Annotated in this window: 55 protein-coding genes (1 of these 55 cut by a window edge); 22 read left to right on the forward strand and 33 right to left on the reverse strand. The window is 54.0% G+C overall.

Translation table 11 applies throughout. From position 1 onward, the window contains the following. Window positions 1-1165 (forward strand): elongation factor G (locus tag ACO0U8_RS19670; protein ID WP_421671459.1); only part of this gene is annotated, 1165 nt, incomplete at its 5' end. Window positions 1166-1242: 77 nt separating this feature from the next. On the opposite strand, the gene wrbA is transcribed toward ACO0U8_RS19670, so the two are convergent. The 8 genes from wrbA to ACO0U8_RS19710 form a co-directional block, all read right to left on the reverse strand. Continuing rightward, window positions 1243-1842 carry an NAD(P)H:quinone oxidoreductase gene (wrbA, locus tag ACO0U8_RS19675; RefSeq protein WP_421671460.1) on the reverse strand — a complete coding sequence of 200 codons (600 nt, stop codon included), beginning with the start codon at window positions 1840-1842 and terminating at the stop codon, window positions 1243-1245. Window positions 1843-2204: 362 nt separating this feature from the next. After that, window positions 2205-2543: a DUF1493 family protein gene (locus tag ACO0U8_RS19680; protein ID WP_421671461.1), complete on the reverse strand. Its 339-nt coding sequence runs from the start codon at window positions 2541-2543 to the stop codon at window positions 2205-2207. Next, a complete protein-coding gene (locus ACO0U8_RS19685; protein ID WP_390972287.1) occupies window positions 2537-2977 on the reverse strand; it encodes an STM2901 family protein in 441 nt (146 codons plus the stop codon). The genes ACO0U8_RS19680 and ACO0U8_RS19685 overlap by 7 nt, the downstream gene beginning before the upstream one ends. 6 nt (window positions 2978-2983) lie before the next feature. Continuing rightward, the gene (locus tag ACO0U8_RS19690; protein WP_421671462.1) at window positions 2984-3469 is read right to left on the reverse strand and encodes an Hcp family type VI secretion system effector; all 486 of its coding nucleotides are present in this window, start codon (window positions 3467-3469) and stop codon (window positions 2984-2986) included. Between the two features lie 445 nt (window positions 3470-3914). Continuing rightward, the gene (locus ACO0U8_RS19695; protein WP_421671463.1) at window positions 3915-4199 is read right to left on the reverse strand and encodes a hypothetical protein; all 285 of its coding nucleotides are present in this window, start codon (window positions 4197-4199) and stop codon (window positions 3915-3917) included. An 18-nt stretch (window positions 4200-4217) separates the two neighbouring features. After that, window positions 4218-4460 (reverse strand): hypothetical protein, encoded by a 243-nt coding sequence (locus ACO0U8_RS19700; RefSeq protein WP_421671464.1) that lies wholly within the window; start codon window positions 4458-4460, stop codon window positions 4218-4220. Beyond that, window positions 4457-4873 carry a hypothetical protein gene (locus ACO0U8_RS19705; RefSeq protein WP_390972284.1) on the reverse strand — a complete coding sequence of 139 codons (417 nt, stop codon included), beginning with the start codon at window positions 4871-4873 and terminating at the stop codon, window positions 4457-4459. Before ACO0U8_RS19705 ends, ACO0U8_RS19700 begins: the two co-directional genes overlap by 4 nt. A gap of 58 nt (window positions 4874-4931) precedes the next feature. Then, window positions 4932-6467 (reverse strand): YadA-like family protein, encoded by a 1536-nt coding sequence (locus ACO0U8_RS19710; protein ID WP_421671465.1) that lies wholly within the window; start codon window positions 6465-6467, stop codon window positions 4932-4934. Between the two features lie 465 nt (window positions 6468-6932). Between ACO0U8_RS19710 and ACO0U8_RS19715 the strand changes: the two genes are divergently transcribed. After that, complete coding sequence (locus ACO0U8_RS19715) at window positions 6933-7259, forward strand: hypothetical protein (RefSeq protein ID WP_056769987.1); 327 nt, start codon at window positions 6933-6935, stop codon at window positions 7257-7259. Between the two features lie 100 nt (window positions 7260-7359). Here ACO0U8_RS19715 and ACO0U8_RS19720 read toward each other — a convergent pair whose 3' ends face one another. Next, window positions 7360-7665: an EthD family reductase gene (locus ACO0U8_RS19720; protein ID WP_056769988.1), complete on the reverse strand. Its 306-nt coding sequence runs from the start codon at window positions 7663-7665 to the stop codon at window positions 7360-7362. Window positions 7666-7803: 138 nt separating this feature from the next. Between ACO0U8_RS19720 and ACO0U8_RS19725 the strand changes: the two genes are divergently transcribed. Next, entirely contained in the window at window positions 7804-9150 is a 1347-nt protein-coding gene (locus ACO0U8_RS19725; protein ID WP_421671466.1) for a cation:proton antiporter, read from the forward strand. Window positions 9151-9224: 74 nt separating this feature from the next. On the opposite strand, the gene znuB is transcribed toward ACO0U8_RS19725, so the two are convergent. Together znuB and znuC are read right to left on the reverse strand one after the other, a co-directional pair. After that, window positions 9225-10010, reverse strand: coding sequence for a zinc ABC transporter permease subunit ZnuB (znuB, locus tag ACO0U8_RS19730; RefSeq protein ID WP_056769994.1), 786 nt, complete (start codon window positions 10008-10010; stop codon window positions 9225-9227). Further along, window positions 10007-10765 carry a zinc ABC transporter ATP-binding protein ZnuC gene (gene znuC, locus ACO0U8_RS19735; protein WP_056769997.1) on the reverse strand — a complete coding sequence of 253 codons (759 nt, stop codon included), beginning with the start codon at window positions 10763-10765 and terminating at the stop codon, window positions 10007-10009. Before znuC ends, znuB begins: the two co-directional genes overlap by 4 nt. A 95-nt stretch (window positions 10766-10860) precedes the next feature. Between znuC and znuA the strand changes: the two genes are divergently transcribed. The 3 genes from znuA (at window position 10861) to lpxM (ending at window position 14233) form a co-directional block, all read left to right on the forward strand. Then, window positions 10861-11793, forward strand: a complete 933-nt coding sequence (znuA, locus tag ACO0U8_RS19740; RefSeq protein ID WP_421671467.1) for a zinc ABC transporter substrate-binding protein ZnuA — start codon at window positions 10861-10863, stop codon at window positions 11791-11793. Between the two features lie 19 nt (window positions 11794-11812). Then, window positions 11813-13147, forward strand: a complete 1335-nt coding sequence (gene mepM, locus ACO0U8_RS19745) for a murein DD-endopeptidase MepM (RefSeq protein ID WP_122095104.1) — start codon at window positions 11813-11815, stop codon at window positions 13145-13147. 105 nt (window positions 13148-13252) lie between these two features. Next, window positions 13253-14233, forward strand: coding sequence for a lauroyl-Kdo(2)-lipid IV(A) myristoyltransferase (lpxM, locus tag ACO0U8_RS19750; RefSeq protein WP_122095105.1), 981 nt, complete (start codon window positions 13253-13255; stop codon window positions 14231-14233). Window positions 14234-14306: 73 nt separating this feature from the next. Here the strand turns inward: lpxM and ACO0U8_RS19755 are convergent, their stop codons facing one another. The 6 genes from ACO0U8_RS19755 to ACO0U8_RS19780 form a co-directional block, all read right to left on the reverse strand. Then, a complete protein-coding gene (locus tag ACO0U8_RS19755; protein WP_056770009.1) occupies window positions 14307-15524 on the reverse strand; it encodes an MFS transporter in 1218 nt (405 codons plus the stop codon). Window positions 15525-15605: 81 nt separating this feature from the next. Then, window positions 15606-17990 (reverse strand): GNAT family N-acetyltransferase, encoded by a 2385-nt coding sequence (locus ACO0U8_RS19760; protein WP_421671468.1) that lies wholly within the window; start codon window positions 17988-17990, stop codon window positions 15606-15608. A gap of 12 nt (window positions 17991-18002) precedes the next feature. Next, on the reverse strand, window positions 18003-19313 hold the full coding sequence (locus tag ACO0U8_RS19765; RefSeq protein ID WP_421671469.1) for a lysine N(6)-hydroxylase/L-ornithine N(5)-oxygenase family protein: 1311 nt from the start codon (window positions 19311-19313) through the stop codon (window positions 18003-18005). Window positions 19314-19326: 13 nt separating this feature from the next. Next, window positions 19327-20883 carry an aspartate aminotransferase family protein gene (locus tag ACO0U8_RS19770; protein ID WP_321186529.1) on the reverse strand — a complete coding sequence of 519 codons (1557 nt, stop codon included), beginning with the start codon at window positions 20881-20883 and terminating at the stop codon, window positions 19327-19329. 643 nt (window positions 20884-21526) lie between these two features. Next, the gene (gene pyk, locus ACO0U8_RS19775; protein WP_056770023.1) at window positions 21527-22969 is read right to left on the reverse strand and encodes a pyruvate kinase; all 1443 of its coding nucleotides are present in this window, start codon (window positions 22967-22969) and stop codon (window positions 21527-21529) included. A 199-nt stretch (window positions 22970-23168) separates the two neighbouring features. Continuing rightward, window positions 23169-24038: a MurR/RpiR family transcriptional regulator gene (locus ACO0U8_RS19780; protein WP_056771891.1), complete on the reverse strand. Its 870-nt coding sequence runs from the start codon at window positions 24036-24038 to the stop codon at window positions 23169-23171. 408 nt (window positions 24039-24446) lie between these two features. On the opposite strand from ACO0U8_RS19780, the gene zwf reads away from it, so the two are divergent. Together zwf and ACO0U8_RS19790 are read left to right on the forward strand one after the other, a co-directional pair. Then, complete coding sequence (gene zwf / locus ACO0U8_RS19785; protein ID WP_056770028.1) at window positions 24447-25922, forward strand: glucose-6-phosphate dehydrogenase; 1476 nt, start codon at window positions 24447-24449, stop codon at window positions 25920-25922. A 201-nt stretch (window positions 25923-26123) separates the two neighbouring features. Next, window positions 26124-26765 carry a bifunctional 4-hydroxy-2-oxoglutarate aldolase/2-dehydro-3-deoxy-phosphogluconate aldolase gene (locus ACO0U8_RS19790; RefSeq protein WP_056770031.1) on the forward strand — a complete coding sequence of 214 codons (642 nt, stop codon included), beginning with the start codon at window positions 26124-26126 and terminating at the stop codon, window positions 26763-26765. A 63-nt stretch (window positions 26766-26828) separates the two neighbouring features. Here ACO0U8_RS19790 and ACO0U8_RS19795 read toward each other — a convergent pair whose 3' ends face one another. Further along, complete coding sequence (locus tag ACO0U8_RS19795; protein ID WP_122095115.1) at window positions 26829-27173, reverse strand: RidA family protein; 345 nt, start codon at window positions 27171-27173, stop codon at window positions 26829-26831. 145 nt (window positions 27174-27318) lie between these two features. Between ACO0U8_RS19795 and ACO0U8_RS19800 the strand changes: the two genes are divergently transcribed. The 5 genes from ACO0U8_RS19800 (at window position 27319) to rnd (ending at window position 33846) form a co-directional block, all read left to right on the forward strand. Then, window positions 27319-29232, forward strand: coding sequence for an ATP-dependent DNA helicase (locus tag ACO0U8_RS19800; protein WP_056770039.1), 1914 nt, complete (start codon window positions 27319-27321; stop codon window positions 29230-29232). A gap of 72 nt (window positions 29233-29304) precedes the next feature. Next, on the forward strand, window positions 29305-30006 hold the full coding sequence (gene tsaB / locus ACO0U8_RS19805; protein ID WP_421671470.1) for a tRNA (adenosine(37)-N6)-threonylcarbamoyltransferase complex dimerization subunit type 1 TsaB: 702 nt from the start codon (window positions 29305-29307) through the stop codon (window positions 30004-30006). 62 nt (window positions 30007-30068) lie between these two features. Then, complete coding sequence (locus tag ACO0U8_RS19810) at window positions 30069-30701, forward strand: Slp family lipoprotein (protein WP_183847303.1); 633 nt, start codon at window positions 30069-30071, stop codon at window positions 30699-30701. 229 nt (window positions 30702-30930) lie between these two features. Beyond that, complete coding sequence (gene fadD, locus ACO0U8_RS19815) at window positions 30931-32628, forward strand: long-chain-fatty-acid--CoA ligase FadD (RefSeq protein WP_056770052.1); 1698 nt, start codon at window positions 30931-30933, stop codon at window positions 32626-32628. Window positions 32629-32724: 96 nt separating this feature from the next. Continuing rightward, window positions 32725-33846 carry a ribonuclease D gene (rnd, locus tag ACO0U8_RS19820; RefSeq protein ID WP_122095123.1) on the forward strand — a complete coding sequence of 374 codons (1122 nt, stop codon included), beginning with the start codon at window positions 32725-32727 and terminating at the stop codon, window positions 33844-33846. 367 nt (window positions 33847-34213) lie between these two features. Here the strand turns inward: rnd and minE are convergent, their stop codons facing one another. From minE to minC, 3 genes are read right to left on the reverse strand one after another with little or no spacing between them, the layout of a single operon-like run. Continuing rightward, entirely contained in the window at window positions 34214-34483 is a 270-nt protein-coding gene (gene minE, locus ACO0U8_RS19825; RefSeq protein ID WP_056770062.1) for a cell division topological specificity factor MinE, read from the reverse strand. A gap of 3 nt (window positions 34484-34486) precedes the next feature. After that, on the reverse strand, window positions 34487-35299 hold the full coding sequence (minD, locus tag ACO0U8_RS19830) for a septum site-determining protein MinD (RefSeq protein ID WP_056770068.1): 813 nt from the start codon (window positions 35297-35299) through the stop codon (window positions 34487-34489). A gap of 24 nt (window positions 35300-35323) precedes the next feature. Beyond that, on the reverse strand, window positions 35324-36013 hold the full coding sequence (gene minC, locus ACO0U8_RS19835; RefSeq protein ID WP_056770072.1) for a septum site-determining protein MinC: 690 nt from the start codon (window positions 36011-36013) through the stop codon (window positions 35324-35326). 136 nt (window positions 36014-36149) lie between these two features. Here minC and ACO0U8_RS19840 point away from each other — a divergent pair, with 136 nt between their 5' ends. The 4 genes from ACO0U8_RS19840 (at window position 36150) to ACO0U8_RS19855 (ending at window position 38970) form a co-directional block, all read left to right on the forward strand. Continuing rightward, window positions 36150-36422: a YcgL domain-containing protein gene (locus ACO0U8_RS19840; protein ID WP_056770075.1), complete on the forward strand. Its 273-nt coding sequence runs from the start codon at window positions 36150-36152 to the stop codon at window positions 36420-36422. A gap of 123 nt (window positions 36423-36545) precedes the next feature. Next, complete coding sequence (locus tag ACO0U8_RS19845; RefSeq protein WP_421671471.1) at window positions 36546-37733, forward strand: lytic murein transglycosylase; 1188 nt, start codon at window positions 36546-36548, stop codon at window positions 37731-37733. 24 nt (window positions 37734-37757) lie between these two features. Beyond that, window positions 37758-38414 (forward strand): fumarylacetoacetate hydrolase family protein, encoded by a 657-nt coding sequence (locus tag ACO0U8_RS19850; protein ID WP_136376531.1) that lies wholly within the window; start codon window positions 37758-37760, stop codon window positions 38412-38414. A 106-nt stretch (window positions 38415-38520) separates the two neighbouring features. Then, window positions 38521-38970 carry a YcgN family cysteine cluster protein gene (locus ACO0U8_RS19855; protein WP_421671472.1) on the forward strand — a complete coding sequence of 150 codons (450 nt, stop codon included), beginning with the start codon at window positions 38521-38523 and terminating at the stop codon, window positions 38968-38970. 72 nt (window positions 38971-39042) lie between these two features. On the opposite strand, the gene ACO0U8_RS19860 is transcribed toward ACO0U8_RS19855, so the two are convergent. The 7 genes from ACO0U8_RS19860 to ACO0U8_RS19890 form a co-directional block, all read right to left on the reverse strand. Further along, window positions 39043-39240, reverse strand: coding sequence for a hypothetical protein (locus ACO0U8_RS19860; protein WP_136376529.1), 198 nt, complete (start codon window positions 39238-39240; stop codon window positions 39043-39045). Between the two features lie 79 nt (window positions 39241-39319). After that, window positions 39320-39976, reverse strand: coding sequence for a flavin reductase family protein (locus ACO0U8_RS19865; protein ID WP_421671473.1), 657 nt, complete (start codon window positions 39974-39976; stop codon window positions 39320-39322). 1 nt (window position 39977) lies between these two features. Next, window positions 39978-41402: a M24 family metallopeptidase gene (locus ACO0U8_RS19870; RefSeq protein ID WP_421671474.1), complete on the reverse strand. Its 1425-nt coding sequence runs from the start codon at window positions 41400-41402 to the stop codon at window positions 39978-39980. A 38-nt stretch (window positions 41403-41440) separates the two neighbouring features. Further along, window positions 41441-42262 carry an ABC transporter permease gene (locus ACO0U8_RS19875; protein ID WP_056770104.1) on the reverse strand — a complete coding sequence of 274 codons (822 nt, stop codon included), beginning with the start codon at window positions 42260-42262 and terminating at the stop codon, window positions 41441-41443. Next, window positions 42255-43082, reverse strand: a complete 828-nt coding sequence (locus ACO0U8_RS19880) for an ABC transporter permease (RefSeq protein ID WP_421671475.1) — start codon at window positions 43080-43082, stop codon at window positions 42255-42257. Before ACO0U8_RS19880 ends, ACO0U8_RS19875 begins: the two co-directional genes overlap by 8 nt. Window positions 43083-43091: 9 nt before the next feature. Next, window positions 43092-44141, reverse strand: coding sequence for an ABC transporter substrate-binding protein (locus ACO0U8_RS19885; protein ID WP_122095133.1), 1050 nt, complete (start codon window positions 44139-44141; stop codon window positions 43092-43094). A 25-nt stretch (window positions 44142-44166) separates the two neighbouring features. Beyond that, window positions 44167-45279 carry an ABC transporter ATP-binding protein gene (locus tag ACO0U8_RS19890; protein WP_056770115.1) on the reverse strand — a complete coding sequence of 371 codons (1113 nt, stop codon included), beginning with the start codon at window positions 45277-45279 and terminating at the stop codon, window positions 44167-44169. A gap of 565 nt (window positions 45280-45844) precedes the next feature. On the opposite strand from ACO0U8_RS19890, the gene ACO0U8_RS19895 reads away from it, so the two are divergent. Together ACO0U8_RS19895 and ACO0U8_RS19900 are read left to right on the forward strand one after the other, a co-directional pair. Next, complete coding sequence (locus ACO0U8_RS19895; RefSeq protein ID WP_421671476.1) at window positions 45845-46954, forward strand: sugar phosphate isomerase/epimerase family protein; 1110 nt, start codon at window positions 45845-45847, stop codon at window positions 46952-46954. 142 nt (window positions 46955-47096) lie between these two features. Then, window positions 47097-47855: a GntR family transcriptional regulator gene (locus ACO0U8_RS19900; protein ID WP_390972249.1), complete on the forward strand. Its 759-nt coding sequence runs from the start codon at window positions 47097-47099 to the stop codon at window positions 47853-47855. Window positions 47856-47978: 123 nt separating this feature from the next. Here the strand turns inward: ACO0U8_RS19900 and ACO0U8_RS19905 are convergent, their stop codons facing one another. Both ACO0U8_RS19905 and iraP read right to left on the reverse strand, forming a co-directional pair. Then, complete coding sequence (locus ACO0U8_RS19905; RefSeq protein ID WP_056770122.1) at window positions 47979-48263, reverse strand: DUF883 family protein; 285 nt, start codon at window positions 48261-48263, stop codon at window positions 47979-47981. A gap of 143 nt (window positions 48264-48406) precedes the next feature. Next, window positions 48407-48754, reverse strand: a complete 348-nt coding sequence (iraP, locus tag ACO0U8_RS19910) for an anti-adapter protein IraP (RefSeq protein WP_056770126.1) — start codon at window positions 48752-48754, stop codon at window positions 48407-48409. Between the two features lie 463 nt (window positions 48755-49217). Here iraP and ACO0U8_RS19915 point away from each other — a divergent pair, with 463 nt between their 5' ends. Continuing rightward, window positions 49218-50975, forward strand: coding sequence for an EAL domain-containing protein (locus ACO0U8_RS19915; RefSeq protein WP_421671477.1), 1758 nt, complete (start codon window positions 49218-49220; stop codon window positions 50973-50975). Between the two features lie 57 nt (window positions 50976-51032). Here ACO0U8_RS19915 and ACO0U8_RS19920 read toward each other — a convergent pair whose 3' ends face one another. After that, on the reverse strand, window positions 51033-52142 hold the full coding sequence (locus ACO0U8_RS19920) for an AI-2E family transporter (protein ID WP_056770133.1): 1110 nt from the start codon (window positions 52140-52142) through the stop codon (window positions 51033-51035). Window positions 52143-52288: 146 nt separating this feature from the next. Next, window positions 52289-52756, reverse strand: a complete 468-nt coding sequence (locus ACO0U8_RS19925) for a GNAT family N-acetyltransferase (RefSeq protein WP_390972244.1) — start codon at window positions 52754-52756, stop codon at window positions 52289-52291. A gap of 222 nt (window positions 52757-52978) precedes the next feature. Between ACO0U8_RS19925 and ACO0U8_RS19930 the strand changes: the two genes are divergently transcribed. Then, window positions 52979-54676, forward strand: coding sequence for a chloride channel protein (locus tag ACO0U8_RS19930; RefSeq protein ID WP_056770140.1), 1698 nt, complete (start codon window positions 52979-52981; stop codon window positions 54674-54676). A 7-nt stretch (window positions 54677-54683) separates the two neighbouring features. Here ACO0U8_RS19930 and ACO0U8_RS19935 read toward each other — a convergent pair whose 3' ends face one another. After that, window positions 54684-55703 carry a transporter gene (locus ACO0U8_RS19935; RefSeq protein ID WP_122095141.1) on the reverse strand — a complete coding sequence of 340 codons (1020 nt, stop codon included), beginning with the start codon at window positions 55701-55703 and terminating at the stop codon, window positions 54684-54686. A 384-nt stretch (window positions 55704-56087) separates the two neighbouring features. On the opposite strand from ACO0U8_RS19935, the gene ACO0U8_RS19940 reads away from it, so the two are divergent. After that, window positions 56088-57469, forward strand: partial view of a nitrate reductase subunit alpha gene (locus tag ACO0U8_RS19940; protein ID WP_217203519.1) — the beginning only. Its footprint extends 2383 nt past the window's final position; the window shows 1382 of its 3765 coding nt (coding positions 1-1382); it begins with the start codon at window positions 56088-56090; its stop codon lies beyond the right edge, outside the window.

The following is a 57469-nucleotide window of genomic DNA, read 5'->3' on the forward strand; positions in this document are numbered from 1 at the left end:
GTTCTCGGCGCTGGCGTTCAAACTGATGACTGACCCGTATGTCGGCCAGCTGACGTTTGTCCGGGTGTACTCAGGCGTGCTGAAAAAAGGCGACAGCGTATATAACCCGGTGCGCGGCAAGAAAGAGCGTATTGGCCGTATCGTGCAGATGCACGCCAATGACCGTATCGAGATCGACGAAATCCGTGCCGGTGATATTGCCGCCTGCGTGGGGCTGAAAGACGTGACAACCGGCGAAACGCTGTGCGACCCGTCTGACATTATTACGCTGGTACGCATGGAGTTCCCGGATCCGGTTATTTCGCAGGCCATCGAGCCGAAAACCAAAGCCGATCAGGAGAGAATGGGCATTGCGCTTTCGCGGCTGGCGTCTGAAGACCCGTCGTTCCGCATCCGTACTGATGAGGAATCCGGTCAGACGATCATTTCCGGTATGGGTGAGTTGCATCTGGAGATTATCGTCGACCGTATGAAACGTGAGTTTGGCGTGGAAGCTAACATCGGTAAACCGCAGGTCACGTACCGCGAAACGGTGCGTAAAACGGTGAAAGATGTGGACGGCAAATTTGTGCGCCAGTCCGGCGGTAAAGGCCAGTACGGCCACGTGGTGTTCACGCTTGAACCTCTGCCGGCAGGCACCGGTTTTGAGTTTGTGGATGCGACCAAAGGGGGTGTTGTTCCGCGTGAATTTATTCCTGCCGTTGAGAAAGGGGTAACGGAAGCGCTGAATAACGGCATTCTGGCGGGGTATCCGGTCGTCGACGTGAAAGTCACGCTGACGTTCGGGTCGTACCACGAGGTCGATTCCTCTGAAATGGCGTTCAAAATGGCGGCGATCTTTGGTTTCAAGGAAGCGGCCAAACGTGCGGACCCGGTGATTCTCGAACCGATGATGAAAGTGGAAGTGGAAACGCCGGAAGAGTATGCCGGTGGCGTGATGGGTGATTTGTCGTCACGTCGCGGCACAGTGCAGGGCATGGAAGAGATCGCGGGCGGCGGCGGTAAGATTATCAAAGCCGAAGTGCCGTTGTCTGAAATGTTCGGTTATTCCACCGTTTTGCGGTCAATGTCGCAAGGCCGTGCAACCTACAGCATGGAGTTCAATCACTATGCCGAGGCACCGCGCAATGTCGCTGAAAACATCATTGCATCGCGTGGTAAATAAGCGTTAAAACGTTAAAACTTAAAAACTAAAAGGGTTCGGCAATGGATGCCGAACCCTTTTTTTGGGTTTTAAAAAAATTAACTCACCAGTTTGCTGGTGATCGTGGCAACGTGTTTACCCTGATGCACGGCAATACGCAGCTCTTCGGCACTTGGCTGACGTGAGCCATCGCCACCGGCGATAGTGGTCGCGCCATAAGGCGTGCCGCCGCGAACCTGTGAAATATCGAACAATTCCGGGGTGGTGTAACCGATTGGCACGATGATCATGCCGTGATGGGCGAGGGTGGTCCAGGTCGACGTGATAGTCATTTCCTGACCGCCGCCTGTGCCGGTTGAGCTGAATACGCTGGCGACTTTGCCTGCCAGTGCGCCTTTGGCCCACAGACCGCCGGTTTGATCAAGGAAGGTGCGCATCTGACCGGTCATGTTACCAAAGCGGGTTGGTGTGCCGAAAATGATGGCGTCGTAATCAGCGAGTTCTGCCGGAGAAGCAACGTCTGCCGTTTGACCGGTTTTGCCACCCGCAGCCTTAAACGCTTCTTCAGGCATGGTTTCAGGGACGCGTTTTATCGTGACTTCAACACCGGGTACGCTGCGTGCGCCTTCGGCAACGCTTTGCGCCATCGTTTCAATATGACCATACATGGAATGATAGAGAACCAGTACTTTTGCCATTGTTAACTCCTGTTGAGGTGATGTTGTTACCGGATGGGGTGCAGACTTCTGGCCGGTAATTCGGGCGAAAATCCCGCTTAAAAATCCCACGTTAACTCCTGCGCCAGACTCAGCGTTGTGATGAGCAAGAGAGTTCATCGTCCGCGCATAAGGCGTGACTTACAAACGCAATTTTTTGAACAGACTCTTCAATTAATTAGGGCATGTAGACTTATTTATCGAGCCACTTATTCCCGGTGGGGTATGAATGGGACATCACTGCCTGACTTAAAATTTAGCATCGCCACTTGCTCTGCAATGCTTTACGGCATGCAGGTGCCGTAAATGTTAAACACCGTCCGGGCTCAGTTAGCGGGAAAATTTTAATCATAAAGCCATTTTCCAGCCCGCGCAGATTCTGCGAGCATTTTGAGTGTTAACGGCAGCGGTTCTTCGTAATCATCTCCGCATGTACATAGCGCAAAGATAGATGAGCCAGATGCTTCAACAGGCCAATATTTCACGAAATCAAACCCCTGAGGGTCAACCTTAAATTTCTCGAAATATTCTTTCATTATATCGTCGCCTGTCTCACATGCCCACACATAGCGTCCGGTTGAAAGACTTGTATCAATGGTGACGGGCCAGCATTTTTTTGAGAAATAACCCGGTTTGTTAAACCGCTCATTGTACCAATCAATGATGTCCTCGTTGCTTACCATAGGCGGTCTTTCTCGTTGGCAATGGTGTTGTAGCGGTTAGTCGCCTTATAGGCAATGGTGGCTACGTCGTCGGCTAATATTACCCATCCGAGAATGGGGATCCATCTACCCGTGAATGCTCCCAGATTTGTTACATATGAGAACTTTAACTTTCGGATGCTCCCATTCGTGAGCGTGGGCCAATGCTTCACTTCAATATTGAGCCATTGACGCAAATGATAGCTCAGAGTAGATGTACCCGGAGTAGCTCCCAGTGGTTTCGCGCGCGTCGCCTTCATGGGTTGTCCGAGAATGATCAGTGCAAGGTTCGCAAAATCAGCAATGCCAATTTGCTTACCAGTTTCATCAAGAAAAACCCAGAAAAACAATTCTCCAGCGGATAAATTAGATAGCCCGCTGAAGTAATAACCACTGACTTGTTCGGTAGTATCCATATTCTGTTACCCCGTCACACGCTCATTCCATGCATCGCTGTATTGAATGTTCCCATCCAAATATTTCCATGTGATTTTCTGATAGCGTAACTGGATAGCCTCTTTATGGCCGACATTAACAACAGTTTTTGTATCGTGCATCATGGGGACAACGGAGACAATTTTTACGCCTTCCAGGAACATGTTGAAGTATTCAACTTCCTGCCCAGCATCACTAATCCGGTACCATTTCAATTCTGCCGACTCCAGTGTCTGACCCGTCGCAACAGCCTTGTATAGATACGGGCTGGATGAATCAAAGTCCTTCTCAACCTGCATCGCACCATGAATACGTGTTCCTGTTAGTTTACCGGTACCGTTATCTGTTGGGATGCTCAGAGAGTGACCGAATGAGGTAATTTCAATTGAATGCTCGCGACCATTAACGTCCACAGAACCTTTAATCAGCGCGCCGCCATCATCCTTCAACCATAAATAAGCTGGTATAGCCATTCTTTAAATCTCCATATGAAAAGTAAGGTTATGTTAAAGCAAGCGGAGCGATATTCGCATGGTTAATTTGACTTAAGTTTGGTCTGGCGTAGGTGCAGTGCCCTTAAGATAAACCGGGAGCAGCTTGTGTGCCGCTTTGAAGGGATTCAGATTCAGTAGGAGCGGGTGAATGAGCGAGCGGGCCTATGGGGCAAAACATATCCTCAAATTTCGCTAAAGTTCTTTGTTGGCGATTATTGCTGATTCTAACCCACTTATGATAAGCAACGACGATGTCATCGAGTGTTACAATCCTTTCAACGGGTAGCTATGTGCGGGCAAGTGAAACGGGTGTTGAAATCTGGGATGGGGAGATTCGGGGCAGATCGCGCTGGATTTTATAACGGTAAGATTGAAAACAGAATTCAGCGCGATTTTATGCCGCGCCCATCCTCCATACCTCAATTTAATACGTGTTTAAAATATCTGCCGTGCATTTTGCGCCGGTCACCTTTTCTATAAAGTGACACAGGCTCTTCGCTGCCTCGATTTTATCGTTATAAATCTGTGAGGTATGAATACCGGTCATGCTGGAGAAATGGTGAAAATGGTTGAGTTTAATTAAACGCAGCGTCAGTTCTTCCACTTCAACTCTGTTCAGCCGGTAAACATACCCTTTGTCTTTCAGTGTATGCAGAAACAAAACGCCGGTAGACGAACGCTCTTTTCTGGTCAGGTCTATCACATGCATGGGAGCAAAACGTCCTTATTAATCCCTGCGGTCATTACCGCGCTGATCATTGTTCCAGCTGACTAACACGGACACTTCTTCAGGTTGCGCGCTGAACTTGCTCAGCGTCGCGGTGTGCCCGTTATTCATGATCACCGAGACGGCGACACCGGAGATCCCTTTGGAAAGCGGCGTCTCCTCCACGCGCTGAAGCATTTTCAGGCAGGTAAGCTGCTGTTCCGGCGACAGATGTTTAAACTGATCGGTATGATGTCTTTTCATGTTGTCGCCCGACCGTAAATCTGACCGTTGCGCATCAGAACCAGCTTGTGTGTGCGCTTGTAATAAATCGCTGTGAAAATACCTTTGCGATAGACCTGAGCATCCGCGTTATCTTCATCAAGATATGCTGCAGTCCCTTCGATATACCCTTGCTTATCGCCGGGAAAGATTTTGATATCTATTCCCTTAATCTTCGCGTGAATGACTTTTTTCGTCGCCTGGGCGTACTGACTGGCGGCATTTTCCATGGCCTGCTTCAGTGCCGCATTTTGTATACCGGTCTGGCGATTTTGCTCGGCGAGGTAACAGGTATCTTTTGAAATCCCCTGTGCCTGGCAGTTCGCCATTCTTGACGCCTGAGTGGAACAGCCTGCGAGCAACGTGATAGCTACAATGACAAAAATTTTTTTCATATCAGTCTGCCTTTTCCTGAAGTGAGGCCAGCCCTGTGGGGCTGGCTGTTTAATGAGTTTAGAAGTTCCAGCCAATACCTGCGGAAGCACCGACACCGTTATTTGTGTCGCCGGTTACCGCTAATTTGGTCACTGTTTTTGCGGTGATATGGCCTGATACACCCACCGCAATGGCAGACTGATTACCATAAGTGCCCGCACCGGCACCGACCATGAAGTCAGAACCTGCTTCTACCTGTGGGATCCCGACAGCAGCGAGGGCTGACGCGGTGCCTGCATTAGCCTGATCTTTGTTGTCATCGACTTCAGATTTCAGGTCAGAGAACTTTTTATTGGTGTAATCATTTGCCTGGCTCAGCGTGTTGGCATCACCCACTGCGCGGCTGTGAGATTCAGCAAGGACCTCGGCGTGATCTTGTTCAGCGGCTGCGTTCAGCGCCGTGATTTGTTTATCGTAATAAGTTGAACGAACTTCTTGCTTAACCACCGGTTGCTGAGCTGGGGTTGAGGTGACTTCCTGAACTGTGGATGAGTTTGCAGCCCGTATTGGCGTTTTATCAACAGTTGACTGTTCGGTCAACGTTGGTGCGACGGCCAGTTTTTGCGGCGTGGCCTGCGGAGTTGCCTGCGGCGTCAGCTGCGCGGTCAGGGTCGGCGTGACGGGCAGTTTTTGCGGCGTGGCCTGCGGGGTTGCCTGCGGCGTCAGCTGTGCGGTCAGGGTCGGCGCGACGGCCAGTTTTTGCGGCGTGGCCTGCGGGGTTGCCTGCGGCGTCAGCTGCGCGGTCAGGGTTGGTGCGACGGCCAGTTTTTGCGGCGTAGCCTGCGGGGTTGCCTGCGGCGTCAGCTGCGCGGTCAACGTTGGTGCAACAGGAAGTTTTTGCGGTGTGGCCTGCGGGGTTGCCTGCGGCGTCAGCTGCGCGGTCAGGGTCGGCGCGACGGCCAATTTTTGCGGCGTAGCCTGTGGGGTTGCCTGCGGCGTCAGCTGCGCGGTCAGGGTCGGCGCGACGGCCATTTTTTGCGGTGTAGCCTGCGGAGTTGCCTGCGGCGTCAGCTGCGCGGTCAGGGTCGGCGTGACGGCCAATTTTTGCGGCGTGGCCTGCGGAGTTGCCTGCGGCGTCAGCTGCGCGGTCAGGGTTGGTGCGACGGGCAGTTTTTGCGGCGTAGCCTGCGGAGTTGCCTGCGGCGTCAGCTGCGCGGTCAGGGTCGGTGCGACGGCCATTTTTTGCGGCGTGGCCTGCGGGGTTGCCTGCGGCGTCAGCTGCGCGGTCAGGGTTGGTGCGACGGGCAGTTTTTGCGGCGTGGCCTGCGGGGTTGCCTGCGGCGTCAGCTGCGCGGCCAGGGTCGGCGTGACGGTCTGAGTGTGAGGCGCGGCCTGCGGTGGTGCTGGCTGAATGATTTCCGGCGCTGACTGGTTTAATTTATCCCCAAGATCTATTAAGAGATTTTCATGGCCTTCGCTACGAAGCGCTTCCCGCACAGTGGCCTGTTCACTGGCGGTCATGTTTACCCACTTCGCTGTGAAATTTGAAAACCCCATATCGGTGTAGTCTTTCAACAAATCAGCATGTGCTGCAGAGGTCGCCGTCATCGTCATCACAACACCTGCCAGCACACGCCGGACTGTTGTTGCGGATACACCAAAATAGCGTGCCAATTCTGATTTATTACGGTTCCCCGCTGTGTAGGCAGCGATGATTTGAGTGTTGCGCTCTGTAACATGGGAATTCATAAGTTTTTTCCGACATTGAAATAAGTATCTGATAGCGACAAATAAGAAGCATTATCAGAACGCTCTTCTTGTCTCCCTATGAAAATCATACATGCCGTGAATGTGACTTTCTTCACACATTCACCATGCATTTGACTTATGTCAAGAAACGTAAACTTATAGCGCTACATGAATATGTTTCATGTAGCACGTGTATTTGTCGCTATTGGGCGCTTTTTGTTGTGTCTGAGAGGGTAAAAACTAGGATTTTTCGTAGCGATTAGCGACGGCATGAAATCTCTACGAGATTCCTGTACAATGCGCAGGGTTATAAGGACTGGAGATAAGTGAATGGCAGATAACGCAAAAGAATTCCTGGACTATGTCCAGCGGCTCGGAATAGATCAGCCCGCGTTGTGTATTCTGCTTGGACTGCCACGCAGCACCCTGAATAAGTGGATTAACGGTACTGTTACTCAAATCCCACAGGTGGCCGTGACGGCAGTGAGAATGCTTTGGTTTATGCGCGAGAGTGATGAAGTGCTGTTTGAGAAGTGGGCAATGGTGCAGGATTTTGGTGTGACAGCGGATTACGCGGCCAATGATAAAGCACAGATGTTTTTGCATACCATCAGGCGGGAACCGAGTGCGCCGATTAAAAAATTACTCACGAAATAGATGTTGAATCTGACTTCACGACGTTGTCAGAGACACCCTAAATCAGGCGATTAACCCGTTCAGGGCCACGGAGTAATCGCCTTTTTTATCGTCCGATATGTTAAACCACCACGTCGAAGATCATCTTAACCGGTTCGATATTGGTGAAGTTGGCCACATCCGCCACAAACTCCTCAGCGTGATCCTTCATACCTTTCTCAAAATCTTCCATAGAGCGGCAGTAAATGTGGCAGGCCGCGATAAATGGCGTATCTGCCGGAGCACCATCCTGGATCTTGTCGATGGCATAGGAGTGGCAATACGCACCCATCTTTTCTTTGATCAGCGGTAAATGCACATTGCGGTAGTACTCATGATCAAAGGTTCCGTTTTTGACATTTGGGTATAGTACACTGTATTTAATCATTTTTTATGAACCTTTTTGCAGGAATGAAAAACATATTTTAGCGTACACCCGCCGATCCCGCCGCGCCTTTTGTGCCCGGCGTCACACCCCGGCTGACGATGTACTACGCTTAAAAGATCTTAATTTCAGGGAGCTTACATGGGTTTTTTAGAATGGACTGCGGCGGTCGGCGGACTGCTGCTGGTTATGTCACTGGCATCAGGCTGGATTTCGCGTGCGCCTGTGACCACCTTTGGGGTGTATTTGGCAGCAGGCATCATCTGCGGCCCCTGGGTATTGAACTTATTACACGTTGACCTGGTGGAATACTCGACGCTCACCGCACGCTTTACCGAAATCGCCATGGCGGCTTCGCTGTTTATCACCGGCCTGAAATTGCGTTTGCCGTTCCGCTCGCAGAGCTGGCGCGTCGGTGTGCTGCTGGCTTTTCCGGCGATGTTGTTGACGGTGCTGAGTGTTACCGCGCTGGCCCACTATCTGGCAGGGATTTCCTGGCCGCTGGCTCTGGCGCTGGGGGCAATCATTGCGCCGACCGATCCGGTGCTGGCGAGCATGATTGCGGTGAATGATGCCAATGACGACGACGGATTGCGCGTGGCGCTGTCCAGCGAAGCGGGGATGAACGACGGTTCTGCGTTACCCATTCTGATGCTGGCACTGATGCTGTTTACCGCGCAAGACGGCCTGTCATCGGCGGCACTGTGGGACTGGGCCTGGCGGGATGTGGTCTGGGCGCTGATGGGCGGGCTGGCGATTGGTTACGCGATGGGACGGCTGGTCGGGCTGAGTGCGACGCGTTTCCACAGCCGTCAGCGTTCGGTGGCGCCGAGTGATTTTCTGGCGCTCGCGTTGATCGCACTGAGTTATGCCGTCGCGCAAAGTGTCGATGCCTCTGGTTTTCTGGCAGCGTTTGCGGCAGGCGTCGGGTTACGCAGTGCGGAGTTACGTGTCTGGACGCTTAATCCGCCGGAAGATCTCACCGAAGGCACGCGCCCGCCGCCGGCAGAAGGGCTGGTCAATCCGCATCAGCGGCATTCCATGTCGGCGGAACGGCCTGCCAATTCTATCGGTCTGATGGTCGGAGACGCGCTCTCGTTTGGTGACACCATTGAAAGATTGTTCGCAGCCGGGATTGTCACGGTGCTGGGCATCACGCTTGCTGAACACTGGGAACCGATGGGGCTTGTCTTCGCAGCGCTGCTGTTTATCGTTATTCGTCCGCTGTCGGTGTACATCACGACTCTCGGCGTGCGCGTGCCGCGCGGTCGGCGGCTGATGATCGGCTGGTTTGGTATTCGCGGGATAGGCAGCATGAACTACATTGCTTACGCTTATACCCACGGGCTGAAGGGCGCAGAAGCCAGTTACATGACCAATATCGCGTTCACGGTCATTGTCGCCAGCGTGGTGATCCACGGCTTAACGGTTTCGCCAGTGATGCACTGGCGGCAGGCGAGGCGGGAGGCCGCGCAGGAACAGGAGTGATCGCCGCAGAAATACTTGTGGGATAAATAAAAACGGACGCTCAGTGGCGTCCGTTTTTATTTTACCGGTCTAACTCAGGCCGTCTGCTTTTTGCCGAGACTGAACATGAACAGCACGGCTGCTGAAAGCACCACCGAAGGACCGGCCGGTGTATCGTAAAATGCCGAAAGTGCCAGACCGGCCGTTACCGCCACAATCCCGATAGCCACTGCCACTGACGCCATCTGTTCCGGCGTTTTGGCAAAGCGGCGGGCCGTGGCGGCAGGGATGATCAGCAGGGAGGTGATGATCAGCGCACCGACAAATTTCATCGCCAGGCCTATCGTCAGCGCCGTCACCAGCATCAGAATCACCCGCGAGCGTTGCAGATTGACGCCATCGACGTGCGCCAGTTCCGGGCTGATGGTCATCGACAGCAACGAGCGCCATTGCCAGCACAGCACGGCGATCACCACCGCCACACCGCAGCCGATCATCCAGATATCGCTGTAAGTGACGGACAGCAAATCCCCGAAAAGATACGCCATCAGATCCACGCGAACGCCGGACATCAGGCTGACAACCACCAGGCCGAGTGACAACGCGCTGTGCGCCATAATGCCGAGCAGGGTATCCACCGCCAGATGCGGTTTACGTTCGAGCACAACCAGCACCAGCGCCAGCAGTAAGGTCACGGCAATCACGGTGTAAAACGGATTGATATTGAGCAGCAGGCCAAACGCCACGCCGAGTAAAGACGCATGCGCCAGCGTGTCGCCAAAATAGGACATCCTGCGCCAGACCACGAAAGAGCCCAGCGGACCGGCGGCAATCGCCAGCAACACACCCGCCAGCCAGCCGGGTAATAATAGAGCGATCATGCGTCACGACCTCCGCTGTTGCGCAAAATGACTTTTCCCTTCAAATCGTGACGATGGTTGTGGTTATGGCGGTAAATCGCCAGTTGTTCCGCACCGCGGTTACCGAACATGGCGATAAATTCAGGGTGTGTGGACACCACTTCCGGGGAGCCGGAGCAGCAGATGTGCTGATTGAGGCACAGCACTTCGTCCGTTTTCGCCATCACCAGATGCAGATCATGCGACACCATCAGCACGGCGCAACCCAGCTCGCAGCGCAGGCTGTCGATCAGGTTATAAAGCGCCAGCTGACCGTTGACGTCAACGCCCTGAGTCGGTTCATCCAGCACCAGCAACTGCGGGCTGTTCATTAATGCCCGCGCCAGTAATACACGCTGATTCTCACCGCCGGACAGTTTTTGCATCGGCTGTTCCAGCAGGTGTGCCGCCTGAACGCGTTTCAGCGCAGGCAAAATGTCGGCTTTTTTAACGCCGGGCTTCAGACGCATAAAGCGGCTGACGGTCAGCGGCATGGTGGGATCAAGGTGAATTTTTTGCGGAACGTAACCGATGCGCAGGTTGGGTTCGCAGGTCATGGTGCCCTCGGTTGGCGCAATCAGGCCAAGCACGACGCGCACTAACGTCGATTTCCCTGCGCCGTTCGGGCCAAGGAGGGTGAGAATTTTTCCCGGTTGTAACGCCAGCGAGATGTTAGACAGCACGCGGCGGGAACCGAAAGTGACCGAAATATTTTTAAGCGTTGCTAATGTGGGCATGTCATTGGGTCTTGCAGAACAAATCGGATGTTATAATATTGCGTTTCGCGAAAAATAACCAGTTTTCCCCCAACATGAAGATGAGTTCACCCCGCATGATACAGAAAAAAAGCGTTAAACGGATGTTCCTGGCTGCCGCAATCCTCAGTTCCACCGCGGCTTTCAGCGCGCAGGCCGCCGTTCTGGCGTCTGTTCGTCCACTGGGTTTTATCGCTTCAGCCATTGCGGAAGGTGTGACGCCAACGGAGGTGCTGCTGCCGGATGGCGCATCGCCACACGATTTTGCGCTGCGTCCTTCTGACATTCAGCGCATTCGCAGTGCGGATCTGGTGGTGTGGGTCGGGCCGGAAATGGAAGCTTTTATGACCAAGCCTGCCGCGCAGTTATCGGCGAACCGTCAGGTCGAAATTGCCACGCTGGCGGCGGTAAAACCGTTGCTGTTGAAAGGCACGGATGATGACGAACATGACCACGATCACGGCACCGGGCATGACGATGAAGAGCATCATCACGGTGAATACAACATGCACGTCTGGCTGTCTCCGGAGATAGCTCGCGAGACGGCGATCGTGATCCATAACAAACTTCTCGAACTCATGCCGCAGAAAAAGCAACAATTAGATGCAAACTTGTCACGTTTTGAGGAAAGCCTGACAAAAACTGACAAAAATATTGGTACTATGCTGCAGCCTGTGCAGGGTAAGGGATATTTTGTTTTTCACGATGCTTATGGCTACTTTGAAAAACACTTCGGCCTTTCGCCACTTGGTCACTTTACGATCAATCCCGAAATTCAACCCGGCGCACAGCGTTTACATCTCATTCGAACTCAGTTGGTTGAGCAAAAAGCGACATGCGTTTTTGCTGAGCCACAATTCAGGCCAGCCGTCATATCGGCTGTTGCCCAGGGGACAACAGTGCGTATGGGCACATTGGATCCGCTGGGGAGCGGCGTTGCATTGGGTGCGGACAGCTACGTGAACTTCCTGTCACAGCTGACGAACCAATACCTGAGCTGCCTGAAGTAAGCTAAAAGGACAGAATTAAGTGCAGCTGATCGCCCGATCTATCGCTATGGCGTATAGCAACCTTCCCCGGCCCCACCGCATCATGCTGGGGTCGCTTACCGTTGTCACACTGGCCGTTGCCGTCTGGAGGCCGTTAGCCTATCACCCGGATAACGACCTCTCAGATACCCGACCTATTGTTAAAAGTATCGCCCTCGACCACGAACAGTTGCGTTCGCTGCTTCCCGAAGCCAGTGAGCCTATCGATCAAACTTCACCCGCTGACGATGACATCCCACAGGATGATCTCGACGATAAAATCGTCAACGAAGCGGGCGTGCATGAATATGTGGTGTCCACCGGTGATACCCTCAGCAGCATCCTGAATCAGTACGGCATTGATATGTCCGAGATCGCGGCATTATCCGACGCCAACCGGGATTTGCGTAACCTGAAAATTGGTCAGCAAATCTCCTGGACCCTCAATGACGCCGGCGACTTACAGCGCCTGACGTGGGAGAAATCCCGCCGCGAAACCTACACATTTGACCGCACCGGTAACGGCTTTAAATCTTCCCTCGAAACCCTGCAGGGCGACTGGAAAGACAGCGTCATCAAGGGGCGGCTGAACGGCAGTTTTGTCACCAGCGCCAAAGCCGCAGGGCTGAGCAGTTCTGAAGTCAGCGCCGTCATTAAAGCGCTGCAATGGCAGCTCGATTTCCGTAAATTACAGAAAGGTGATGATTTCGCCGTTCTGATGTCTCACGAAGTGCTGAACGGTAAAAATGAACAGAGCCAGCTGCAGGCGGTTCATATGCGCACCGGCGGTAAAGATTATTATGCGGTGCGTGCGGAAGACGGTAAGTTCTACGATCGTACCGGCAGCGGCCTGGCAAAAGGCTTCCTGCGTTTCCCGACCGGTAAGCAATATCGTGTGTCATCTAACTTCAATCCACGCCGTCTGAATCCTGTGACTGGCCGTGTGGCACCGCATCGTGGCGTCGATTTCGCCGTGCCGGTGGGAACGCCGGTGCTGGCCGTCGGTGATGGCGAAGTGGTTGTGGCCAAAAATGGCGGGGCGGCCGGTAACTATGTTGCGATCCGCCATGGCCGTCAGTACATGACCCGTTACATGCACCTGCGTAAGTTGCTGGTCAAACCGGGCCAGAAAGTGAAACGTGGCGATCGCATTGCGCTTTCAGGTAACACCGGACGTTCTACCGGTCCGCACTTGCATTTTGAAATGTGGATCAACCAGCTGGCTGTCAATCCCCTGACCGCCAAACTGCCTCGTACCGAAGGGCTGACAGGCAAAGATCGCAGTACCTATCTGGCCACCGTTCGCGAAGTCGTGCCGCAACTCAAGCTGGACTGATTATTCAGGATCCTGCCCCGTGCTACATGCTGACGTGCAGTGATTTATTGCAAAATAAATCACTGCACTTATCATTAAGCCAGAATTTGTCATAAGAGCCTGAGTATGCAGCCAGAAAAAGAAAAACGAACGCCTGTTGAATTTATTCCGCAATTTCAGAAAGCCTTTTACCATCCGCGTTACTGGGGCGTCTGGCTGGGCGTCGGTGCGATGGCCGGTATGGCATACGTGCCTGCCAAAATACGTGATCCGATTTTAGGCAGTCTTGGCCGCCTGGCCGGGAAATTCGCCAAAGGTGCGCGCCGCCGTGCGCAAATCAACCTGTTGTACTGCCTGCCAGACACACCGGAAGCTGAGCGTGAACACATCATTGATGAAATGTTTGCCGCCGCACCGCAGTCGATGGTGATGATGGCTGAGCTGGCGCTGCGTGACCCGAAAAAAATCATGGATCGCGTTCACTGGCACGGTAAAGAAATCATCGACCAGATGCAGGCCGCGGGCAAAAACGTGATTTTCCTGGTGCCCCATGGCTGGGCCGTGGATATCCCGGCGATGCTGATGGCGGCAAGTGGTCAGCCGATGGCGGCCATGTTCCACAATCAAAAAAATCCGCTGACCGACTATTTATGGAATACCGTGCGCCGTCGTTTTGGCGGCAGAATGCACGCCCGCAACGACGGCATTAAACCCTTCATCAGTTCAGTGCGACAGGGATACTGGGGCTACTATCTGCCCGATCAGGATCACGGTGCGGAGCACAGCGAGTTTGTCGATTTCTTTGCGACCTATAAAGCCACGCTGCCCGCCGTCGGCAGGCTGATGAAAGTGTGCCGCGCGGCTATCGTGCCGCTGTTCCCGGTGTATAACGGCCACGAGCAACGGCTTGATATCTTTGTGCGCCCGCCGATGGACGATCTGGCCACCGCCGATGACGTCACCATTGCGCGCCGGATGAATGAAGAAGTGGAATTGCTGGTGGGGCCGAATCCTGAGCAATACACCTGGATCCTCAAACTGCTAAAAACCCGTAAACCGGGCGAGCCGGAACCTTATTCCCGCAAAGAGCTTTTCCCGAAAAAATAACGGTGAAAGAAAAATAAAAAGGCTGAGTGTCAAACCTCAGCCTTTTGCTTTTTAGGCAATCCTGGTGCGCGGGTCAGCTTTTTTGCGTTTTCGACAAAAACGCGGCAATCAGCACCGCTCCGGCCAGACCGGCAACCAAACCCGCCAGCATAAAGATGCCGCTACCCTGGGCGAAATAGAGTTTTTTCGCCACTTCGATACCCGCAGCAAACACCACAATGGTGATAAGCCCGAGCGCCGCCGCCACGGTGCCTTTTCCGGTCGGGCTGGAAAACAGTGTCAGCCGGTAAAGTCCGGCATTCACCAGCCCGGTACCCAGTGCATACAGGCCAAGCCCGGCGATAATCCATTGCCACGCGTGGGTCATGAACAGGGCTGCACCGGCGGCGATCGCCAGCCCCAGCGTTATCGGGATCAGTCCGAGCCAGATGGGGGTACGGATGTTAACGTTGCCGCTGAGTTTGCTCAGTGCGATATTGCCAATGATGAGCCCGGTGAACACCGGCACCTGCAACCCGCCGTATTGCAGCGGCGTCATTCCGGCATCCTGAATCAGCCACACCGGCGACTGCGCGACCCATGCCAGCAGCGGCAGGGTGATAAGCCCGATGGACAGCGACCCGAGGATCACGCCTTTATTACTCAGCACTTCGCGATAATCAGCCAGCAGGCGGCGCATTGAAAAGCGGCCATCACGGCCCGTCGCTGTTTCAGGCATGCTGCGCCACAACCCCCAGAATGAGAGTGCCGACACCAGCGAGAACAGGGCAAACATCATTTTCCAGGGCGCGTAATGGATGAACGCCGCACCGGCCAGCGGCCCGAGCAGCGGGGCGATAAGCGTGATATTTGCCATCAGTGCCATCAGTTTTACGCTCAGCGTTTCATCAAACGCTTCCTGAATCGCGGCATACCCGACGGCGCCGATAAAGCACAGACTCATCCCCTGCAAAAATCGCATCAGAATGAACTGTTCGATACTTTGCGTGAAGACAGTCAGAAAACAGGTCAGGGTGAAAAAGGCCACGCCGGTGAGCAATACCGGCCTGCGGCCAAGCCGGTCAGAAAGCGGGCCGAGCAGCCATTGCAGTAAAATACCGCCGCACAGGTAGGCGGTCAGTGACGTGGACACCCAGTCAGCGCTGGCGCTGAAATCGCTGATCACCTGCAACATGCCCGGCTGGATCATATCGTGGGCGATGTAGGTGGCGAATTCGAACAGCACCAGTGACAGCGGGAAGAGCCACCGGCGAACATTCAGCCCTGAGGCAGGGTCGGAAACGGACGACATAACAATCATTCTCCACGACGTAAAATCAGAAAAGCGCGGCCCTTTCAGGCCGCGCTAAAAACGCACCAAATAAATCTGTGTTTAGTATTTGTTGGCGTAGGCTGCGATCGGGTTCTCCAGCGTACCGGCGAATTTCAGGTTTTGTGCCGGATCGGACAGGTTGATCATCTGTTGATTGTTCGCCAGTTGCAGACGGTTCAGGCAGGAGTGGGTGAACTCCGGACCGAACATGTCATAGCGGGCAAATTTTTCGGCCAGTTCGAGATACTGAATCTGATAATCGCGCACCACTTCCGCCACCACCTGCCAGAATTGTCCGGCAGGATAGTCACCATGCTCTTCCAGAATACGGGCGATAAAGCGGAATACCCCGGCGAAAACGTCGGTGAAAATTGACAGAATTTTCAGCTCTTCCGGGACATCCACTGCCAGACGTTTGGCTTTTTCTGGCAGACTGGCATGCGGGTTCATCACTGCAATTTCTTCAGCAATATCCTTCATGAACGCATTCACCGGGATGTTGTTTTCAAAGCGCAGGATCAGGTTTTCGCCGTGCGGCATAAACACCAAATCATACTGGTAGAAGCAGTGCAGCAGCGGGCTGAGATACGCATGCATGTAGCGCTTGAGCCAGTCGCTGGTGCCCAGACCGGAGGATTTAATCATCTCAACAATCAGCGCATCGCCATGTTTATCGGTATGCAGCAACGCGGCCATGGTCATCAGCCGCTGATTAGGTTGCAACTGCGCCACCGGGTTTTCACGCCACAAGGCCGCAAACATTTTCTTGTAGGCGCTGTCGCCTTTGATGGCCTCTTCGAAGTAATGGTTGTGATAACCGAGGGACGCCACTTCCTGTAAAATTTTGAAGCCGGTGGACTGCAGATACGTATCGTTTTCCACCAGCTCTGCCAGCCATTCATTAATGCCCGGTGTGGTCGCCATGTAATAAGGCGAAAGCCCGCGCATAAAGCCCATGTTCAGAATGGACAGCGCCGTTTTCACATAACGGTGACGCGGCTGGCTGGCGTTGAAGAAAGTACGGATCGACTGCTGTGCCAGATACTGATCTTCACCTTCGCCGAGGAAAATCAGGAACTGACGGGCGATGTCCGGGGCGAAAACGGTGAGTAATTTATTCTGCCACTGCCACGGATGCACCGGCATGAAGTAGTAGTTTTTTGGATCGACGCCGATATCCACCAGCTTTTGCGTGAACGCACAAATTTGCGCGTCGCCCAGCTCTTCGGCGATCAGTTTTTCATACGGCAAATTCTCCGTACTGGCGAAATGCGCTTTGTCGTGATGTACCGCCACCCACACTAATTTCAGCGGATTCGCGGCCTCCGGGGCATAACGCACATAATCACCTGCATCAAAACCGATGCGACCATTGTTGGCAATAAAGCTCGGATGACCTTCCGTCATGCTGGTTTCCACGGTCTGGAAATCGGCTTCTGTCAGTTGTCTGGCGGTGGTGTGATTGTTCGCCAGTTTGTAGGCGCTGCTGTAAAGCGTGCTGCTGATTTCTTCCATATAGGTCGGCAGCATGGCCTGCGAAATGCCAATCTGATCGGCAAATTCAATGATGAATTTCAGGGCATCAAGCGGCTGCGCGGTGAAGTTGTCCAGACGCTGAATGCTGTCGAGATCGATCATCCAGTCGTTGAGAGGCAACTGGCGTGCGCGGAATCGGTATTCCACCTCAGACGCCGGAACGGCCAGCCGGTAAGCGGTCCAGACGCCGTCGGACTGCAATGCTTCAGGGGCGAGCAGGCGTTCGTGGGTCAGTTCGGACAGGCATTTACGCAACAGCAGGGCGTTAGCCCTGGACCAGATCTCAGGTTGCAGGTGCTGGCCGGATTGCAAGTGATCAGATGTCATGTGGGTGTTTTCCTTCTGGCTGGCCTGCAAAAAATCTTCACGCTGGCAAAATGCCAGCCAGGCCGTTTTGTGTGTCAGTTGAACCTGTTTCTGATAACGGAAACCGGCACGTTTATTCAGGATGTGGATCTTCTCGTTGCGCACGTCTGGCTCGACCACCACGCGTCTGACGTCGGGCAGGCTGAACAGGTATTCCATTACCGCGGAAAACACCTGCCAGCTAAAACCGGGCAGCGGTTTTTCTGCCGGTGAAAGCAAAATGTGCATGCCGATGTCGCCCGGCTGGACGTCATAATGTTCACTCAGCGGATCATCCTGCACCGGATAGCATTCGATTAAAAAGCGCGGCTGGCCGTCAATCTCGCCCATCAGCGCCGAATGGGGTTTACCGGCGGTCAGATCACGGTAAAACGCCTCAACTTCCGCGACGCTGCTGTTCTGCATTCCCCAGAAATGGGCGTAGGGACGGGTCATCCATCCGTGCAACACCGGGGCGTCCTGCGCCAGATTCAGCGGGCGCAGGGTCAGCAATCCGGCGTCACGCGGGCAGGAAAACAGGCTGGCTGGGGTAGTATCAAACATATCCTGATCTCCTTATTGGTCTGCCAGACTGCGGGCGCAGAAAGTCTGGAAGGCGATGGATTTTTCCACTGTGTAGAATTCTTTGCCGAGCATTTCGCGGATGATGGTGCTGTTGCGGTAGCACGCCATACCCAGATCCGGCGTGACGAAACCGTGGGTATGCAGCTCGGCGTTTTGCACGAAAATCTGGTTGTGCGCATCAATGCTGTAGTTACGGTTGACGGCGTAGCGTCCGGCTTCATCCCAGCGGATGCGGTTGTGGATCCCTTCGATAAACTGCGGCGGCTGATAGCTGTAGCCGGTGGCGAGGATCACCGATTCGGTTTTGTGGCGATATTCCTGCTGCTGTTCATGGTGCAACAGGTGCATTTCAAGGGTGCCGTTGCGGTTGCGGGTGAGATCCGTCAGCTCGGAGTGCGTGTACATATCGACCTTCAGCGGTCCGTCGAGGCGCTTGGTGTACATCAGATCGTAGATATCGTTGATCAGGCTGGCGTTGATGCCTTTGTACAACCCTTTTTGTTCGCGGTTGAGCTGGTCACGTTTGCTCATCGGCAGGTCATGGAAATAATCGATGTACTCCGGCGAGGTCATTTCCAGCGTCAGTTTGCTGTATTCCAGCGGGTAGAAACGGGGGGCGCGGGTCACCCAGGTCAGATGGTAATCGTACTTTTCGATATCTGAGAGCAAGTCGTAATAAATCTCCGCCGCGCTCTGGCCGCTGCCGACCACGGTGATGGATTTGGCATTTTGCACCTGCTCTTTATTTGGCAGGTAAGCCGAGGAATGATGCACGTTGCCACCGGCCTGACGGGCGCAGGCGGGCATCCACGGCGATGGGCCGGTGCCGAGCACCAGACGTCTGGCGCGGTAAACCTGCTGATCACCGCTTTTGGTGGATCGCGCGTGAACCAGATAGCACTCCAGCGCGGTATCCCAGGTCACCAGTTCCACACGGGTGGAAAATTGCAGGCTGGTAAGCTGTTCGCATGCCCACTGGCAGTATTGATTGAACTCTTTGCGCATCATGAAGAAGTTTTCACGGATGTAAAAAGAGTACAACTTGCCTTGCTGCTTCAGGTAATTCAGGAAGCTGTAACGGCTGGTCGGATCGGCCAGGGTCACTAAATCCGCCATAAACGGGGTTTGCAAATGGGCACTTTCCAGCATCATGCCGGTGTGCCAGTCAAAGCCGTCATTCTGGTCTAAGAACAGGCCGTTCAGCGCGTCCACCGGCTCGGTCAGACAGGCCAGCCCGAGGTTGAACGGGCCGATGCCGATGGCGATGAAATCATAAGTTTGTGTGGTCGGGTTGATGTTCATAGTACAGCTCCTGTTACCGGTTTTTAGCGGCGCTCAGCGCGGCGGCAGTCAGTTCTTTGCCGTAATGCGTGATGAGGCCGAGCACATCGGCGATGTCTTCCGTGGTGGTCATCGGGTTGAGCAGGGTGAACTTCAGGTACTGGCGCTGATGGACTTTCGTGCCGGCAATCACCGCGCTGCCGTCGCGGAAAATCGCTTTGCGGATGTCGGCATTGATCGCATCAATCTGTTCATGGCTCATGGACAGGCGCGGAACAAAGCGGAACACAAGCGTGCTCAGTTCGGGCTTATGCAGCACCTCGATATTCGGGTTGTTTTCCATCATCTGATGGGTTTCGGTGGCACGTTGCAGCAGCACGTCGAAGGACTCACCCAGCGCCTGCTGGCCCATGACGCGCAACGTCAGCCACATTTTCAGGGCATCAAAACGTTTGGTGGTCTGAATACTTTTGTTCACCAGATTTGGCGTGCCCTCCAGCTTGGCGCTCAACGGATTGAGGTATTCCGCATGGTGGGTAACGTGCTCCAGATGGCTGTGATCGCTGACCAGAAACGCGCTGCAACTGACCGGCTGGAAGAAGGATTTGTGATAATCCACGGTAACCGAATCGGCCAGATGAATGCCTTCGATACGCTGACGATGCTGCGGCGACACCAGCAATCCGCAACCGTACGCGGCATCGGCGTGCATCCAGATTTTTTCTTTACGGCAGATCTCTGCAATCTCATTCAGCGGATCAATGCTGCCAAAGTCGGTGGTGCCAGCGGTGGCAACAATCGCAATCGGGATCAGGCCTTCAGCATGGCAGCGCTCAATTTCGGTTTTCAGTGCACCGATGTCCATGCGAAACGCACTGTCACAGGCCACCGGCACCACGGCGTCATAGCCCAGGCCGAGCAGGGCGGCGGATTTTTGAATGCTGAAGTGGCTGACCTGAGAGCTGAAGATGCGCCAGCGGTTCGCTTCCGGTGGCAGCCCCTGATGCTTGATGCTGTGCTGCGGGCGGGTGCGCTTGCAGTAGCTGTCGCGTGCCAGCAGCATCGCCATGAGGTTTGACTGGGTGCCGCCGCTGGTGAAAATGCCGTCCGACTGCGCGCCGAAACCGATGCGCGCCAGCGTCCAGTCGATCACCTTCTGCTCAATCAACGTCCCGCCTGCGCTCTGATCCCAGGTATCGACGGAGGAGTTGATCGCGCTGATAAATAACTCCGCCAGCTGAGAGGGAACCACCGTCGGGCAGTTGAGGTGAGCAAGGTATTTGGGATGATGGAAATAGACGGCATGCTGGAGATATAAATCATCCAGTTCTTCCAGCGCCAGCCGGGTTCCGGCTAAAGGTTTGGTTAAATCAATATGACGAAACTGCTCAGCTAATTCAGCGGGCGACACGCCGGAAAAAGGTTTTTCCGTATGGTTTATGTGAGATTTAATTAACGCAATGCCTTGCTCGATCTGCGCCTGCCATTCCGGCGTGCTATTTTGATTGAAAATATAGCCCTGATTTTTGCTTATTTGGGTCTGCATTTCGGCAGGTGTTTGCATTAATTCCCAATTATTCATCTGGCTCATTTTGGCACCTTGTTTGTGTGGCATTTATTCCGCTGCGGGCGTGGGGCGTCCGCCCGGAATTTACAGGGATCATGTTTTGAACGTGTGCGTCTGCGGGCAGGGCCGGTGGCCACGCCTGCAAAGAATGTGCTTTTAAAGTCTGATTTAACAAAAATCTACAGTGTTTTCTCTTGTCTGATTTCCTTAGTGCGGATTTATACAAGGATTTAACGAATGCGAATCATTATAAATGCAAATCATTATCATTCAACGTTGGCATTGAACATTTATCACATACCGGCGTATTTCATGTTTTTATGTGACGAACATCACATAACTGGCCGGTGATGAATCAAATTACTGATAATCCCACCGGAGTAATCTGTATTTCTTATTCATTTTTAGACATTCAGACGGCAGCCTGAGAAGGCAAAAAGTTATATTTAGACGTAATAAGCGAAGGGGTAATAAAGCGGAGCGGATCAACGCAGAGATAAAAACCTCATCAATATGACACCGGAATGGCAAAATAATGATCAGTTCATCCCTTGAGATGGCCTCATTAAAAACAGGGGAACGGCTTGTTTTTGGCAGAAATAAAAAAGCCGGCGTTTCAGCCGGCTTAAATAATACTTTATTACAGTTTTATTTGCTCGCTTTGTGTTTATTCCACACGAAGTACGCGGCTGGTGTTAGTGGTGCCGATGGTGCTCATGACGTCGCCCTGAGTGATGATCACCAGATCACCGGAGAGCAGGTAGCCTTTATCACGCAGCAGATTCACGGCGTCCTGAGCGGCCGCCACGCCGTCGTTTTGGCTGTCGAAGAACACCGGTGTCACACCACGGTAAATCGCGGTCAGGTTCAGCGTATGTTCGTGACGGGACATGGCAAAGATCGGCAGGCCGGAACTGATACGCGACAGCATCAGCGCGGTGCGCCCCGATTCCGTCATCGAGATAATCGCCGTCACGCCTTTCAGGTGGTTGGCCGCATACATGGCGGACATGGCGATGGCTTCTTCGGTGTTATCGAATTCCACGTCCAGACGGTGCTTGGAAACGTTGATGCTTGGGATTTTTTCCGCACCCAGACACACGCGCGCCATCGCGGCGACGGTTTCAGACGGGTACTGACCGGCGGCGGTTTCCGCTGACAGCATCACGGCGTCGGTGCCGTCGAGCACGGCGTTCGCCACGTCCATGACTTCCGCACGGGTTGGCATCGGGTTGGTAATCATCGATTCCATCATCTGCGTGGCGGTGATCACCGCACGGTTCAGCTGACGGGCGCGGCGGATCAGTTTCTTCTGAATACCGACCAGTTCCGGGTCACCGATTTCCACACCCAAATCACCACGCGCGACCATCACGACGTCAGACGCCAGAATGATGTCATCCATCGCCGCGTCGCTGGCAACGGCTTCGGCGCGTTCCACTTTCGAAACGATTTGTGCATTACAACCTGCGGCGCGCGCCAGACGGCGGGCATAGTTGAGGTCTTCACCGGTACGCGGGAAGGAAACGGCCAGGAAATCGACGTCCATTTTCGCGGCAGTAATGATGTCTGCTTTATCTTTCTCGGTCAGGGCTTCGGCGGAAAGACCCCCGCCCAGTTTGTTGATGCCTTTGTTGTTGGACAGCGGGCCGCCAACGGTCACTTCGGTGAAGACTTTCATGCCCTGAACTTCGAGCACTTTCAGCTGTACGCGGCCATCATCGAGCAGCAGGATATCGCCGGGCACGACGTCAGCAGGCAGACCTTTATAGTCGATGCCGACTTTCTCTTTGTCGCCTTCGCCTTTGCTCATGTTGGCATCAAGCAGGAATTTGTCACCGATGTTGAGGAAGACTTTGCCTTCCTTAAAGGTGGATACGCGGATTTTAGGGCCTTGCAGGTCACCGAGGATCGCCACGTGGCGGCCAAGGCGGGCGGCAATCTCACGCACTTTGTTGGCGCGCAGGATGTGATCTTCAGCTGTTCCATGCGAGAAGTTCATACGCACGACGTTTGCGCCGGCGGCAATGATTTTCTCAAGGTTGTTATCGCGGTCGGTAGCGGGACCGAGTGTGGTAACGATCTTCGTTCTTCTGAGCCTTCTGGACATACTTACTCCGTTCGTTAACTGATGCCTGATAATGTGTAAAAACAGCGAGTCCACATTGGATTAAGGTGTAATTGTCATACAAAAGAGTGTCACCTGTATGACTCGCTGACCTCCTGTCTGGCCGTCGCCAACGCACTTTGCGCGTAGATTTTCTGCCAGACTCCCTATTAAATCTGCAACTTGTTACTGATATGTTTATTTACTCAGGCTGCACCGGGATTAAGATCCCTTTATCAAAGCGCGATTCCTTCAATGCTTCTTTGACGCGCTTCAGGTTATCTCTGAATTTTGTACCGCGGCGCAGTGTAAAACCGGTCGCCAGCACGTCAATCAGCGTGAGCTGGGCAATACGTGACACCATCGGCATGTAAACGTCGGTGTCTTCCGGGACGTCAAGCAGCAGGGCCAGCGTAGCCTCATGGGCCAGCGGGGTGTTAAAAGACGTAATGGCGATCACGGTGGCGTCATTTTCACGCGCCAGTTGTGCCAGCTCGACCAGATTTTTCGTGCGGCCGGTGTGCGAAATCAACACAACCACGTCGCCTTCGCTGGAGTTCATACAGCTCATGCGCTGCATGACGATATCGTCGAAGTAGACCACGGGAATGTTGAAGCGGAAGAATTTGTTCATGGCATCATGCGCCACCGCGGCGGATGCGCCCAGCCCAAAGAAGGAAATCTTTTTGGCCTGAGTCAGTAAATCAACGGCGCGGTTGATGGCGGCGATGTCGAGGGTGTTTTTCACCTGATCGAGGCTGGCCATGGCGGATTCGAAAATTTTGCTGGTATAGGCGCTGACGCTGTCCCCTTCGTCAACGTTACGGTTAACGTAAGGTGTGCCGTTCGCCAGACTTTGTGCCAGATGCAATTTAAAATCTGGAAACCCTTTTGTGTCGAGGCGACGGCAAAAACGGTTTACAGTAGGTTCACTGACATCGGCCATGCGGGCCAGAGTGGCGATACTTGAGTGGATAGCAATGTTCGGTGATGCCAGGATAACTTCGGCCACTTTACGTTCTGACTTGCTCAGAATGTCAAGATGAGTCTGGATTTTTTCCAACGTATTCATAAGCATGCCACTCATAGGTTTCGACGATTTCTTTGAAAAGAGGAAATCCTGTCTGTTTGATGAAAATATACTACGCGCATTAACGTGTTGGCAGCGTCAGTCAGGCGAAATAACGGCTTTTTTTGTCAGAGTTTGACCGAGATCTAACTTTCAGTATGGTAAATTCCGTCCGGTTTTGTCATAAAATTACAGGATACAGCCGGATTTCATGGCATCCCGAAGTGTGATGATAAAAATAGGGTTTTTACGCGGAGCCAGCGGGCAGTCAGATCAAGGTTTACGGCTTACGGGCAATCAGAGTACATTGTTGCTGAAATAAAATTACAATATGTACCCGGATATTCAGGTTGCAGCTTAAGCATTGGCAGCCCGATATATAAAAGGTATTCCTGCATTAAGGAGAAGAACATGGCGGTAACCCAGACAGCCCAGGCGTGTGACCTGGTTATTTTCGGTGCAAAAGGCGATCTTGCGCGCCGTAAACTGTTGCCTTCCCTGTATCAGTTAGAGAAAGCAGGTCACATTCACCCTGATACCCGCATCATCGGTGTCGGACGTGCGGAATGGGACAAAGCGGCCTATACCGAAGTGGTCAAAGAAGCGCTGACCACCTTCATGAAAGAAAAAATTGATCCGGAACTGTGGGAAAAACTCAGTGCCCGTCTTGATTTCTGTAACCTTGATGTCAACGATCTGAAGCATTTTAAAGTGCTGGGCAAAATGCTTGACCAGCAGAACCGCGCCACCATCAACTACTTCGCGATTGCGCCAAGTCACTTCGGCGCTATCTGCCGGGGTCTGGGTGAAGCCGGGCTGAACAAAGAGCCTGCGCGCGTCGTGATGGAAAAACCATTGGGGCACTCTCTGGAGTCTTCTCAGGTTATCAACGATCAGGTAGCGGAATATTTCGCTGAATCTCAGGTTTACCGTATCGACCATTATCTGGGCAAAGAAACGGTACTGAACCTGCTGGCGCTGCGTTTCGCCAACAACCTCTTCGCCAGCAACTGGGACAACCGCACCATCGATCATGTGCAGATTACCGTGGCTGAAGAAGTCGGTATCGAAGGCCGCTGGGGTTACTTCGATGACGCGGGTCAGATGCGCGACATGATCCAGAACCACTTGCTGCAAATTCTGACCATGATCGCCATGTCTCCACCGGCCGATCTGAGCACCGACCGCATCCGTGATGAAAAAGTGAAAGTGCTGCGTTCCCTGCGCCGCATCGATCAGTCCAACGTGCGTGAAAACACCGTGCGCGGGCAGTACACCGCCGGTTTTGTTCAGGGCAAAAAAGTCCCTGGCTATCTGGAAGAAGAAGGCGCGAAAAAAACCAGCAGCACCGAAACCTTCGTGTCTATCCGTGTGGATATCGATAACTGGCAGTGGGCGGGCGTGCCGTTCTATCTGCGTACCGGTAAACGTCTGCCGAGCAAATGTTCAGAAGTGGTGGTGTATTTCAAAAACCCTGCTCTGAACCTGTTCCGTGATTCTTACCAGCAGTTGCCGCAGAACAAGCTGACCATTCGTCTGCAACCGGATGAAGGTATCGAGATCGAAGTCCTGAACAAAGTACCGGGTCTGGAGCACAAACACCGTCTGCAAACCACCAAGCTGGATCTGAGCTTCACCGAAACCTTCAACGAACAGCATATTGCTGATGCTTATGAGCGTCTGCTGCTGGAAACCATGCGCGGGATCCAGGCGTTGTTCGTGCGTCGTGATGAAGTGGAAGAAGCCTGGAAATGGGTCGACTCCATCATGAATGCCTGGGCTGCGGAAAGTGAAGCACCAAAACCGTACCAGTCAGGGACATGGGGTCCGGTGGCGTCCGTTGCGATGATCACCCGAGATGGTCGTTCATGGAATGAGTTCGAGTAAACGCTCTTCACCAGAAAAACGCTGCTTATGCAGCGTTTTTTTATGACACATCAAGTCTTTTAGCAGTTAGGAATAGTAGTATTGTCCAATCGGGTGTGGTCGGTTTCCGCTGATTTTTTCATTCAGAAAAAGTTGCCGGACCCTGTGGCAGGGGCGCGCCATCAATCACAACGATGCCTGCGGGCATGAACGGAGAACAAGATGAAAAACTGGAAAACAAGCGCGGAACAGATTCTGACCTCAGGGCCGGTTGTTCCTGTGATTGTTATCAATAAGCTGGAACACGCGGTACCGCTGGCCAAAGCACTGGTTGCTGGCGGCGTGCGTGTGCTGGAAGTCACCTTGCGTACTGCCTGTGCGATGGATGCTATCCGTGCGATTGCGAAAGAAGTGCCGGAAGCGATCATTGGTGCGGGGACCGTGCTTAACCCTCAGCAACTGGCCGAAGTGACCGAAGCCGGTGCGCAGTTTGCCATCAGCCCTGGCCTGACCGATGCGCTGCTGAAAGCTGCAAACGCCGGGTCGATTCCGCTGATCCCAGGTATCTGCACCGTGTCTGAACTGATGATGGGTCTGGATGCCGGTCTGCGTGAGTTCAAATTCTTCCCTGCGGAAGCTAACGGCGGCGTGAAAGCGTTGCAGGCAATCGCCGGGCCGTTCCCGCAGGTACGTTTCTGCCCGACCGGTGGGATCACACCGAAGAACTACCGCGACTATCTGGCGCTGAAAAGCGTGCTGTGCATTGGCGGTTCGTGGCTGGTGCCTGCTGACGCGCTGGAAAGCGGGGATTACGCACGCATTACTGAATTAGCGAAAGAAGCCGTGTCGGGCGCTGCCAGCTGATTTACCGCTCAGAAATAAAAAAACCTCCAGTTCGGAGGTTTTTTTTCGTCTGGCGATCGGCGCTTAGCGGGCGGCGATGATCTTGATTTCAATCTTGTATTTCGGGTTCATCAGGTTCGCCTGAACCGTACAGCGTACCGGCGCATTGCCCGGCGATACCCACGCATCCCAGGCTTCGTTCATGGCCGGGAAATCTTCTTTGTGAACCAGAAACAGCGTGGCATCGAGGATTTTGCTTTTGTCTGAACCGGCTTCCGTCAGCACGGCGTCAATGATCGCCAGCGTTTCAGCGGTCTGATCTTTGGCATTCGCCTCCAGATTTTCCGGCACTGCGGTGTAATAAATCGTGTCGTTGTGGATTACCACATCGGACATGCGTGGCTCAGGCCGGATCCGTTCGATGGTCATACGTTGTGTGCTCCTGTTAGTCACTTTTCATTGATGGCGTTAAGGGTATCACAAAGGTTGAATGCGTTGGATTGGCAGATGGCGGTGGTAGTCAGGGCAAGGGATTGGCATAATCACTGCTGATCCGTACAGGTAGAGAGACAGCGTGACAGACGATTTTGCAACAGACGGCGCTTTGGCGCAGAAAATTGAAGGTTTTAAACCTCGTGAACCTCAGCGTCTGATGGCGCAGGCTGTCAGCAAAGCCATCAGCGAAAAGCAGGGGCTGGTGGTGGAAGCCGGAACCGGTACCGGCAAAACTTACGCCTATCTTGCTCCGGCGCTGCGCTCGGGCAAAAAAGTCATTATCTCCACCGGTTCCAAAAACTTGCAGGATCAGCTCTATTCCCGCGATCTGCCACGGGTTGCCAGCGCGCTGAAGTTCAAAGGCCGTCTGGCGCTGCTGAAAGGCCGCTCAAACTATTTGTGTCTGGAACGTCTCGAACAGCAATCGCTGGCGGGTGGCGATCTTGCCAGCCAGGCACTCAGCGAACTGGCGCATCTGCGTCACTGGTCAAGCAGCACGGAAGAGGGTGATATCAGCACCTGTAACGTGGTGCCGGAAGACAGTTTTGTCTGGCCGCTGGTGACCAGCACCAACGACAATTGCCTCGGCAGCGACTGCCCGTTATACAAAGAGTGTTTCGTGGTTAAAGCCCGCCGTAAAGCGATGGATGCTGATGTGGTCGTGGTTAACCATCATCTGTTTATGGCGGATATGGTGGTGAAAGAGAGCGGATTTGGCGAACTTATTCCTCAGGCCGATGTGATGATTTTCGATGAAGCACATCAGATCCCTGATATCGCCAGTCAGTATTTCGGCCAACAACTGACCAGCCGCCAGTTGCTGGATATGGCGAAAGACATCAACATCGCTTACCGCACCGAAGTCCGTGATTCCGTCCAGTTACAAAAAAGCGCCGACCGCCTCAGCCAGAGCACGATGGATTTCCGTCTGGCGCTCGGCGAGCCGGGTTTTCGCGGCAACCTGCGCGACGTGCTCAGCCAGACGGCGATCCAGCGCGCGCTGTTACTGCTCGATGACGCGCTTGAACTCTGTTACGACGTGGTCAAACTCTCCCTGGGGCGCTCCGCCTTGCTGGATGCCGCCTTCGAACGCGCCACGCTTTACCGCAATCGCCTCAAACGTCTGAAAGACGTCTCCATTCCCGGCTACAGCTACTGGTACGAATGCAACTCACGTAACTTCGTGCTGGCGCTTACGCCACTGTCGGTGACTGACAAATTCAGCGACATGATGAAAGAAAAACCGGGGGCGTGGATTTTCACCTCGGCGACGCTGTCGGTGAACGATCAGCTGCATCACTTTACTGACCGCCTGGGGCTTGATGACGCCGAAACCTTGCTGCTGCCAAGCCCCTTTGATTACGCCACACAGGCCATGCTGTGCGTTCCGCGTTTTCTGCCGGAAACCAATGTGCGCGGCATTTCAAAACAGCTGGCGCGCATGTTGCGCCCGCTGATTGAAGCCAACAAAGGCCGCTGTTTCTTTCTGTGTACTTCAAACCAGATGATGCGCGAACTGGCGGAAGAGTTCCGTGCAACGCTGACCCTGCCGGTTTTATTGCAGGGCGAAACCAGCAAAGGCCAGCTGCTGGCGCAGTTTGTGGAAGCGGGCAATGCATTGCTGGTTGCCACCAGCAGTTTCTGGGAAGGCGTGGATGTGCGCGGCGATGCGCTGTCATGCGTGATCATCGACAAATTACCCTTCACCTCGCCGGACGATCCCTTGCTCAAAGCGCGAATTGAGGATTGCCGGCTGCGCGGCGGCGACCCGTTCAATGAAGTACAATTACCGGATGCGGTGATCACCCTTAAGCAGGGCGTAGGGCGTTTAATCCGTGATACCGACGATCGCGGCGTGATGGTGATTTGCGATAACCGGCTGGTGATGCGGCCCTATGGCGAAGTTTTCCTCAACAGTCTTCCCCCGGCACCGCGTACCCGTGATCTGGCGCAAGCGATCCGCTTTCTGCAAAACGCTGAAGAGCAGAAATAGCCCGCCGTTTATGCTAGGATCCTGCCCGCAAAAAAGGGTTTAACTCATTCAATTCCCCGCCTGAGGTTTGGCATGTCCACACGAATTTTAGCAATTGATACGGCGACAGAAGCCTGTTCGGTTGCGCTATACAATCAGGGCGAAACGCTCGCCCAATTTGAACTTTGCGCCCGTGAACATACGCAGCGCATTCTGCCGATGGTGCAGCAGATCCTCGCCGAAGCAGGGCTGACCCTCAATCAGCTGGACGCGCTGGCCTTTGGCCGCGGGCCGGGCAGTTTTACCGGCGTGCGTATCGGCATTGGCGTCGCGCAGGGGTTGTCCTTTGGCGCAGAACTGCCGTTACTGCCGGTATCGACCTTACAAACCATGGCGCAGGGTGCCTGCCGCCAGACCGGTGCACAACGGGTGCTGGCCGCCATTGATGCCCGCATGGGCGAAGTGTACTGGGGGGAGTTTACCCGCAATGCTCAGGGTATCTGGGAAGGCGAAAGCAGCGAAAAAGTGATCAAGCCGGAACAACTTCTGGCCCGCGCCGGGGAACTCTCCGGGCGTTTTGCTACCGTCGGTACCGGCTGGGAAACCTATCCGCATTTGCTTGGTGAATCTCCGGCTACAGAATTATTTGATGGCAAAATGTTACTGCCGCAGGCGGAAGATATGTTGCCGCTGGCGCTCCAGCTCTGGGAAAAAGGCGTTCGCGTCAAACCGGAAGACGCTGAACCGACTTATCTGCGTAATGAAGTGACGTGGAAAAAGCTGCCGGGCCGGTAAGTACAGGCAACTTGCATCTGAAAGAGTGGTCATAGTTGAGAGTATGCACAGGAGTCATCGCAATGCGTAAGTGGTCCAAAGTTCAGCAGTTCTCAGCGGGAAAAAGTAAAAAATGGGCGTTGAGTGCCGTCGCACTGAGCGTTCTGGTGTTGTCAGGATGTGTCACGGTGCCGGAAGACATTCGCGGCACCACCGCAACGCCACAGATGAATTTACAGGCGGTGCAGGGCGCACCGAGCCTGTACGTCGGTCAGGAGTCGCGTTTTGGCGGCAAAGTGGTCGCTGTGACCAATTTGCAAAACAAAACTCGTCTCGAAATTGCCACTGTTCCGCTGGATGACGGCGCGCGACCGATCTTAGGCGCGGCCTCACGCGGGCGTATTCTGGCGTACATCAACGGATTCGTTGATCCTGTGGATTATCGCAATCAGCTGGTGACCGTTGTCGGGCCTATCACCGGCGTTGAAAAGGGCAAGATTGGCGAATCGTCCTATGATTTTGTGACCGTGAACGTCAACAGCTATAAACGCTGGCGGATCCAGCAACAGGTGGTCATGCCTCCGCAACCTATCGGTCCGTGGGGCTGGGGCTACGGTGGCCCTTATGATTCCTGGGGGCGCGGGTTTGGGCCGGGCTTCGGGCCGGGATGGTATGACACGACACCTGCACGGGTCGAGAGTGTCGTTACTGAATAAAACACTGCGGCGCAGGCCTCCGCCGCAGACATAACACTCAGACAAGATCGTTGTTAAGGCGGCTTAATTGCCGCCTTTTTCTTTTTTAGCCACGGACGGCGTGGAAATAGTGATATGCCTCTCAACCTCGACATTGTTTGAAACGCAACTGGTAAGCTGAGTTAAAATATTGTTAAAGACGTGATAAAACACGTCGCATTGAGATGGCAACAGATTCAGGAGTAATACCTTGGAAAAGGTCTGGCTAAAACGTTATCCGGCAGATGTTCCTGAGAACATCGACCCCGATCGCTACAGCTCGCTGGTCGAGATGTTTGAGAACGCCACGTTGCGTTATGCCGACAGTCCGGCATTCATCAACATGGGCGAGGTGATGACTTTTCGAAAACTCGAAGAGCGCAGCCGGGCCTTCGCTGCCTACCTGCAAAATGAGCTGGGTTTGCAAAAGGGTGACCGCGTGGCGCTGATGATGCCGAATCTGCTGCAATACCCGATTGCCCTGTTTGGGGTGTTGCGCGCGGGCATGGTGGTGGTTAACGTCAATCCGCTTTATACCCCGCGCGAGCTGGAACATCAGCTCAATGACAGCGGCGCAAGTGCGATTGTCATTGTCTCCAACTTTGCTCATACGCTGGAAAAAGTGGTCTACAAAACGCAGGTCAAGCATGTGATCCTCACCCGTATGGGCGATCAGCTTTCTGCGGCCAAAGGCACGCTGGTGAACTTCGTCGTTAAATATATCAAACGCCTGGTGCCGAAATACCATCTGCCGAACGCGATCTCTTTCCGTACAGCATTGCAACGCGGACGCCGTCTGCAATACATCAAACCCGATGTGATTAATGACGATCTGGCGTTTCTGCAATACACCGGCGGTACCACGGGCGTGGCCAAAGGCGCGATGCTGACACACCGTAATATGCAGGCAAATCTGGAGCAGGCGAAAGCGGCCTATGCGCCTCTGTTGCGTCCCGGCCAGGAGCTGGTGGTGACGGCGCTGCCGCTTTACCACATCTTCGCATTGACCGTAAACTGCCTGCTTTTCCTCGAAATGGGCGGGCGCAGCTTGCTGATCACCAACCCGCGCGATGTGCCGGGAATGGTGAAAGAGCTGGCGAAATATCCGTTTACCGCCATCAGTGGCGTGAATACGTTATTTAATGCGATGCTGAATAACGAAGATTTCCGCGAGCTGGATTTCTCGACGCTGCGCCTTTCTGTGGGCGGCGGAATGTCTGTGCAGAAATCTGTGGCGGATAAATGGGAAAAACTCACCGGCAAGCATCTGCTGGAAGGCTACGGTCTGACCGAATGTTCGCCACTGGTGGCGGGAAATCCGTACGATCTGAAGCACTACAGCGGCAGCATCGGTATACCGGTGCCCTCCACGGAAATACGTCTGGTCGATGACAACGGTCAGGACGTCGCACCCGGAGAGCCGGGTGAGTTGCTGGTTCGTGGCCCGCAGGTGATGCTCGGTTACTGGCAACGGCCTTCCGCCACCGATGAGGTGCTAAAAGATGGCTGGTTATCGACGGGCGATATCGTTACAGTGGACGAGCAGGGTTTTATCAGGATTGTCGATCGTAAAAAAGACATGATTCTGGTTTCAGGTTTCAATGTCTACCCTAACGAAATTGAAGAGGTGGTTTCACAACACGACAAGGTTCTGGAGGTCGCTGCTATTGGCGTACCCAATGACGCGTCCGGTGAAATCGTCAAAATTTGCGTGGTGAAGAAAGACCCGTCACTGACCAGCGAAGAACTCCTGGCGCATTGCCGCCGGTTATTAACCGGTTACAAAGTACCGAAGATAGTTGAGTTTCGCGATGAATTACCGAAGTCTAATGTCGGAAAAATTCTCCGACGCGAGCTTCGTGATGAACAGACTAAACCGAAAGCCGACCCCAAACAGGACGCCGCATAACGGTTAGCATGCCACTCAGTGATGGTCAGACTCCAAACGCCGGCGATGTCCGGCGTTGTCACGTTATAACGCAGTTATGATTAAGAGAAATAAGATTTGAATTATCAGTTAATTACCACCAATGACGCGCTGGAGCAGGTTTGCCTCCAGGCGAAAGCGCACAGTAAAATTGCGCTGGATACCGAATTTGTCCGCACCCGCACCTATTATCCGCAACTGGGTCTGATCCAGTTATTCGACGGCGAGAAGCTGACGCTGATCGACCCATTACCGATCACGGCCTGGCAGCCTTTTATTGATCTGCTGACCAATCCTGATGTCGTGAAATTCCTGCACGCCGGCAGCGAAGATCTGGAAGTGTTTCTCAACGCCTTTGGCGTGATGCCGACACCTCTGATTGATACGCAGATCCTGGCGGCCTTCAGCGGGCGTCCGCTTTCCTGCGGTTTTGCACGTCTGGTGGCGGAAACGACTGGCGTTGAGCTGGATAAAAGTGAATCCCGCACCGACTGGATCGCACGTCCGCTGAGCGAAAAACAGTGCGTCTACGCTGCCGCTGACGTGTGGTATTTATTACCGCTTGCTGACCAGTTGATGAAAGAAACCGAAGAAGCCGGGTGGATGGATGCCGCGCTGGATGAATGTCTGGCGCTGTGCCGCCGACGTAAAGAGGTGCTGCAACCGGAACTGGCATATCTGGAGATCACCAATGCTTTCCAGCTGCGCCCGCGTCAGTTGGGTTGTCTGAAACTGCTGGCGGCATGGCGTCTTAACCAGGCCCGTCAGCGTGACCTGGCGGTTAACTTCGTGGTACGTGAAGAGAATCTGTGGCAGGTCGCGCGCTATCAGCCCGGTTCACTGGGTGAGCTTGAGTCCCTTGGATTGAGCGGCCCGGAAATCCGCTATCACGGGCGTACGCTGCTGGCGCTGGTGGAAGAGTCGAATGCGCTGGATGAGTCTGAATTGCCTGCGCCGATCCAGAACCTGATTGATCAGTCGGGCTATCGCAAAGTCTTCAAAGACATTAAAGCGCTTATCCAGACCGTCAGCGAAGAGAGCGGACTGAGTGTTGAACTTCTGGCGTCGCGTCGTCAGATAAATCAATTACTGAGCAGCCACTGGCAGTTAAAAACCAAAGAATCCCAGCCTGAATTAATCAGCGGCTGGCGCGGTAAACTGTTAGGTGAAAGGCTGGCGGAAATACTGAAAGATTACTGAGTCATCATTCCCGTAAGGGTAATTAAATTCAGTTGATGAATAAAAAGGGCGGAATTAATTTCGTCCTTTTTTTATTTGTGCATTTTATTTCCGCAAACGCCGGAATAATGGACAGGAAAGTGCATCTTAGAATAGGGGCATTAAGCCACAGTAAAGGGAATATCAGCCAGGCTAAATGGGATGAGTCTTAATAGAAGATCGTCAGAAAAACAGAAATAAAGCAGGGTAAAACGGAAAGCGTGTTTATTTAAACAGTGGGTGGTTATACAGTGTTTAACAAATAACGTCATGTTCAGGTAACCCCCTGAGCGAGCAGGGGGACATTAACCTGGTAAATACACCGTCATAACCTGCAACTCAACTGCTGTCATTTAGGCGTTTCTTCCGATTCAGGCAAGGTGACGTTCAGCTCAAGCACTGAAATATCATCCCCTTTTTGCTCAAACTGAACCTGCAACATCTCCGGATCGATCTTAATGTATTTACAGATCACCGCCAAAATATCACGTTTCAGATCAGGCAAATAGGAGGGTTCGCTGTCCCCCCTGCGTCGCTCTGCTACGATGATCTGTAGCCGTTCCTTGGCTATATTGGCTGTCGGCTTTTTACGGGACAGAAAGAAATCTAACAAGGCCATGGTTTATCCCCCAAAAAGGCGTTTCAGGAAACTCTTCTTCTCTTCCTCAATAAAACGGAACGCACGTTCTTCACCAAGCAAACGGCTGACGGTGTCATCGTACGCTTTGCCTGCATCGGATTCCTGATCCAGAATCACCGGCTCGCCCTGGTTGGACGCGCGCAGCACTGACTGGTCTTCAGGGATCACACCCAACAGTGGAATACGCAGAATTTCCAGCACGTCTTCCATGCTCAGCATATCGCCACGGCTTACGCGGCCCGGGTTATAACGAGTGAGAAGCAGATGTTCTTTGATAGGCTCTAAGCCTTTCTCCGCACGACGGGATTTAGACGATAAAATGCCCAAAATGCGGTCTGAGTCACGAACGGAAGAGACTTCAGGGTTGGTGGTGATGATCGCTTCATCGGCAAAATACAGCGCCATCAGCGCGCCGGTTTCGATGCCCGCAGGGGAGTCGCACACCACGAAGTCAAATTGCATTTCGTTTAAATCATTGAGGATTTTTTCGACGCCTTCGTGCGTCAGCGCGTCTTTATCACGCGTTTGAGAAGCCGGAAGAATGAACAGGTTATCGGTGCGCTTATCTTTAATCAGCGCCTGATTCAGCGTGGCATCGCCCTGGATAACGTTAACGAAGTCATACACCACGCGGCGTTCACAGCCCATGATCAGATCCAGGTTACGCAAACCAATATCGAAATCGATAACAACAGTCTTCTTGCCTTTTTGAGCTAAACCGGTAGCGATGGCCGCGCTTGAAGTGGTCTTGCCAACGCCCCCTTTACCCGATGTAACAACTATGATGCGTGCCATGAATGGATTCCTTGTCAAAAGGGCTTAGTTTAAAGGTTGTATGGTTAACACGTTATTTATCAGGCTGAGGCGCGCGGCCTGACCGAGATAGTCGGCCGGGATTTGATCACTCAACCAGTACTGCCCTGCGATAGAAACCAGCTCAGCGCCCAGCAGTGTGCAAAAAATCTGACAATTTGCATCCCCTGCGGCACCTGCCAGTGCTCTTCCTCGCATCATGCCGTAGATGTGGATATTGCCATCGGCAATCAGTTCCGCACCTGCGCTGACGCTGCTCGTCACAATGAGGTCGCTGTTACGGGCATAAATCTGTTGGCCGGATCTGACCGGCGTACTGACAATGCGGGTTTTAGCCGGGGCATTATCGGGTACGACAGGGACGGGCGGCTCGGCGGCGATACGCTGTGCACGGCCTTCACTCAGCAGCGGTAAACCGGTGCGGGAAAGTGCGCGTTTTTGCTTTTCGTCTTTGCAACCACTGATGCCAACAACGCGAAAGCCTGCAGAAGCGACAGCCTGTTGAATGTCTTTCCAGTTTGCGTCACCACTGAGTGATGCAACGTTGATAACAACAGGGGCATTTTTCAAAAAGGCCGGAGCTTGCTCCACTTTTTCCTGTAATGCCTGGTAAATAACCTCAGGTTGTGAACTATGTAAATGAACAACCGATAAGGTAAAACTGCTGCCTTTTAGTTCTATTGGCGATTGTGACATCTATCCTGACTCAGTCTCAGCAACTCTAAATCCCCGGAATACCACTCGGGGGGCGATATTCCGATGTACATTAAGCATGGTATAGTTACAGTTATATCTCCGCAAGCCGCCGTTTCAATTAAATAGAGTTAAAAAAATGTTTTGTGTGATCTATAGAAGTACTAAACGCGACCAGACTTATCTGTATGTCGAAAAAAAAGACGATTTCTCTCGCGTGCCTGAAGAATTACTTAAAGGTTTTGGCGTGCCACAGTTCTCAATGATGCTCAATCTGGCGAACCGCGAAAAATTGGCCACGGCGGATATTGCCAAAGTCCGTCAGGCACTCGAAGAACAAGGTTATTATTTGCAAGTGCCACCGCCGGTTGAAAGTTTATTGAACATGCACCTCAGCGACAGCAATAAATAATCCTTTCCTGACATTAGTTTCGGCATTTCCCGAACTTTCGGACCTCATAACTTGCATTCATCGTTGTAGTATCTAAAGCTTACAGCGATGAATCATTTTTAGAATGTCAAAAGGAAGAGTTTGATGAAATTGTCGGCACTGGCAGTATTAACGCCCCTGATTATCCTTAGCGGTTGCGCAGCGCAGAAAGCCACCTCCGGGCAACCCGCCACACAGCCAGCGGCTGCCGCTCAGGCACCCGCATCAACGCCGCCAGCCGCCCCTGCCAAAACCTCACTGGCAGAACAGGGAAGGGATCCGGCAGAATTTCCGGCTTACGTCGAACAACTGAAAGCCCAGGCGCTGGCGCAAGGTATCAGCCAGCAGACCCTCGACAGCACCTTCGCCAATATCCATTTCGTGGATCGCGTCATCAATTCCGACCGTAATCAGCTGGAAAAGAAAATTACCCTCGACGATTACCTGACCCGCGTTCTGCCTGAGTGGAAAATCAAAGCCGCACAGGAGCAGTATCAGAACAACCTGCCAGCACTAAAACAGGCAAGCGCGCGCTACGGCGTGCAGCCTCAGTACATTGTGGCGCTGTGGGGAATGGAAAGCAGCTTCGGGAAGATCCAGGGTAAAGAGGACGTGTTCTCTGCGCTGGCAACGCTGGCCTTTGAGGGGCGCCGCGAAGCCTTCTTCACCAAAGAGTTTATGTCAGCGCTTAAAATCGTCGACTCCGGTCACGCCACCAGCGACATGATGAAAGGCTCCTGGGCAGGCGCGATGGGGCAGTCGCAGTTCATGCCAAGTTCTTATCTGAACTACGGCGCTGACGGCAATGGCGACGGCAAAATCGATATCTGGAAAAATACCGACGATGTCTTTGCTTCTACCGCGAACTACTTATCAAAAGAAGGCTGGAAGAATAATCAGGGATGGGGTCAGGAAGTCAAACTTCCGGCTAACTTTGATGCCAGCCTGGCGGGTCTGAAAAACAACCAGATGCATCCGGCCAGCTACTGGCAGCAGCAGGGCATTACGCAGGCAGACGGCAGCCCGCTGGCTTCCACCGCCACACGTGCATGGGTGATTACGCCGGATGATGTGCAGGGCCGCGCGTTCCTGGTTTACGATAATTTCCGCACTATCATGCACTGGAACCGCTCAACCTATTTTGCACTGAGCATCGGCATGATGGCTGACGGCATTATGGGCGCGCAGACACAGGCACCGGTAGCCTCCGGCGAGCTGGCACCGGCGCCTTCAGCGCCTTCAGCGCCGTCCGCACCACTGGCACCTGCGCCGCATAATCCGTTCAGCGGCTAAGGCTTTTTAACAAGGAGTCACGTTATGTACCAACACAGAGACTGGCAGGGCGCATTACTGGATTTTCCGGTAAACAAGGTGGTGTGTGTCGGCAATAACTACGCCGATCATATTAAAGAGATGGGCAGTCAGGTGTCTGCGGAGCCGGTGGTGTTTATCAAACCGGAAACGGCGCTGTGCGATATCCGCCAGCCCATCGCGCTGCCCACGGGTCTGGGTTCGGTACATCACGAAATCGAACTGGCGGTGCTTATCGGCACGCCATTGAAACAGGCGACGCCAGACAGGGTCGCCAATGCCATTGCCGGATACGGCCTGGCGCTTGATCTGACGCTGCGCGATTTGCAGAGCCAGTTCAAAGCCGCCGGTCAGCCGTGGGAAAAGGCCAAAGGTTTCGATGGTTCCTGCCCGATGAGCGGTTTTATTCCGGTGAGTGAGTTTGGTGATGCGCAACAGGCGGAGCTGCGCCTGCTGATTAACGGCGAACTGCGTCAGGAGGGGAACACGCGCGATATGCTGACGCCTGTCCTGCCGCTGATCGCGTACATGAGCCGTTTCTTCACCCTGCGCGCCGGTGACATTATTTTGACCGGTACGCCGCATGGCGTTGGGCCGTTAAAAGCGGGGGATGAAATCTGCGCTACACTGAACGGTAAGGACGTCACCACCCGCGTGATCTGAGATAATTTTCCTCTGCGCCGGAGTGCGTTTCCGGCGGCTTTGCTTGCATCTGCGGCGCAAAGCGTCTATATAAGCACCCTCATTTTACTTCTACCGGATGCACACTATGACTGAACCCGCTTTTTGGCAGCAAAAGACGCTGCCTGAAATGACTAACGAAGAATGGGAAGCATTGTGCGACGGTTGCGGGCAATGCTGTTTACACAAGCTGATAGATGAAGACACGGAGGAGATCTATTTCACCAACGTCGCCTGTAATCAGCTGAACATCAAATCCTGTCAGTGCCGCAACTACGAGCGTCGTTTTACGCTTGAAGAAGACTGCATCAAACTGACCCGCGAAAACCTGACCACCTTCGACTGGCTGCCGCCGACCTGCGCCTACCGTCTGATTGGCGAAGGTAAACCGCTGTTTCCGTGGCACCCGCTGCTGAACAAAGCCTCTAAATCCGCGATGCACACCGCGCAGATCTCCGTGCGTTATATCGCTGTACGCGAAGATGACGTGGAAGACTGGCAGGATCACATCCTGAACAAGCCAAGCTGGGCGAAGTAACTGTCTGAAGTAACCATCTGAAGTGAACTGCAGATGGAAAGCGATGCGGCAGGCCGCCGCATCGCTGTGCCGTCACATGGCTGACGACGATCCCACAAAGATGATGGCAATCACGAACGACACCACCGCCAGAGCCGATAACAGGCAATTGCCGGGCGTCAGGAACTTGCTGTTATTCTTGCTTCTGTGATTTCGGAACAATATGACGATCATCACTATCCCAATCAGGACAAACACTGCGGCACCGGTGTAACTGGCAACTGGAGTCATGGTTGTTTCCTCATTCTCAGCTAAACCTTAATGATAGCCTATGTGAGTCAATTCATTAGGATTTGGCATATTTCCCCGATTATTGTGCCAGCCTGCGCGCCTCCCATTGTTCCGGGGTGAGGGTTTTTACATCGAACTGCTCCCGCGTTCTGCAATAGGTGTTGCCGCCCATGCGACCGACCGCATCCATCAGTTTCTGGTCGATGTGTAAATTCTCCGGGTTCACGGCATCGCTGCGCACATAAACCCCCACCACTTCGCCCAGAATAATTTCACGGGCGGCGCCCACCTGCAAAATGGTATGCCGCCGACACTCCAGCGCGGCCGGTGCGGCGAGAATACGCGGGCTGCGCACCCGTTCACCGGGCGTCGTCTCAAGCCCCGCCTCATCAAGTTCATTGACCTGCGGACCAAATTTGATGGCACAGATTTCCATCTGGCTGACCAGCGCATCGTCGACTATGTGCACGGTAAACTCACCGGTTTCACGAATATTGCGCGCCGTGTCTTTAAAGCGCATGTCGGCATAATTCTCCACGCCAATCGCCACAATTGCCGGATCGTGAGTGAGCACATTGAAAAAACTGAAGGGTCCCGCATTCGGAATGCCGTCTGTACTCAGGGTCGTCACCAGCGCGACAGGGCGGGGGATCACGGTGCCGATCAAAATTTTGTAGCGTTCCCTCTCAGTCAGCGTCGCAAAATCAAAATAGGTATGGGATGTCTTGCTGTTCATCTCAGGCTCCGGTTTTTATGCGATGTGTCTCAAGCGGGGTATGACGGCTAAGGTTCTCAAACCCGTCCGGGGTGACGACGTAGCAATCGCCGATATTGCATCCGGCGGACAGCGGTTCCAGCCATTGGGCGTGCAGCACAAACACCATGCCTTCTTCCAGGCGATCGTAGTTATGAGATGAAATATTAAAACTGTTTTGCGCGCCCGCCATGCCAACGGAATGGCCGAGATTAGGATTGTGCGGACCGTGCGTCGCCGGATAAACGTGCATCAGCGTCCGACCCTGCGCTTCCCAGTCGATATCGCGCACATACTGACGCGGAATAAGTCTTGCGGAGCCGTCTGACTCCGGCGACCAGTTGTAAGGCATGGTGCGCGCTTCCGGTGACGTCAGCATGCCGCGCTCTATCATCGGGCCAAACGCGGCATTATTAATATCCCGCATCAGTGCGCCGGGTTTTATCAGCTGCTCGGCACGCTTAACGCCTTGTGTGCAGGCGGCCAGCACTTCTTCCTGGCGCGAGGTGATCTCGCCGACGGCGATCATACGCGCCGTCTGGGCGGTATATCCCCGCCAGGTGACGTTCGAAATGTACAGATTAATCAGATCACCGGGACGGACGACGTGGCCGTAAGGTTTTCCGCAGTGCGTACCAAATTCATTAATACCAATCTGATACCCGTCGCCGGTTTCGCCGCCAAAAGCCATTTGTGCGGCGGTAAACGCGGCGAAGATTTCGTGATCGGTCACGCCGGGTCTGGCGACGTGATAAGCCGCCTGAGTGCCGATGCTGATCAACTGCGCCGCGGCGCGGAACATCTCAATTTCACGCGGTGACCTGACTTTTTGCAGCCGGTCGAGAATGCCGTTGTCGGCAACGAACTGACAGCCGGGTAACCGCGCGCTGAGTGCGGCCCAAAAGGTGAGGGAGGTCCGGTCGCCAATCCTGCCAATTTGTGCATTTTTCATGCCCTGCCGTGAAAGGATGTCTGCGCACTTTTCTGCCGTGTTTAACACCGCATCGCCAGGGCGATCGGCATACTCGCGGCCCACCGGACCAATCTGCCAGATATCTTCCACCAGCAGAGGCTCACCGCCCGGCGGCAGCAGTACCGACTGGGTGAAAAATGACAGCAGGGTCAGCGGTTTATCTGAATCCGTCGGGATAATCAGGACCCCTTCGCGCATCCAGTCGCAAATGTAACGCAGGTAGGCATTGGAGGCATGGAACCAGCCCACGCTGCCGGCATGAACGACGATCGCGTCGTGCCCGGCCTCTACGGCCTGACGTCTGATTTTGCGCAGGCGCTCCTCAAACTCCTCCAGCGGAAGAGGCAACGGGGCGGAGAAGTCGAAATCTGGCTCGAAACCGGCCAGCAACGACCCGATGCGATAGCCAGCGGCAGGTGTCGCACGAGTATTCATAGGGTGTTCCTTTCAAATAAGATCATGGAAATGGCGTGTTAAGGCTGTCGCGCAGGGGTCAGCACCCGCCGGGCAACGAGCAGGCCGAGCAATGTCACGGCGATCAATATTCCTGACATTGCCGCCACGCGGACGTCGAGTGATTCTTCGATAAGCGCAAACATGCGCAATGGCAGAACGGTGGTGCGCGCGTCAGCCAGGAAAAGTGACACTGTGACGTTATCCAGCGACTGGATAAACACCAAAAAGGCACCGGCCAGGATGCCCGGCGTCAGCAGCGGCAGCGTGACGCGTCGCAGCGTCATAAACCAGCTGGCGCCCAGGGTTGTCGAGGCTTCAGCAAGCGACGGATTCATGCCCTGCGCAACCACCGACACCGCGCGGTACATCAGCGGCCCGAACACCACCACGTGCCCGGTCACGGTCAGCCAGAGAGAAGGCGGGAAGCCGATAAAATTGGCGACGATCAGCGCTGCCAGCCCGTAAACCAGGCTTGGCAGAACCAGCGGTGCCAGCAGCAAAGGCTCGAGCGTATTGACGCTGCGGCGTTTCATGCGGGTCATACCGATGGTGGCTGGCACCGCAAACAGCAGTGCGCCAGCCACCGCCAGACCGGCAATTTTCAGCGAGTTCCAGGCTGCAATGTGCTCCGTTGCCGATTTCACCGGGTCGAGCAGCGCTTCATACCAGCGCAGGGAAAAGCCTTGCGGCGGATACTTCAGCGTCTGCCCCGAGGTGAACGACATCATCAGGGCGATTACGATCGGCGCCACCAGATAGATGACGCACAGCGTGCCAAAGCCGAAAACAAAAATCTTATACAGCAAAGACGGAAGCGGGTTCTCGCGATGTTTATGCATGGCCGACCAGTCTCCTGTGGCGTGAAATCATGGTCAGTGCGACCAGCAGACAGCCGGTGGTCAGCAGCAGCACCACGGCAATGGCGGAGGCCAGCGGCCAGTTGAACAGCGTCCCCACTTCGCGGTAAATCAGCTGCGGCACGTACACGTTACGCGCGCCGCCGATCACCGCCTGAGTCACGAACGAACTGCTGGTGCTGGCGAACACCAGGATCCAGCCGGCCAGCAGCCCCGGCAGCATCAGTGGCATCAGCAGGGTAAACAGAATGCGCCAGGAACCGGCGCCGGAAACCTGAGCGGCTTCCGTCAGCTGATAAGGCGTGCGCGAAAGCACGGCAATCAGCGGCAGGATGATCAGCGGTAAATCAATCTGGCACATCGCCATCACCAGCCCCAGCTCGGTGAACATCAGGCTGGTGGGCACGTCCGTAATGCCCAGTGAGAACAGCGTCTGGCTGATCGGCCCCTGACGCCCGAGGATGACTATCCAGGCAAAGGTGCGGACAACGTTGCTGGTCAGCATGGGAATGAGCGTCAGAAAGACGATCGCCTGGCGCACATTCTTGCCGCTGTGCCAGTAAAGCAGAGCCACGGGAACGCCGAGCAAGGTGGTGCCGATCACCGTTTCGATGCCAAGACGGGCCGTGTTAATCAGGACGCGAAAATTAAAGGCGTCCCCGAAAAACTGGCCGTAGTGGCTGAGGGTCATGCCACCGGCACCGGCGAAACTGTATCCGACCAGTACCGCCAGCGGCGTGGCGAAAAACACCACCGAAAGTACCAGCATCGGTATCACATAGGGAAAGCCGCTCTGCTTCATGTTTTCACCTTAGCCCGCCACAAGCGTATCGAACTGGCGGATCCAGCTGTCACGGTTTTTATTGATGGCAGCCCAGTCCGGGTAGACCAGCGTTTTGATCTGATCACGCGTCAGGTACGCGGCAATCGCCGGGGTCAGCGCCACCGTCCGGTTGGTCGGGAACATGTCGGTGGGCGGTTGCATCAGCTGCTGCTGAACGCTCTGTGAAATGGCCGCGTCCATGTAGGCGTAGGCCGCATCCAGATTCGCGGCGCCTTTGGTCAGGTGAATATTGACCGGTGCCGCCGGAGAGCCGGTTTCCGGATGCACAAACTCGGCGTTCATTCCCAGACTTTTCAGGCGGGCAACGTTGTTGGTGCTGCACATGAAGACCGCGATCTCCCCCTGCTGGAATAACGTCATCTGGTGGTTGGTGCTGTCGACGATCGCCTTAAGTTGCTCAGGGTGCTTTTTGAACAGATCGAACACTGCCTGCATATCCTGCGCGCCGGAACCAAAGATTTTCGCGATCTCGGTGTACGCCATGACGGCAGTGTTCGACTCAAAACCGGTCCACGACACCAGCCCTTTGTAAGCCGGATTTTCAAACAGATCCCGGTAACCTTTGGGGCGCGGCACCAGATCGGGATTGTAGGCAATGCCGTTGACTTCAATGGTCACCGTCGGGCCGTACTCCCCCTGAAATGACGGGTCGAGCAAGGCCCAGTTTTTCAGGCGGGCAGGGTCGATCTTCTGGATCAGGTCTTTTTCAACGGCAATCGTTGTTTGCCCCGGCGACATCAGCAACGTGTCATAAGGCGGGCGGCCCGGGCTTGCCAGCGTTTTTGCCAGCTGGTCCTGTGCCATGACCGGCGCGATGGTCAGTCCGTAGCCCTCTTTTTGCAGCACCGGCGTAATTACGGTGCGGTAGGCGTCTTCCCAGTTACCGGGAAAGGTTGCTGCCACGGCGCTGCTTTTGCTGGCAGCCGCGGCGCGCAGAGAAAAGGGCATCATTGTCGATGCCGCTACTCCCGCCACAAGATAACCGAACCGGCGACGACTTATTTCAAAGTCCTTCATTGTCTCTACCTCTGATAGTCAGTGATTAACGTGTGAATTCCGGCTCAGCCGGAAAAGCGTGGCACCGTGCGGTGTCGATCTCGGCAAAAAGCTGTGCGCCGGGTGGCGGGATCCGGGTGGACGGGCCTCTGAGTTCCGACGCCCGCAGACGGGTGCCATCCTCAAAGGCCAGGTCATGCACCAGCGACGGCCCCAGCGGTACGGATACGGTCATCCGCACCGGCTGGGCACTGTCGCTGGGTTGGGTCGTGAGGCGAACTTCTTCCGGGCGGAAAGTGAGGGTCACCTTCGAACCCTGAGTGAAATTCAGGCGGCGCGGCAGGCGCAGCGTCTTTTCATTGGCAAGGCTAATCAGCGTGGTGTTCTCGCCGAGGCTCGATACCGTGCCGTGCAGCATATTGGTTTGCCCGATAAAGGTGTTGACGAACAGTGTCTTAGGCGTGTCATACACCGCCATCGGCGTATCGATTTGTTCCACCTCACCTTTGTTCATCAGCACCAGACGGTTAGCCAGACTCTGCGCTTCTTCCTGATCGTGGGTAACGATAAGCGTGGTGATGCCCAGCGTTTTTTGCAGATGCAGCAATTCCACCTGCAGATCAAAACGCAGCGCGCGATCCAGCGCACCAAAAGGCTCATCCAGCAGCAGCAGTGAAGGACGGCCGGCGATGGCGCGCGCCACCGCGACACGCTGCTGCTGCCCGCCGGAAAGTTCGCGGGGCAGGCGGTTACCAAAATCACTGAGTCTCACCAGCGCCAGCATTTCCTCTACGCGTTGTTTGCGTTCCGCCCGCGAAACTTGCTGGCAGGCCAGCGGGTAAGCGATGTTTTCGGCGACGGTGAGGTGCGGGAATAACGCATAATTCTGAAACACCATCCCGATGCCGCGCGCTCTGGCTGAGACGACGCTGAGATCCTGCCCGCCGAGTTCAATGCGACCCGCTTTCGGCTGGATTAAACCGGCGATGGCCCGCAGTACCGTCGATTTACCGCAGCCGCTCGGCCCGAGCAGCGCCACAATCTCTCCGGCTTCAATATTGAAGGAGACATTGTCGATCGCGTTTTTCCCGCCGTAGCTGTGAGTAAGACCCTGAACTTTCAGGCGTTTGGTTTCAGCGCTGTTTTGCATATCTGACATATTGCTTCCTGATCCTACGTCGCAGTCATGGACGGTTTTGGGTTGTGGTGCATGGAAAAGGAAAGAGCAAACGGCATGCCAGTATGAATTTTTAAGCAGGAAAGTTTTTTAATGCATTGAATATAAAGTGATAATTAATTTTTTAATATCCGAACATTAATAATCACAAACATAATACGAAATATTCGAATATTAGTTTTCAGTCTGTTTTCGCCATTTTGGTGCGATAAACGGGTCGTGATGGTGCAATAAACAAACAAAACGGGAGCGCCCAGATAACAGCGTTGTTCCCGGCCAAAAAGGGGAAAAGAATGAAAAACGTTCTTTTTCAGTGGGTTAATAATTTATTAGGATTTTGCAGCATCACCGGAACCCGCTGCATAAGTTGATTTTTAGTAGAGTGTTTGTGATTCGTACAAGTATGCGAAAGTTTATAATAATATTAATTTCACCATTAAATATCATTAAATCAGTGAGATGAACTTATGGTCCCGGCCTTTTTATCCGTGCTGGCATGACCCTTGCAGCGCATGACAGGTCGTTCCACACTGTTTAGGAGTTATGAATGAGACTGGGCATTGACGGGCTGAAATTACCCGAAGTGAAAAAACGCGGACCGCTGGCGAGTCTGGATCACGTAAAAGCGCTGGGGCTGGAGGGCATCTTCTTCAGTAGCGTTTTAGATATGAGCCCTGATCTTGACAGGGGGTTGCTGCGTGATATCCGCGCAAAAGCCGATGATCTGGGGCTGTATCTGGAAAGCGGGCTGGGGAAAATTAACCCCTATTGCAGTGCTGAATCCCCCGAGCTGCGTGCGGCAGGAGGCGGGGACATTATCGCCGGGTTGATCAGGATGATGGAAGTCAGCGCCGAAAACGGCTGCCGGGAATTGTGGGTGTCGCCGGGCAATTTTAAACCTGCCTATCGCGGGCGGCTGGCCGTGGACCGCTTTCGGACAGATGTCACCTGGAGCGAACAATTGCTGGGCATCGAAAACGTGCTGCGAAAACTCGCGCCGGCGGCGCGTGCCTGTGGTGTTCATATGAATATCGAAACGCATGACGAAATCACCTCTTTCGAGATCTTGCGTCTGATAGAAGCGGTGGGTGAGGACTGCGTGGGCGTGGTGCTCGATACGGCAAATATGCTGCAACGCGGTGAACATCCGCTGCTGGCCACGCAGCGACTGGCGCCTTATGTCCGTCAGACGCACATCAAAGACGCTTACGTGGGAAGAGCGCCGGGCGGTTTTGACTTCCAGCCGCGCCCGTGCGGCGAAGGCATCGTCGATTTTGCCGCGATACTGCCGGTTCTGGCAAAGGTCAACCCGACGCTGAATCTCTCGCTGGAAATCGCCCAGTCGACAGATGACAACCGCCGTCAGGCCAATCCGCGTCAGTGTATTCAGCTCGACGATCCGCTGTGGCGCGCCGGTCATCCGGATTTGTCGCCACATGAGCTTGAGGCGTATTTATCGATGGTGGACGCGTTTGAGCGGAGGGTGAAAGCCGGTGAAATCGCAGACTGGGAAACCTATGAAACCCTGAACTATGGCTACCCTGCCTATGAACAGCAATCTTACGGTTTCAGCGAGGCAGTGCATTTCATCAAAAAATCTGCACACCACATCCGCGCCCTGTGTGCCGAAAAAGGGATCCCGTTGCAGGCGTCATAAAGCGGTTTGTGGCGGGCCGATCGCCACGCAATGCCACGGCAGCCGGTTGCACGTGGCTATTGTGTATTGGCGAATCAATATTATTATCGAGATAATTACAACATCATCAGTTACTGCGAATTTATCCCAGAAGAGGTCAGATGTGGAAAAGACAACCCGCAAACCGCGCGTACCGGTTCGCAAAGCCGCAACATCGGCCAAAAAACCGGTGACCCAGTCGGACAGCAATGACGATGTGTCCGAACGTATTCGCGCCACGCTGGCGGCGGCGATCGGCGAGGGCGCGCTGACCCCCGGCACCAAAATACTCGAAGAAGCGATTGCCGATCATTTCGGCGTCAGCCGCACCGTGGTGCGCGGCGCGCTGGGGGTGCTGGAAAGCGATCATCTTCTGGAGCGCAAAAGGAACCGGGGCACGTTCGTGGCCGAACCGGGCATTGAAGAAGCCAAAAATCTGTTTGAGGCGCGCCGCAGAATTGAAGCGCTGTTGCTGGAATTCGTGATTGAGCGCGCGACGCCTGAACAGCTCAGCGCGCTGGAGAAACTGGCAGACGAAGAAGAGCACACCCATTCTCACGGCGATGAAAAATCCAAAACCGTGCTCTCCGGCAAGTTTCACATTGTGCTGGCAGAGCTGGCGGGAAATCCTGTACTGACGGAAATGCTGGCTAAAATCGTGGCGCGGCTTTCGCTGGTGATGTCGCTGTATGAGGAAAAAAGAAAAGACGACTGCGGGGCGGATCATCACCGCATGATTGTGGCGGCGCTGAAAGAAAAAGATCTGGATAAAGCCCGGCAGCTGATGGATCACCATCTGGCCGATATCGAAGGGCGCGTGCGCCTCACCGAGGGGCATGGCGACAGACACTCCTTCCTGTCAGTGCTGGAAAATTTCTCCTGAGCCTGATTGCTTTGCCTCTTCTCCCGATTGCACGCAAAAAAAATCCGGAAACCTGAAGTCTCCGGATTTTTATCAGGGCCGGTTTCCCGGCCCTGAGGCGTAAGTTTTACGACTTACGGCTTATTACTTACGGCCAAGCAGTAAACCCAGCACAACACCAATGGCACCTGCGGCGATAAGACCAGACAGCGGGTTATCTTTCACCTTGTCAGCCACGCCGGAGAGGGCTTCACTTGCCTGTCCGGACAACTTACGGGCAGCGCCTTCAATCTGATGCTTTGGCGAGTCAACAAAGTTGCCGAATTGCTTCTGCGCTTCACCGGCAAATTCATTGGCTTTGTTTTCAACTTTATCAGCCAGACGGTTTGCGTCTTTGTTCAGGTCTTTATCGTAATCTTGTGATGACATCGTATTCTCCTTTGTTTGCAGACTTAAAGCGTAGTAGGGAATCTCTGTCCTTGCACTCACCGGGGCACATTCCGAGAATTTTCTGAACGCAGCCCGGATGCCAAACGTGTGAGCAAAACAGGGGCTGCGTGTGCAATCAAATGTTATGATTCAGTAACAGCATCCGGGCTGGTACCGTTCAGCGTGTTCAGTGCTTCAGCATTCAGTTCCGGGTCGGCCTGATCAATTAAGCGTGTGGTCGAAATAATTGCCTGAAATTGCTCGAATAAAAGTGAAGCGTCGGATTTAATTGCATCATCGTCCGAGTCGAGCACGGAATTAATGGCTTTATTTACGCTCTCAATAATTTCCTGCGGACCGCCATTTTTACCCACCGTTAAAAACAGTGCGCTTAAAAGAAGTGACTGCGCTTCTACCTGTGCAGTCAGTTGTTTAGCGTCTGCTTCCATCCGGGAGATTTTGGCGATCATGCTTAATATAATGTTTTTCATTTTGTTATGGCTCCTACAGAGAGAGAAGTGTTACCCGCTCGTTATTTCTTCGCCTGGTTCAACGACTGTCTGTAATATTCAGATAATCAATAAGTTAATCATTTTTTGAAGAGTCTGTTTGGCGGGGCAGGAAAATCTTATTCCCGACACATCAGATTTCTCACAGCAGGCTAGCACATACTAAAACAGATAATCCACGACATGCATAAGGACAAGCGCTGCAGAAGCGCGAAATGTGAGTATTTCGGCATTTTCCTTGTTATTTTACTTGTATTCATTAACCTTGCATTGCCGCGTGTCAAAAGCGGAAAGATTGGCTTTTCTTAACAGTTCCCCCGCTGAATTAAATAAAATTAACGGCTTTTATCCCTCTGGATCCAGGTGGATCCAGTACTGGTCGAATGTGTTCGCCAAAGGGTATAAGAATATTATTAGAAAAATTTCTGATTTTAAGAGTGTAACCATGCTGACCAATTTAAGTAACAATGAAGCAAAAAGGCATGCGGCGATCGATGCTCTTAAGGCAGATGACAGAGGCCGTGACGAGACGCTGCAAAAATACACCTTTCTTGCCTGTCGCTTGCTCAATGTGCCGATGTGTTTTGTGTCCGTTTTAGATGATGAAAAACAATTTGTTAAATCAGCCCAGAACGTTCCTTTTACTGAAACCAGCCTGAGCGATGCGTTTTGCGCACACACCATTCGCAGCGAACAAACCCTCATCTGCAACGATACGCTGCAGGATGAAACCTTTATGCATTACCGCCTGGTTCACGAAGCCCCCTATATCCGCTTCTACGGCGGATCCCCGCTGCGCACGCGTGAAGGGGTGATCGTCGGCACGCTGTGCGTGCTGGACAGCGAGGCGCGCGAGTTTACCCATGAGCAAATCGAAACGTTTGAGAAAATTGCCGAGCTGATGTCCGTGTTTCTGGAAACCTGGCATGCGGTCGGTTACGTCGATATTGTGACGTTGCTGCCTAACCGCCAGCGTTTGCTGCGGGATATGTCCTACCTGAACGGTGCGGACAGTACGCTGGTCATTATCGACTGTCTGGATATTGCCTTTGCCTATGAAGTTGCGCGTTCCATGGGGATGGGCGCGGTGGAAAGCCTGCTGCAGGATATGGCGCTGCAACTGAAAGCCCGCCTGAAACTTGACGGGTTGTTATACGCAGTCGCCGTCGGGCGTTACGCCTTCTTCCTTAAAGACAGCGATACCCCTTGCCTGCAAACGATCAGTGAAAAGCTCACCGGCACTCAGGCCAGCCTGAATAATCAGATCCCGCTTAATCTGGACATTCATATCGGTGATTCCGGTGAATTCTCCCCGCAGCTCAATCCGGCGGAAATTCTGCGCAGGGCGGTCAGTGCTCTGCATGAGGCGATCAGTCAGAAGAAAAGGTTCATGACGTATGACGCCGACATCGATGACAAAAAACGCAATGATTTCCAGCTGCTGGCCGAGCTGAGAAAAGCGCTGCACGAGCGCAGCGGGTTATACCTGGTTTATCAGCCGAAAATCTCCCTCACCACCGGCGAGGTCACCGGCGCCGAAGCGCTTATCCGCTGGAAACACCCGTTGCTCGGCGAGATCATGCCGGGGCAGTTTATTCCGCTGGTGCAAAAAACCAGCCTGATGAGTGAGCTGACCGACTGGGTTATCGAGCACGCTATCCGGCAGCTCAGCCTGTGGGTCGACAAAAACCTGCGGGTGCCGGTGTCCATCAATCTGGCGGCCAGCGATTTCTCCCGCCCCGGTTTTGCCGATGCGCTGGAAGAGAAGATGCTCAGCCACACGCTGCCGCCGGCTTTACTCAGCGTGGAATGTCTGGAAACCGAGAAAATGCTCGAAAGTCCGGATGCGCTTTCCGGGCTCGAAATGCTCAAACTGCGCGGATTTAAGATTTCACTCGACGATTTCGGTTCGGGGTACAGCAACATCAACGTGCTGCGCAAAATTCCCATGGATACCATCAAACTCGACCGCTCCATTGTCGGCACAATTTCTACCGATCACGCCAGTCTGGTGATCGTCAGAAACGTCATCCGTTTACTCAAACAGCTGGACTATGAAGTGCTGGCGGAAGGGGTGGAAAACGAGGAGACGGTGGATATTTTACGCGGGCTGGGGTGTGACGAAGTGCAGGGTTACTACTACTCGATGCCGCTCAACCCTGATTTGTTCGAACGCTGGTGTGAAGAGCGGGCGGCGGGATAAGCAAAAAAAAATGAGCGGCACGCAGGCCGCTCATGTTCAGATTAGTGCCGGGAACCGTCAGGCTCCCGGATGGTTTTTACCTTCTTCGATAAAATCCTCGTCAATCTCTTCAATGTTATCGCGATGATCGCGCCCGGAAAGAATATTCCAGCAGGCGATAAACAGCGCCGCAATCAGCGGGCCGATAACAAATCCGTTAATGCCGTACACTTCCATTCCGCCCAATGTACTGATCAGAATGAGATAGTCAGGCATTTTGGTGTCTTTGCCGACCAGCAGCGGACGGAGAATATTATCCACCAGACCAATGATCACCACGAAGAACACCACAATAAAGATGCCTTTCCACAGCATGCCGGAAGCAAAGAAATAGATGGCTGCCGGTACCCAGATGATCGCTGAACCCACGGCCGGAATGATGGACAGAAACGCCATCAGCGCGCCCCACAGCAGACTTCCTTCCAGACCGGCGATGTAAAACGCAATCCCCCCCAGCGCACCCTGAACGATAGCGACCACCACCGTACCTTTTACCGTTGCGCGAGCCACGGCGGCGAACTTCATGAACAGATGGTGTTTCACGTAGCTCGACAGCGGCAGGGCAGCCAGCGTCAGGTTCACCAGATAAGCGCCGTCTTTGATCAGGAAGAACAGGATGTACAGCATGATGACGAAACCGAGCGCAAACCCGAAGGTGCTCTTACCGATAACGAAAACACTGCCTGCCAGATACTGGCTCCCCTGCAATGCCACATCAGACAGTTTCTTCTGAATTTCAGTGGTGCTGTCCAGATCGTGATCGGACAGGAAATGGCGCGCCCAGCGTGGCAGATGATGAATCACATCCGCCAGGATCACCGGCAGCTGTGTTTCATTTCCCTGCAACTTGACGTACACCGCGTTGAACTCAATCGCCAGCGAGGAAATAATAATTGCCAGCGGGGTGAAGACGATAAGACAAATGATCAACACCGTGATCAGCGAAACCACGCCGTTGCGATCGCCGACGTACAGTTTGAGACGGTTTTTTAATGGATTGAAAATCACTGCCAGAATAATCGCCCATAAAACGGAAGAGTAGTAAGGCCGTAAAACATCAAAAAAAGCCAACGTTACGATGACCAGAATCGTAAGAAAAAACCCCTTGGAAATACCTTTAACCACCATTTTAATTCCTTTGAATAATTCTGTTGCTCACGAAGCATAGAGTGCATCTTCGTTTTTGCAAAAATTAGTTCCTGGCTGCGGATAAACTGCGCAACAGCCTCCCGCGGAAGGCGGATTTTTCTGCCGGAGGGGGCGTTGCCTGCGATTTATGCCAAATGAGCGGGCCGCAATGTTTTCGAGAAACAGACTGCCTCTTCCCGGCCAATATAGGGGCCGTAATTTTCAATTTGTCCGTAGCCATTTTTGAGGTAAAAACGGACAGCCCTGACGTTAACGTGGCGGGTTTCAAGCCAGAGTTCGGTATAACCTCGCTGTGCTGCGGATGTTTCCAGAAAATCGAGTAAAGCCTGACCAATGCCGGGTGAGCTTCGGTCAGCAAACATCCTTTTCAGTTCGGCGATATGTTGTGTTAACGGCCTTATCGCTCCACAGCCAATCGCTTCACCTTGTTGGTTTCTTGCCAGTACCCACAGCGAGCGCTCCTCTTCGAGTGAGTCTGCCGTGAAATGGCTTTTGCCACTGTTACCGGTGATCGCGGCAAGTTCTGATGACAACTTTTCAATTAAATATTGCGATTCGGGCGAGAAAAAATCTGCTTTCTCAACGGTTATCATGGCGTGGCCCTTATTAAACAGGAATCAGAAGTGAAGGTACTGAGGATGTTTTATAGGAATACCGGGCAACTTTCAAAAACCCCTTTATTTTCCCGCCGAAAATCTCCCTCCGGCCCCTGAGACGGCACCGAAAGCGTGAAATCGCCCTGCAAAGTGCGGGCATGAGAAACTCACGCTGAAATGGTATTCTCCCCGTCAGCCTCTTTCCATAATGAGAACCTGATGGGCCTGAAAGCATTTGATTCCCTGCAAAAGGGTGACTGGATTAACCTGCTGATCGCAATCCCCGCCGGGATTGTTGCCGCACTGGTCACCATTGCGTTTCGCGGCGCGATATCCGGCATTAACGGCCTGATGTTTGCCGACGGCAGCGACATTACCAAAGCCTTTAACGAATACCCCCGGTTGGTCTGGCCACTGATCACGACCGCAGGCGGTATTATTGCCGGTTTCATTTTACTGTGGGCGCTGCGCCATGAAGAAAAGCACGGCAAAATGCCGGATTACCTCGATGTGATCGACCAGCGTCTGCCGGGCATTCCGGTGGTCAGCACCGTGCTGCGCGGGCTGTCGTCGCTCGCCAGTATCGCCAGCGGCGGGTCGATCGGGCGTGAAGGCGCGATGGTGCAACTCTCTGCGCTGAGCGGCAGTCTGGTCGGGCGCTTCTCGCGTTTTAAAGGCGTCCATCAGTCCGATATCATCGCCATGGCGGCGGCAGGCGGGCTGGCAGCGGTGTACCACGCGCCGTTTGCGGGGGCGCTGTTTGTGGCTGAAATTGCCTTTGGCGTCACGGCGGTGCAGCGGCTGATCCCGCTGTTTATCTCGGCCTCGGTCGCGGTGCTTACCGTGCGTTCGCTGACCGATTATGCGCCGCTCTACCTTTACTCCTCGGCGACCTTCAGCCCGTCATTTGGCGCGATCATTACCGTGCTGATCATCGGCGCGGCGACGGGCGTGCTCGGGCCGCTGTTTATCTCCTCCATCGACAAAGTGCGCCTGTGGATGAAACCCATTTCGCATCCGGCGCTGCGCCTTGGCCTTGGCGGGCTGGGTGTCGGGCTGGTGGCAATGATTTCCCCGCTGGTGCTGGGCAACGGCTTTGAAGTGATCGATTTAATCCTCAACAACGGCGATTTACAGACGTCGTTGCTGGTCTTGCTGATCCTGAAAATTGTCGCCACGGCGATCACCATCGGCTCTGGCGCGGTGGGCGGGCTGTTTACGCCGTCACTGTTGATCGGCGCGGCGGGCGGCGCGCTGGTGTGTACTTTCCTGCAATGGCTGGGCTTTGATCCCGGCCCGGTCGGCCTGTATGCGGCGATCGGCATGAGTGCGCTGCTGGCGGCCACCAGCCATGCGCCGCTGATGTCGATCATGATGGCGTTTGAAATGACCCTCAACAGCTCGCTGTTGTTCCCGCTGATGCTGGCGACGGCGATTTCCTACGTGGTTGCCTCGCGTCTGAAAGAGGGCGGGACCTACCCGGTGCTGACGCGCCACAACGCCCGCTTCCTCGCGAAGAACGAGTTTGAGTACAGCACCGTGGCTTCGCTGGTGACGCCCTGCTCGAAAATGTACGTGGACGCCTCACTCTCCGAGGTGGTGAGCGAAGGGCTGAAGCAGCGCACGCGCTACGTTTACGTGGTGGACAGAGAAGAGCGGTTCCTCGGCGTGGTGCCGACCAACGTGCTGGCGAGCGGCATTATTGATGGCAGCCTGCAATCTGACAGCCCGATCGACGGGTTTATCGAACAGGAGTTCACCACGCTGTTCCAGCAGGCCAGCTACGAACAGGCGTGGGCGATGTTCAGCACGTCGCCGCTCGAACGTTTGCCGGTACTGGAAAATGCCCAGTCGCGCCGCCTGCTGGGTGTGATCACCAAAGCTGCGCTGTTAAATAAGGCCAGCCACTTCCTGTAACTTTGCCTCAGTTCTCGTCGCTGCGCCTGAAAGCGTACCAGCCCGCCAGCAGGGTACAGACGCCGACAATCACCACCAGCAGGATAAAACCGTGGTGATTGCCGGCGAGCGGAATGCCTCCGACGTTCATGCCAAAAAATCCCGCCACAATATTGATCGGCAGCGCCAGCACGGTGATCACCGTCAGCACGTACAGCGTGCGGTTACTTTGCTCCATCTGGCGCGAAGTGATTTCTTCCTGTAGCAAACGGATCCGCTCGGTCAGTGCGATCAGATCATTGAGCACCACGGAAAATTCTTCGGCAAACTGACGTAAGTCCTGCACCACGGCGGGCGCGATCCACGCGGGAGGGCGGTTCAGCAGGCGAAACAGCGCCGTAGGCTCCGGCGCCAGCAACCGCTGAAAACGCATCAGCATTCGCCGCAGCCGGCCCAGACTGGCGCGGTTCTTTTTGACGTGATGACTGAGCAGGCGCTCTTCAATGGTGTCCACGTACTGGTTGGCGCGGCGGACGATCTGCTCCAGCAACTCCTCCTGTTCTTCCAGCAGATGCACCAGCAGCGCGGTCGGCGAGCCGATGTTCAGGTGATCAAGCCGTTTAAACAGCCGCTCGATCAGCCGCACCGGTTTGTGGCGTGCGGTCACCACCAGTTGCTGATGACAGCTCAGCCACAGGGTGGAGGCTTCATCACTGGTTTCATCGGGGCGAAAAATCACGTCGTTGAGCACTGCCAGCAAGGTGTCATCCACCCGCTCTATGCGCGTACTGCGCGACCCTTCACGGATTTCTTCGAAAAACACATCCCCGACCGCAAAATGCTTTTTCAGCCATTTTTCTGCCATGGCGTGATTGAGATTGACGTGGATCCAGACAAACCCCTGGTCATGGCAGATCTGCTGATAGGCTTCCTGAACCTGTTGGGAAGAGACGCGCTCGGCAGGGCGGTTTGGCCGAAAAACGAAGCCGTAAATCATTCCGGTGACTTCATCATTGAAATTGAGTACGACGGGTTTTTCTGTCTGCATTAAAGGCTTCTGGCGGAGAAAACGGGTTTCTCCATTACGCCAGACATCGGCACAAATACAATATGCCACCCGCTAATTTCACAAATCCGTCACATTCCCGCCGCCTTACCCCCAATTTTCCTACTCCGGCTTCCTGATGGGCTTTTGGGGTGTTTTTCAGAAATTACCCGTTTAAAAACAATCAATTATTAAGAAATAGCAGAATACCTCTTAAGGGGTATTTATCGTTATGTGAATTTTTATACGACGACGCGGCGTTGATCGCAATCAAGTAGACGCGCGTGTGGGGTGCATACCCTGAGGCCAACTTGAGCAATGTAGTTGTATTCCCCGCCATTCACATAATGACAAAGCGCCACAGGCCTTTGCACAGGAGATTCCCGGATGAGCAAGTTTCTTGACCGGTTTCGCTATTTCAAACAGCTAGCTGAACCCTTCGCTGACGGCCACGGCCAGACGCTGAATACCAACCGTGACTGGGAAGACGGCTACCGTAGCCGCTGGCAGCACGACAAAGTGGTCCGTTCCACGCACGGTGTGAACTGCACCGGTTCCTGTAGCTGGAAGATTTACGTTAAAAACGGTCTGGTCACCTGGGAAACCCAGCAGACTGACTACCCGCGCACCCGTCCTGATCTGCCAAACCACGAACCGCGTGGCTGCCCGCGTGGCGCCAGCTACTCCTGGTATCTCTACAGTGCTAACCGCCTGAAATACCCGCTGATGCGCAAAAAGCTGATCCAGTTATGGCGCGAAGCCAAACTGCAATACAGCGATCCGGTCGATGCCTGGGGCTCGATCGTCAATCAGCCGGAAAAAGCCAAAGAATATAAAGCCGCACGCGGTCGCGGTGGCTTTGTGCGTTCAAGCTGGCAGGAAGTGAATGAGCTGATTGCGGCGTCCAACGTTTATACCGCCAAAACCTTCGGCCCGGACCGCATTATCGGTTTCTCGCCAATTCCGGCGATGTCGATGGTGTCTTACGCCTCCGGCGCGCGCTATCTGTCGCTGATCGGCGGCGTGTGTCTGAGCTTCTACGACTGGTATTGCGATTTGCCACCGGCTTCTCCGCAAACCTGGGGCGAGCAGACCGACGTCCCTGAATCCGCTGACTGGTACAACTCTTCTTATATTATCGCCTGGGGTTCAAACGTTCCGCAGACCCGCACCCCGGACGCCCACTTCTTCACCGAAGTGCGTTACAAAGGCACCAAAACCGTTGCCATAACGCCGGATTACGCCGAAATCGCCAAGATTTGCGATCAGTGGCTGGCACCGAAACAAGGCACCGACAGCGCACTGGCGCTGGCAATGGGCCATGTGATCCTCAAATCCTTCCATATTGATAACCCAAGCCAGTACTTCACCGACTACGTGCGTCGTTACACCGACATGCCGATGCTGGTGATGCTCGAACCGCGCGAAGACGGCTCCTATGCCGCAGGCCGTATGCTGCGTGCGTCCGATCTGGTGGACAATCTGGGTCAGGAAAATAACCCGCAGTGGAAAACCATCGCCTTTGACGAAAACACCGGCGAACTGGTGTCACCGTTAGGTTCTATCGGTTACCGCTGGGGCGAAAAAGGCCAGTGGAATCTGGAATCCCGCGAAGGGAAAGATCATAAAGACGTCAGCCTGAAGCTGAGCCTGCTCGACGATCACGATGACGTGGTCAACGTCGGGTATCCGTACTTCGGCGGCGCGGTCAGCGAGCATTTCAACAGCGTGGCGCTGGATGAAATCCTGATGCACAAACTGCCGGTCAA

It is taken from the genome of Rahnella sp. EDr1-12, assembly GCF_049206505.1.
Taxonomy (GTDB): Bacteria; Pseudomonadota; Gammaproteobacteria; order Enterobacterales; family Enterobacteriaceae; genus Rahnella; species Rahnella rivi.

Coding starts and splice junctions, on each gene's coding strand:
- ACO0U8_RS19875 (WP_056770104.1), bottom strand. CDS start 42,262: ATGCATAAACATCGCGAGAACCCGCTTCCGTCTTTGCTGTATAAGATT.
- ACO0U8_RS19865 (WP_421671473.1), bottom strand. CDS start 39,976: ATGAACAGCAAGACATCCCATACCTATTTTGATTTTGCGACGCTGACT.
- ACO0U8_RS19700 (WP_421671464.1), bottom strand. CDS start 4,460: ATGAAAAGACATCATACCGATCAGTTTAAACATCTGTCGCCGGAACAG.
- ACO0U8_RS19895 (WP_421671476.1), top strand. CDS start 45,845: ATGAGACTGGGCATTGACGGGCTGAAATTACCCGAAGTGAAAAAACGC.
- ACO0U8_RS19795 (WP_122095115.1), bottom strand. CDS start 27,173: ATGACCATCGAACGGATCCGGCCTGAGCCACGCATGTCCGATGTGGTA.
- znuC (WP_056769997.1), bottom strand. CDS start 10,765: ATGCCCACATTAGCAACGCTTAAAAATATTTCGGTCACTTTCGGTTCC.
- ACO0U8_RS19780 (WP_056771891.1), bottom strand. CDS start 24,038: ATGAATACGTTGGAAAAAATCCAGACTCATCTTGACATTCTGAGCAAG.
- ACO0U8_RS19720 (WP_056769988.1), bottom strand. CDS start 7,665: ATGATTAAATACAGTGTACTATACCCAAATGTCAAAAACGGAACCTTT.
- ACO0U8_RS19880 (WP_421671475.1), bottom strand. CDS start 43,082: ATGAAGCAGAGCGGCTTTCCCTATGTGATACCGATGCTGGTACTTTCG.
- minD (WP_056770068.1), bottom strand. CDS start 35,299: ATGGCACGCATCATAGTTGTTACATCGGGTAAAGGGGGCGTTGGCAAG.
- ACO0U8_RS19715 (WP_056769987.1), top strand. CDS start 6,933: ATGGCAGATAACGCAAAAGAATTCCTGGACTATGTCCAGCGGCTCGGA.
- minE (WP_056770062.1), bottom strand. CDS start 34,483: ATGGCCTTGTTAGATTTCTTTCTGTCCCGTAAAAAGCCGACAGCCAAT.
- ACO0U8_RS19905 (WP_056770122.1), bottom strand. CDS start 48,263: ATGTCATCACAAGATTACGATAAAGACCTGAACAAAGACGCAAACCGT.
- ACO0U8_RS19755 (WP_056770009.1), bottom strand. CDS start 15,524: ATGTCGTCCGTTTCCGACCCTGCCTCAGGGCTGAATGTTCGCCGGTGG.
- ACO0U8_RS19860 (WP_136376529.1), bottom strand. CDS start 39,240: ATGACTCCAGTTGCCAGTTACACCGGTGCCGCAGTGTTTGTCCTGATT.
- ACO0U8_RS19915 (WP_421671477.1), top strand. CDS start 49,218: ATGCTGACCAATTTAAGTAACAATGAAGCAAAAAGGCATGCGGCGATC.
- ACO0U8_RS19790 (WP_056770031.1), top strand. CDS start 26,124: ATGAAAAACTGGAAAACAAGCGCGGAACAGATTCTGACCTCAGGGCCG.
- ACO0U8_RS19845 (WP_421671471.1), top strand. CDS start 36,546: ATGAAATTGTCGGCACTGGCAGTATTAACGCCCCTGATTATCCTTAGC.
- znuA (WP_421671467.1), top strand. CDS start 10,861: ATGATACAGAAAAAAAGCGTTAAACGGATGTTCCTGGCTGCCGCAATC.
- ACO0U8_RS19725 (WP_421671466.1), top strand. CDS start 7,804: ATGGGTTTTTTAGAATGGACTGCGGCGGTCGGCGGACTGCTGCTGGTT.
- znuB (WP_056769994.1), bottom strand. CDS start 10,010: ATGATCGCTCTATTATTACCCGGCTGGCTGGCGGGTGTGTTGCTGGCG.
- ACO0U8_RS19685 (WP_390972287.1), bottom strand. CDS start 2,977: ATGGATACTACCGAACAAGTCAGTGGTTATTACTTCAGCGGGCTATCT.
- iraP (WP_056770126.1), bottom strand. CDS start 48,754: ATGAAAAACATTATATTAAGCATGATCGCCAAAATCTCCCGGATGGAA.
- ACO0U8_RS19920 (WP_056770133.1), bottom strand. CDS start 52,142: ATGGTGGTTAAAGGTATTTCCAAGGGGTTTTTTCTTACGATTCTGGTC.
- ACO0U8_RS19855 (WP_421671472.1), top strand. CDS start 38,521: ATGACTGAACCCGCTTTTTGGCAGCAAAAGACGCTGCCTGAAATGACT.
- ACO0U8_RS19760 (WP_421671468.1), bottom strand. CDS start 17,990: ATGTTTGATACTACCCCAGCCAGCCTGTTTTCCTGCCCGCGTGACGCC.
- ACO0U8_RS19690 (WP_421671462.1), bottom strand. CDS start 3,469: ATGGCTATACCAGCTTATTTATGGTTGAAGGATGATGGCGGCGCGCTG.
- ACO0U8_RS19850 (WP_136376531.1), top strand. CDS start 37,758: ATGTACCAACACAGAGACTGGCAGGGCGCATTACTGGATTTTCCGGTA.
- ACO0U8_RS19885 (WP_122095133.1), bottom strand. CDS start 44,141: ATGAAGGACTTTGAAATAAGTCGTCGCCGGTTCGGTTATCTTGTGGCG.
- ACO0U8_RS19770 (WP_321186529.1), bottom strand. CDS start 20,883: ATGAGCCAGATGAATAATTGGGAATTAATGCAAACACCTGCCGAAATG.
- pyk (WP_056770023.1), bottom strand. CDS start 22,969: ATGTCCAGAAGGCTCAGAAGAACGAAGATCGTTACCACACTCGGTCCC.
- ACO0U8_RS19680 (WP_421671461.1), bottom strand. CDS start 2,543: ATGGTAAGCAACGAGGACATCATTGATTGGTACAATGAGCGGTTTAAC.
- zwf (WP_056770028.1), top strand. CDS start 24,447: ATGGCGGTAACCCAGACAGCCCAGGCGTGTGACCTGGTTATTTTCGGT.
- ACO0U8_RS19840 (WP_056770075.1), top strand. CDS start 36,150: ATGTTTTGTGTGATCTATAGAAGTACTAAACGCGACCAGACTTATCTG.
- ACO0U8_RS19695 (WP_421671463.1), bottom strand. CDS start 4,199: ATGCATGTGATAGACCTGACCAGAAAAGAGCGTTCGTCTACCGGCGTT.
- wrbA (WP_421671460.1), bottom strand. CDS start 1,842: ATGGCAAAAGTACTGGTTCTCTATCATTCCATGTATGGTCATATTGAA.
- ACO0U8_RS19870 (WP_421671474.1), bottom strand. CDS start 41,402: ATGAATACTCGTGCGACACCTGCCGCTGGCTATCGCATCGGGTCGTTG.
- ACO0U8_RS19935 (WP_122095141.1), bottom strand. CDS start 55,703: ATGCAGACAGAAAAACCCGTCGTACTCAATTTCAATGATGAAGTCACC.
- tsaB (WP_421671470.1), top strand. CDS start 29,305: ATGTCCACACGAATTTTAGCAATTGATACGGCGACAGAAGCCTGTTCG.
- minC (WP_056770072.1), bottom strand. CDS start 36,013: ATGTCACAATCGCCAATAGAACTAAAAGGCAGCAGTTTTACCTTATCG.
- ACO0U8_RS19890 (WP_056770115.1), bottom strand. CDS start 45,279: ATGTCAGATATGCAAAACAGCGCTGAAACCAAACGCCTGAAAGTTCAG.
- ACO0U8_RS19930 (WP_056770140.1), top strand. CDS start 52,979: ATGGGCCTGAAAGCATTTGATTCCCTGCAAAAGGGTGACTGGATTAAC.
- ACO0U8_RS19810 (WP_183847303.1), top strand. CDS start 30,069: ATGCGTAAGTGGTCCAAAGTTCAGCAGTTCTCAGCGGGAAAAAGTAAA.
- ACO0U8_RS19705 (WP_390972284.1), bottom strand. CDS start 4,873: ATGAAAAAAATTTTTGTCATTGTAGCTATCACGTTGCTCGCAGGCTGT.
- ACO0U8_RS19925 (WP_390972244.1), bottom strand. CDS start 52,756: ATGATAACCGTTGAGAAAGCAGATTTTTTCTCGCCCGAATCGCAATAT.
- lpxM (WP_122095105.1), top strand. CDS start 13,253: ATGCAGCCAGAAAAAGAAAAACGAACGCCTGTTGAATTTATTCCGCAA.
- ACO0U8_RS19710 (WP_421671465.1), bottom strand. CDS start 6,467: ATGACGATGACGGCGACCTCTGCAGCACATGCTGATTTGTTGAAAGAC.
- ACO0U8_RS19765 (WP_421671469.1), bottom strand. CDS start 19,313: ATGAACATCAACCCGACCACACAAACTTATGATTTCATCGCCATCGGC.